This window comes from Streptomyces bugieae (assembly GCF_036352915.1).
Lineage (GTDB): Bacteria > Actinomycetota > Actinomycetes > Streptomycetales > Streptomycetaceae > Streptomyces > Streptomyces endophytica.
Window position 1 is genome coordinate 1 of the sequence record NZ_JAZBJP010000015.1, and the last position, 57,045, is coordinate 57,045.

A 57,045-nucleotide genomic window follows, 5' to 3' on the forward strand; every position below is an offset into this window, starting at 1 on the left:
CCCCCTCCCCTCCCCCTCCAAGGAGTCGATGCCATGTCCTCCGCAATCCCGCAGGAATCCGAGAACCGCGCGGGCATGCGCCGCGCGCTGGGGGTGAAGGACGGGGTGGCCATCGCCGCGTCCAGTACCGCGGCCACCACCAGCATCGGCATCGGGATGGGCTCGTTGGCCGCGTACGCCGGGCGGCAGACGCCCGCGCTGTTGCTGCTGGCGTGTCTGCCCATCCTCGGCATCGCGCTCTCGTACGCCCGACTCAACCGCACCGAGCCCAACTGCGGCAGCGGCTACACCTGGGTCGGCCGGTCGATCGGCCCCTGGCCCGGGTTCCTCACCGGGTGGGTGGTGCTGGTCGGCAACGTGGTCTTCATGGCGTACACGGGCGCGGTGACCGGGTCCGTGGTGCTGCAGTTCCTCAACAAGCTGGGCTGGCACAGCATGTGGGGACTGCGGCTGGATCCGGGCTCGACCGGTATCAGTACCGCCGTGGGGCTCGTCGCGCTGGTCGCCGTCACCGTGACCGCCATTACGGGCGTGCGCGCGGCGACCCGGCTGCAAATGTGGCTGCTGATCTTCGAGTACGCGGTGCTGCTGGTCTTCTGCGGCTATGCCCTGGTCGTCGGGGACCAGCCGTTCTCGCTGTCCTGGCTGAACCCGTTCGACATCGGCTCACCCCAGGCGCTGGCGCAGGGGATGGTGCTCGCGGTGTTCATCTACTGGGGCTGGGACGCGGCGTTCAGCGTCAACGAGGAGACCCGCAGCGCCTCGGACGCGGCTCGCGGCGGGCTGATCGCCCTGGTGGTGATGGCGGGCCTGTTCCTCGTCGGCGCGGTCGCCTTCCAGCGGGTGATGAGCACCGGCGAACTCGTCCACAACGGCCCGCAGGCGCTCACCTTCCTCGGCGGCAAACTGGCGCCGGAGCCCTGGGCCTCGCTGCCGTTGGCGGCGCTGATGTGTTCCGCCTTCGCCTCCCTGCAGTCGAGCGTCATCCCCACCGCCCGCGGTGCGCTGGCGATGGCGCGCGACCGGACGCTCGGCCCGGTGTGGCAGCGGGTGCACCCGCGTTACGGCTCGCCGGCCGTCGGCACGCTCCTCATCATGGCGATCGCCGCGCTGATCGCCGTCCTCGCCGTCGGCATCCCCCAGCTCAACGACATGATCCTCACCGCGGTGAATTCGATCGGTCTCACGGTGGCCCTCTATTACGGGCTCACCGCGCTCGCCTGCGCGGTGCGCTTCCGCGACAGCCTGCGCCAGGGTGCGGTCCGCGCGCTGCGGGATGTGGTCGTGCCCGCGGCGAGTGCGCTGGTGCTGTTCGGGCTGGGCGGCTACCTCGTCTGGGACTACGCGACGATGAGCGACCACTTCGCGATGAGCCCGGACAACGGCTGGTTCATGCTGGCCCTGCCGGCCGCGTTCATCCTGCTGGGGCTGGCGGCGGCGGCCTGGGCCAAGTGGGTGCGGCGCGCACCGTACTTCCGTACCGGCAGGGGGACGGACGCGGATGCGCTGACACTGCCGATGGACGGGGACAGGGACAAGGGCGGGGACGAGGACGGGAGCGGGAGCGGGGGCGGGACCATCACCTTGGCCTCGACGCCTCCCCCCTTGCCGTCGCCTTCCGATGGCTGACGACCGGAGCGACGGCAACGCTCAGCAACTCACCGGCGAAGAGCGACCACACGAATAATCCACACGAGCAATCCACACGAGCAATCCAGGCGAGCAATGCACACGAGCAATCCACATGAGTAATCCACACCACCAACCAACACCTCCGACCCGCCAACACCACCAACGTCTCTGGAGTAACCGCAAGATGGCCCCCCACAGCTCGACAACCACCTCCGCCTCCGCCTGCCCCTCGACCGCCACCTCCCTCTCCTCCCCCGCCGACCTCGTCTTCCTCTCCGGGCCCGTGCACACCGTCGACGCCGCGCGCAGCCGGGCCGGTGCGGTGGCCGTGCGCGGGGAGCGGATCGTCGCCGTCGGGCACGACGCGGACGTACGGGAGTTGATCGGGCCGGGAACGGAGGTGGTCGACCTCCACGGCAAGCTGCTGATCCCCGGGTTCCAGGACGCGCACGTCCACCCGGTGGGCGGTGGCATGGAGTTGGCGCAGTGTGATCTGAGCGCCGCGGACACCGCGGAGGCGTACCGGGAGCTGATCGGCTCGTACGCGGCCGCACATCCGCGGGCGCCGTGGATCACCGGCGGCGGCTGGTCCCTGGAGGCGTTCCCGGGCGGGATGCCCACCCGCCAGTTCCTCGACGCCCTCGTGCCGGACCGGCCGGTGTTCCTCGTCAACCGTGATCACCACGGTGGCTGGGCCAACTCCCGTGCCCTGGAACGCGCCGGGCTCACCGCCGGTACGCCGGACCCGTCCGACGGCCGGATCGAGCGGGAGGCCGACGGTCATCCGTCCGGCATGCTGCAGGAGGGGGCCATGCGGCTGGTGGCCGACCTGGTCCCGGAGCCGACGCTCGCCGAGCAGACCGCCGGGCTGCTGAGGGCGCAGCGGCTGCTGCACAGTTACGGGGTGACCGCCTGGCAGGACGCGATGCTGGGCCGGGCCCCCGGTCTCGTCGATGCCGTCCCCGCGTATGTGGCCGCCCGGGGCGAGGGCCGGCTGACCGCGCGGGTGACCGGGGCGCTGTGGTGGGACCGGGCCCGTGGCGCCGAGCAGATTCCCGAACTCATCGCCAGGCGCGACGAGTTGACGGGCGGGCGGTTGCGGGCGACGAGCGTGAAGATCATGCAGGACGGGATCGCGGAGAACCATACGGCGGCCATGCTCAGCCCCTACCTCACCGCGTGCGGCTGTGCCTCCGACAACAGCGGGATCTCGTTCATCGATCCCGAGGAGCTGCGGACGTACGTCACGCTGCTGGACGCGGAGGGGTTCCAGGTGCACTTCCACGCCCTCGGCGACCGTGCCGTGCGGGAGGCGCTCGATGCGGTCGAGGCGGCCCGGCGGGCGAACGGCTGGCGCGACACGCGGCCGCATCTCGCGCATCTCCAGGTCGTCCACCCCGATGACGTGCCGCGTTTCCGCCGGCTCGGGGCGACGGCGAACATCCAGGCGCTGTGGGCCGCGCACGAGCCGCAGATGGACGAGCTGACGATTCCCTTCCTGGGGGCGCAACGGGCGTCGTGGCAGTACCCGTTCGGTGATCTGCTGCGGGCGGGGGCCACGCTCGCGGCGGGCAGCGACTGGCCGGTCAGCTCGCCCGATCCGCTCGCCGCGCTGCACGTGGCGGTCAACCGCCGCACCCCGGAAGCGCCGCCCTCGGCGCCGGTCTTCCTGCCGGAGCAGCGGCTGGACCTGGGGTCGGCGCTGGCCGCCTACACGGCCGGCAGTGCGTACGCCAACCACCTCGACGAGACGGGCAGCATCCAGCCGGGGAAGCTGGCCGACCTGGTCGTCCTGGACCGGGACCCGTTCGACGGGCCGCCGGAGGAGATCGCCGCGACCCGGGTGCTGGAGACGTTCGTCGGGGGGCGGCGGGTGTATGCGGCCGATGACGCCTGAGGCATGAGCGGCTTCCCGGCTTGGGTGTTCCTCCACACCAACGCCCCTTTCCCGGGCGGCGTTTCGGAGGACGTGCGGATGGCTCCGGATGGTGGGCCTCCGGTCCACTGAGGGAGGTCTGCGGACGGGGGAGACATGGGCAGGGGTGCGGGACCGGCGCGATCCGGCGTGCCGCGGGCGGGGGCGGGGGCGGCGTGACGGCCCCGCGTTCCGGGTCGCCGTGCGCCGGGGTGCGGGCGGTGGTGGAGATCGCCGGGGTGGGTTTGCCGGTGCTGTCGTTCCTGGCGCGGTTGCCTGCCGCGCTGTGTCCGATCGGCACGCTGCTGATGCTCACCGAGGTGGACGGCATCGGCCGGGCCGGGGTCGTGGCGGGGATGCTGTGGCTCGGGCAGGCGGTGGGCGGGACGCCGGTCGGGCGGCTGGCCGACCGGCGGGGGCACCGGCCGGTGATCCTGGTGGCCTCGCTCGTCAACGCGGGCGTGATCGTGGCGCTGGTGGGGGCCGTGCTCGCCGGTCTTCCGGCGGCGGTGCAGGCCGTGCTCGCGGGGCTGACCGGGGCGACGCTGCCGCAGGTGGGGCCGCTGTCGCGGACGCGCTGGAGCGTGCTGACGGCGTCCGGGGCGGCGGGTCCCGGAGGGCAGGAGCGCGCCGCGGCCCGTCCGGCAGGCCCCGACGCGAAGGAGTTGACCGGGCGTGCGCTGTCCCTGGATACGACGATCGACGAGATCAGCTTCATGGCGGGGCCGGCGCTGGCGGCCACCGTCGTGGTCCTGTTCCACCCCGCGGCGGGCCTCCTGCTGGCGGCCGTGCTCGGTGCCGTGTGCGGGGTGCTGTTCGCGGTGCATCCGACCGCTCCGGGACCGGTGCGCAGCGAACGGGTGGCGGCCGCCGGGGTGCCGTTGGTGTCGCCCGGGCTGATCGTGCTGTGGGTGATGGCGCTGGGGCAGGGGTTGATCTGGGGCGGCGCGAACGCCGGCGTCAGCGCGCTGAGCAAGGAGCTGGGCGATGCGGGGATGGCCGGTTTCGTGTGGGGTGGGATGGCGGTGACCAGTGCGCTGGCCGGGCTGGTGTCGACGGCGTTGCCGGCGCGGCGGGATCTGACGGTCCGGCTGCGGTGGGCGATCGTGGCGCAGGCGTTGTTGGTGTTGCCGCTGCTGGCGGTGGACGGGTTCGTCGGGGCGTCGCTGGTGATCGCGGGGATCGGGGTGGCGGTGGCGCCGCATCTGATCGCGGTGTTCGGGCTCGGGGAGCGCATCGCGCCGGCCGCGCGGATGGGTGAGGCGATGGCGCTGCTGGGGTCCGGGCTGATCATCGGGCAGTGCGCCGCGGCGGTGGTGGCCGGGCCGCTGGCCGAGGTGTACGGGTACCGGGCGGCGTTCGGGCTGAGCTGCGGGGCGGGGTTGGCGGCGGGTGCGGTGGCCTTGCTGCTCGTTCGGGGGCGCCGGTTCGGTCCGTTGCCCGACGGGGCCGTGGCCGTTCCCGCGGCTCCGCCGGAGGTGGCGCAGGAGCCCACCGGCCACTCCGTGTAGCACCTGCCGTGCGGCACACACTTCCTCAACTCGCCCTCGATGCGGGCAGGTTGGTGGCAGCCGGTGCCCGCCTTCGCCGTGCGCTCCCTTGACGCCTCCGTCTCTCAGGCTTTAACTCACACCGGAAGTCAAGCCTTGAGGCCGTTCAGGAACTGAACAGGGCCGGCCCTCGGACTCCTGAGAGAGAGGCGTATCCGTCATGCGCATACTCCGAGTCGCGCCCGTCTCCGCCCTCGTCGCCGTGCTCGCCGCGGCGGTTTCGGGGTGCGGTGGCGGGTCGAGCCCAGGTGGTGGGGGCAGTAACGATTCCCCGACGACGCTGACGTACTGGGCGTCCAATCAGGGGCCGAATGTCGAGGCGGACAAGAAGGTCCTGGGGCCGGAGCTGAAGAAGTTCGAGAGGCAGACGGGCATCAAGGTGAAGCTGGAGGTCATTCCCTGGCCCGATCTGCTGAACCGGATCCTGGCGGCCACCACGTCGGGCCAGGGCCCGGACGTGCTCAACATCGGCAACACCTGGTCGGCGTCGTTGCAGGCCACCGGCGCGCTGCTGCCGTGGGACGAGAAGAACTTCGCGGCGATCGGCGGGCGGGACCGGTTCGCCGCGCCGGCGCTGGCCGCGACCGGTGCGGCGGGCAAGGACCCGGCCGCGGTGCCGCTGTATTCGCTGACGTACGCGCTCTACTACAACAAGCGGATGTTCCAGGACGCCGGGATCAGCAAACCCCCGGCCACCTGGGGCGAGTTGGTGGCGGCGGGCAAGAAGGTGTCGAAGGACGGCAAGTGGGGACTGGGGGCCGAGGGCGGGCAGCTGGCCAACAACATCCACCAGGCGTTCGTGCTCGGCAAGCAGCACGGCGCGGACTTCTTCGACGCGGCCGGCAAGCCGGCGTTCACCTCGGACGGTGCGGTCGCGGCGGTCAAGCAGTACGTCGACTTCATGGCCAAGGACAGGATCATCGCGCCGGGGAACGCCGAGTACGGCCAGAACCAGTCGTTGCGGGACTTCGCGACCGGCCGGACCGCGATGGTGCTGTGGCAGGCCGCGGCGACGACGTTCGCGGCGGACGGGATGAAGCCGTCGGACTGGGGCGTCGTGCCGGTGCCGGTGCCGTCCGGCCGCCCGGGAGCCGGCCGGCAGACCAACTCGATGCTCGCCGGGATCAACGTCGCGGTCTTCAGGAACACCCACAACCTCAACGGCGCCCGGAAGTTCGTGAAGTTCCTGACGAGCGACGCCGAGCAGCGGCTGCTGAACAAGACGTACGGTGCGATCCCGCCGGTCAAGGCCGCACAGCGGGACCCGGCGTTCGACCGGCAGGACACCAGGGTGCTGCGCCGGACGCTGACCAGGAGCGCCGCGCCGCTGCCGCAGATCCCCGACGAGGCGCAGTTCGAGACGTCGGTGGGCACGGCGATCAAGGACCTGTTCGCCGATGCGGCGGCCGGGCATCCGGTGACCACGGCGTCGGTGCGGGCCCGGTTGGCCAGGGCCGCGCAGCAGATGGCGAAGTGAGGGCCCGCGGTGGTGCGTTTCGCCCGGCTGCGCCGTGCCGGCCTGCCGTATCTGCTGTTGCTGCCCGCGCTGGTCGTGGAGGTGCTGGTCCATCTCGTGCCGATGGTGATCGGCGTCGTGATGAGTTTCCGGGAGCTGACCCAGTTCTTCCTCGGCAACTGGGGTGCGGCGCCCTGGAAGGGGCTGGGCAACTACCGGGTGGCGGTGGATCTGAACGCTCCGGTGGGTGCCGCGTTGCTGCACTCGTTCTGGGTGACGTGTGTGTTCAGTGTGCTGGCGGTGGGGTTCTGCTGGCTGCTGGGGACGGCGGCGGCGGTCTTCCTGCAGGAGAACTTCCGCGGGCGGGGGCTGCTGCGGGCGGTGTTCCTCGTCCCGTACGCGCTGCCGGTCTACGCCGCGGTGATCACCTGGGCGTTCCTGTTCCAGCGGGACAGCGGGCTGGTGAATCACGTGCTGCACGACCAGTTGCACCTCACCGGTGACCGGCCGTTCTGGTTGCTGGGCGACAACAGCTTCGTGGCGCTGCTGGTGGTCGCCGTGTGGAAGACCTGGCCGTTCGCGTTCCTGGTGGTGATGGCGGCGTTGCAGAACATCCCGAAGGACCTGTACGAGGCGGCGGCGCTGGACGGGGCGGGGATGCTGCGGCAGCTGTGGCGGATCACGCTGCCGTCGCTGCGGCCGGTCAACCAGGTGCTGGTGCTGGTGCTGTTCCTGTGGACGTTCAACGATTTCAACACGCCGTACGTGCTGTTCGGGAAGGCCGCGCCGGAGGCCGCCGACCTGCTGTCCGTGCACATCTACCAGTCGTCGTTCGCCACCTGGAACTTCGGTACGGGCTCGGCGATGTCCGTGCTGTTGCTGCTGTTCCTGCTGGTGGTGACGGCCGGCTATCTGCTGGTGACGTCCCGCGGAAGGAAGTACGCCGATGGCTGACACCGCTGCCCGCGCGCCCCGCCCGGCCGTCCGTGCGCCGCGCCCGCCGGTCCGCGGGCGCTCCCGGTCCCGTCGCGGGGCGTCGCCCACCGCGCCGCCCCGGTCGTTCCGCTGGGCGCGGCGGATCTTCCTGACCGCGCTGACCGGCTTCGTCCTGCTGCCGGTGTACGTCATGCTGAGCAGTTCGCTGAAGCCGCTGCGGGACGTGTCGGGTGTGTTCCGGTGGCTGCCGAGCGAGCTGACCGTCCGGCCGTACCTCGACATCTGGCGGACCGTGCCGCTGGCGCACTACTTCGTGAACTCGCTGATCGTGGCGGGGTCGGCGACGGTCTGTTCGGTGGTGATCGCGGTGTTCGCGGCGTATGCGGTCAGCCGGTACCGGTTCCGCGGCCGGCGGGTGTTCACGGTGACGGTGCTGTCCACGCAGATGTTTCCCGGCATCCTCTTCCTGCTGCCGTTGTTCCTGCTCTACGTCAACATCGGGAACGCCACCGGTGTGGCGCTCTACGGTTCCCGGGGCGGGCTGGTCCTGACCTATCTGACGTTCTCGCTGCCGTTCTCGATCTGGATGCTGACCGGGTACTTCGCGTCGGTGCCGCGGGAGCTGGACGAGGCGGCGTACGTGGACGGCTGCGGGGCGCTGGGGGCGCTGTTGCGGGTGGTGGTGCCGGCGGCGGTGCCGGGGATCGTGGCGGTCGGGGTGTACGCGTTCATGACGGCGTGGGGCGAGGTGCTGTTCGCCTCGGTGATGACGAACGACACCACCCGCACGCTGTCGGTCGGGCTGCAGGGTTACGCCACGCAGAACGACGTGTACTGGAACCAGGTCATGGCCGCGTCGCTGGTGGTCAGCGTGCCGGTGGTGGCGGGGTTCCTGCTGTTGCAGCGCTATCTGGTCGCCGGGCTGACCGCCGGGGCCGTCAAATGATCCGTGCCGAAAGGCCCGCCGTCGAGAGGAACGCCGTGACCGAACGGATCGATTTCGCCGCCCTGCCGGACGACTTCGTCTGGGGCGTGGCCACGTCGGCCTATCAGATCGAGGGGGCGGTCGACGAGGACGGCCGGGCGCCGTCCATCTGGGACACGTTCTCGCGCACGCCGGGGCGGATCGCCGGCGGCGACACCGGGGAGGTGGCCTGCGACCACTATCACCGCTGGCGGGAGGACATCGGCCTGATGGGTCAACTGGGCGTCGGCGGCTACCGGTTCTCGCTGTCGTGGCCGCGGATCGTGCCGCGGGGTGACGGCCGGGTCAATGCGGCGGGCCTGGACTTCTACGACCGGCTGGTGGACGGACTGCTGGCGGCGGGCATCGCCCCGTCCGCCACCTTGTACCACTGGGATCTGCCGCAGGCCCTGCAGGACCGCGGTGGCTGGCCGGTGCGGGAGACCGCGGAGCGGCTGGCGGGGTACGCGTCGGTGGTGGCCGGCCGGCTCGGCGACCGGGTCCGCCACTGGGCCACCCTCAACGAGCCGCTGTGCTCGGCGTGGATCGGGCATCTCGAAGGCCTGATGGCGCCCGGGGTCACGGACCGCACGGCGGCGGTGCGGGCCTCGTACCATCTGCTGCTCGGTCACGGGCTGGCCGTGCAGGCGATCCGTGCCGAGGCGCCGGACGCCGAGGTGGGCATCGTGAACAACCTCAGCACCGTGGAGCCGGCCACCGGGTCGGAGGCCGATGCGGCGGCGGCGCGGCGGATGGACGGGCACACCAACCGCTGGTGGCTGGACCCGGTGCACGGCCGCGGTTTCCCGGCGGACATGCGGGAGGTGTACGGCGTCGACCTGCCGGAGCGGGCCGGCGATCCGGAGGTCATCGCGCAGCCGCTGGACTGGCTGGGGCTGAACTATTACTTCCCGGCCGTGGTGGCCGCCGATCCGGCCGGCCCGCCGCCGTACGCCCGCCCGGTGCGCCGGCCGCACGTGCCGCGTACGGGGATGGGCTGGGAGATCGACGCCGGCGGCATCGAGGCCCTGCTGCTGCGGCTGACCAGGGAGTACGCGGCGCCGAGGATCTACGTCACGGAGAACGGCGCCGCGTATCCGGACGTGGTCCGGCCGGACGGGACGGTGCGGGATCCGGAGCGCACCGCGTATCTGCACGGGCATCTGGCGGCCTGCGCCCGGGCCGCCCGGCAGGGTGCGCCGCTCGCCGGGTATTACGCCTGGTCCCTGATGGACAACTTCGAGTGGGCCTACGGCTACGGCAAGCGGTTCGGCCTGTTCCACGTCGACTACGCGACCCAGGCCCGCACCCTGAAGGACAGCGGCCGGCACTACGCGGGGCTGATCCGCCGGCACCGTCCTACTCGATGACCAGCTCGACCGGGATGTTGCCGCGGGTGGCCTTGGAGTAGGGGCAGAACTCGTGGGTGGCCTCGACCAGCCGGCGCCCGGTCTCGCCCGCCAGGGTGTCCGGCAGCTCCACCCGCATGACGACGCCGAGGCCGAAGCCCTCGCCGTCCTTGCCGAGGGAGACCTCGGCGGTGACCGAGACGTCCTTGGTGTCGAGCTTCATCCGGCGGGCGACGTTGCTCATCGCGCTGGCGAAGCAGGCCGCGTAGCCGGCGGCGAAGAGCTGCTCCGGGTTGGTGCCGGCGCCGTTGCCGCCGAGCTCGGGCGGCAGGGCCAGGGCGAGGTCGATGGTGCCGTCGGAGCTGACGGCCCGGCCCTCGCGGCCGTTGGCGGTGGCGACGGCGGTGTACAGCGCGTCCATGAGGTGTCCCTTCACCTGCGGGGCGGCCGCTTACCGGCCGCCCGACGGGCTCCACTGTCGCAGAGATTTAAGTTGTGCGCAACTTGATTGCGCACAACTTAAATGCCCGCCCGGCTAACCTGGAGCCATGACCACGCTTCCGCCGGACGCCGAACTGCTCCGCCTCGACCACCAGGTCTGCTTCTCCCTGCACGCCGCCTCCCGGGCGTTCGGCGGCGTCTACCGGGACGCCCTGAAGGACCTCGGCCTCACCTACCCCCAGTACCTGGTCATGCTGGTCCTGTGGGAGCACGGCGCACAGCCGGTCAAGGCCATCGGCGAGCGGCTCCGGCTGGACTCCGGCACCCTCTCCCCGCTGCTCAAGCGCCTGGAGACGGCCGGCCTGGTGCACCGCGAGCGCAGCACCGAGGACGAGCGGTCGGTCACCGTCCACCTGACCCCGGCGGGCGACGAGCTGCGCGAGGCGGCCCTGCCGGTCCCCCGCCGGATACTCGCCGCCACCGGCCTGACGGTCGAGGAACTGCGCACGCTGCGGGGCCTGTTGGGCCGGGTGACCGGCGCACTCGACGCGTCCTGAGGCCCCCGCGCGCCGCGGCCGGCCGGACGGCGTTCCCCGACTCCCGGCGCCCCCATCACCCCATTGAGTTACCAAGGTTGGGGGCTCAACCGGACGAAGGCGTATAAAGAGTGGCCAAACCGCCGGGCCACCGGCGAGACCCGTCCATGACGCGGTGGGCGGCACGCCAACAAGCGGAGGAACGCCACGTGAATGCGGCAGAAGTTGTCCACGCCCGGCCGGTCCAGGGATGTCCCGCCCAGCGATTTCCGGTCACGGCGTGACGGCCCGCCGGCAGCCGTTCTCCGCGGCGGTGACGGGACTGGGCATGGTGACCGCGGCGGGCGCCACCGCGAAGGCCACCTGGCACTCGGTCACCCAGGACACCGGGCCCAGCGGGGTGCACCCGCACCCCGAACTCGCCGATCTCCCCTGTGACTTCATGTACACCTCCGACCTGGACACCACCGAGCAGCTCGGCGTGGCGGCCCAGCGGCTGATGGACCGCTTCGCACAGCTCGCGGTGATCGCGGCCCGCGAGGCGATCGCGGACGCCGGCCTGGACCCGGAGACCTGGGACGGCTCCCGGGTCGCGGTGGTCATCGGCTCCGCGCACGGCGGCCTGCCCTTCTACGACCAGCAGTGCGCGGCGATGGCCGAGCGCGGCGCCCGCCGGGTCTCCCCCAAGCTCGCCCCGCTGACCGTCGTCAACGGCGCCGCCAGCAGCGTCTGCATGGACCTCGGGGTGCGCGGCCCCAGTCTGGGGGTGGCGACGGCCTGCTCCTCCGGGACCGTCGCCCTGGGCACCGCGCACCAGCTGCTGCGCACCGGAGCCTGCGACATCGCCATCGCCGGCGGCGCCGAGTCGCCGATCTCCCGGCTGCTGATCGCCAGCGCCTGCCGGATGAAGGCGGTCTCGACCCGGCGGGAGGACCCGGCCGCGGCCTGCCGGCCGTTCGACGCCGCCCGGGACGGTTTCGTGGTCGGTGAGGGCGCCGGTCTGCTCGTACTGGAGCGGCCGGAGCACGCCGCGGCCCGCCGGGCGCCGGTCCGGGCGCACGTCAGCGGTTACGGGGCCTCCAGCGACGCCTATGCCGCGGTCGCCCCGGACCCCGAGGGCAAGGGCATCGAGCAGGCGCTGCGCACCGCGATGGCCGACGCGGGCGTGCAGCCGGGCGACGTCGGGCACGTCAATGCGCACGGCACGTCGACGGTGGTCAACGACCTGATCGAGGCCACCATGCTGCGGCGGGTGATCGGCGATCATCCGCTGGTCACGTCCACGAAGGCGATGACCGGCCACACGCTGGGCGCGGCCGGCGGTATCGAGACCGCGCTCGCCGTGCTCGCCCTGGAGGAGCAGCTGGTGCCGCCGACCGCGAACCTCGACGTGCCCGATCCGCGGCTGCCGCTGGAGATCGTGCGGCAGGAGCCGCGGCGGGCGTCCTTCGACTGTGCGGTCAAGACGTCGCTCGGCTTCGGCGGGCACAACGCCGCCCTCGTGCTGACCCGCTAGGCGGCGGCGATGCACGAGGAGACGGTCCGGTCGCTGTCGGTGCACGGGGTGGGCTTCGCCTACCGGCGGCTGCGCGCCCCGGCGCCGGTCACCGAGCCGGTCGTGGTGGTGGGCGGTGCGCTGCAGGGCATGTTCGGCTGGCCGCAGATGGAGGACCGGCTGGGCCCGCTGGCGGACGTGGTGACCGCCGACCTGCCCGGGATGGGCGACGCCGGGCCGCTGCCGCCGGGGCCGGCCCACGGTCTGCTGTGTGCCGCCCTGGAGCGGATCATCGACGACCTGGACGTGCCGCGGATCAACCTCTTCGGCTTCTCCTACGGGGCGGGCCTCGCCCACGGGTGCGCCCGGCGGGTGCCCGGGCGGATCGCGCGGCTGGCCCTCGGGGGCGTACCGGCGCATCTGACCGGCGGGCAGCTGGAGCTGTGGCGGCGGGCCGCGGGCCACCTCGCGCGGGGTGACGCCGGCACCTTCGCGACGATGGTCACCGAGGCCCTGATGTGCCTCGACGAGGACCGGTACGTCACCCGGCGGGCCCTGGCGCGGCGGTACGTCCGGCGGTCGATGCTGCACGCGGCGCGGCACTCGCCCCATGCGGCGGACGCACTGGGCCGCGCGCTCACCGACCGTGCGGACTTCTCCGGTGTGCCGGCCGGGGTGCGCACGCTGGTCTTCAGCGGTGAGCACGACACGGTGACGTCCGCGGAGCGGCAGCGGGCCTTCGCGGCGCGGATTCCCGGCAGCCGCTTCCTGGCCGTCCCCGACACGGATCACTGGGTGGTGCTCGAACGGGCCGATGACGTCGCGGAGTTGGCGGCCCGGTTCTTCACCGACGGGCCACTGGAGTGCGCCCCCGCGCTCGTCCCGGTGCCCCGCCCGGTGCCGCCTCCGGCCCGTTCCGTCGCCACCGCAGACCAGTATTCCGTTGCGGTTATATAACCAGAGGCGCATACTTGCTGTATGCCCCTACCGTTCGACGTACTCGCGGAGCCGAGCCGGCGCAAGATCCTCGACCTGCTGCTGGAGCGCCCGCGGCTGGTCGGCGAGCTCACCGCGGAACTCGGCCTGAGCCAGCCCGGCACCTCCAAGCACCTGCGGGTGCTGCGCGAGGCCGGGCTGGTCCAGGTCCGGCAGGACGCCCAGCGCCGCTGGTACGAACTCCGGCCGGAACCGCTCGCGGAGCTGGACGTCTGGCTCGCGCACTACCGGCACCTGTGGGCCGGGAGCCTCGACGCCCTGGAACGGCACCTCGACGCCATGGAGGACGACCCCCGATGATTCCGCACTCCGACAGCCTCACCACCCGGAACGGCCGCCCCGCACTGCGCATGGAGCGCCGGCTCGACCATCCGCCGGAGAAGGTCTGGGCGGCACTCACCGACCCGGCGCAGCTCGGACGCTGGTTCCCCTCCCAGGTCGCCGTCGAGCTCCGGCCCGGCGGGGCGATGACCTTCACCATGCCCGGTGTGACCGGGGTCGCCATGACCGGCACCGTCACCGACGCCGAGCCGCCCCAACTCTTCGCGTTCACCTGGGGTGAAGACCATCTGCGCTGGGAGATCACGCCGGACGGGAACGGCTCGCTGCTGACCCTGACGCATACCTTCGGCGACCGGTTCGGCGGCGCCAGCTTCGCCTCCGGCTGGCACCTGTGCCTGACCGCGCTGTCCCAGCTGCTCGACGGCCGGGACCCGGCGGTGGACCGGGACACCGGCGAGCTGCACGAGGCGTACCTGGAGCAGTTCGGGCTCGGGGCCGGCGTGGTCGAGGACACACCGGACGGACCGCGGATCCGCTTCGAGCGCCAGCTGGTGCGGCCCGCCGAGGCGGTGTGGGCGGCGCTGACCGGGGGTGCGGAGCCCGTGGTGGGGGCGCCGGTGCCACCGGGCTTCACCGCTCCCCCGGTGCCGGACGGACCGGTCACCGAGGTGAGCGCCCCCACACTCCTCGCGTACCGCTGGCACACGGAGGGGACTGTCCGCTGGGAACTGGGAAAGGGCACCGGCCACGGCGCCCGGCTCGTACTCACCCAGACCGGCCCGCGGGACGTCGATCCGGGGCCCGCACTGGAGGCGTGGCACGCCAGGATCGAAAGACTGGCGGCCCGGCTGCTGACGGATTGAGCGGGCCTGCCCCACGTTTTCGCGGGCCTGCCCCACGTTGTTCCCCGGCCTTGTTGCCGGCGGCACGGGAAAGCGCCCCCTGCGGACTTCGCAGGGGGCGCTTCTCCTTTGCGCAGGGGTATGCGGGCCGCACCGCGGGGTGTGAGCCGGGCAACTCCGGCGGGGGTCCGGAGCGGGGTACGGGGGCGGTTCCAGGTGATGCCGGGCACGCGACGTACGTCACGTACGACCATTCCTAGTCGAATGCCGCGGGGGACGTGACACCTGCAATTCGGGGGGAATCGGGAATTTATATCGGACATCTCTCCTCAAGTCACGAAGAGAGGTAGTACAACACCTCTTTGCCACCCTCCAGGGCGAGCGCTAACCATGTTCCGGGTAGCACCGAGAACGTCTGCGAACTCAGCCGGAGCGGCGAGCGCGGGCAACGACCCTCGGTCCTCACGCGCCAACCGAAGGCCGCCTCCCCCGCCACCAAGCTCTGGAAGAGGTCACATCCGCATGCCCAGCTTCACCCTGCCCCGCGCCGTCCGGAACGTCCGCATCACCCGCACCCACAGGGCTTCCGCGGCGCTGGTGGCCACCGCGAGCTGCGCCGCCGCGCTGGCGTTCACCGCCGCGCCGAGCGATGCCGCGACGCCGTCCGCGCACGCACCGGCCGCGGTCAAGCCGGTCAGCGCCAACGGAATGCCGCTGACCGCCAAGGACCGTGCCGACGACGGCAAGAAGGACCAGGTCGTGGCGTCGTCCGTCGCCGACGGCCTGAAGGTCACCGCCGTCGAGAAGCAGGGGCACGCGGCCAAGGACGCCGCCAGCCGTTCCGTCGAGCGCAAGGCGCTGACCCAGGCGCCGAAGGCCGCCCCCAAGGTCAAGCCGAAGGCCGCTCCCAAGCGCTACGCGAACAACCTCGACGGCTGGATCCGCCAGTCGCTCGACATCATGCACGCCAAGGGCATCCCGGGCTCCTACGAGGGCCTGCACCGCAACATCATGCGCGAGTCCAGCGGCAACCCCAACGCCGTCAACGACTGGGACATCAACGCCATCAACGGCATCCCCTCCAAGGGCCTCCTGCAGGTGATCCAGCCCACCTTCGACCGCTACCACGTCGCCGGCACGGCCAACAAGCTGACCGACCCGGTGGCCAACATCACCGCCGCCGCCAACTACGCGGCCGACCGCTACGGCTCGATCGACAACGTCAACTCGGCCTACTGAGCCGCCAGTAGCACCTCCACGGCACGTGGCCCTGCCCGCATCGCGCGGGTGGGGCCACTGCCGTTTTCCGGCCTTCCGGTCGGGCCGTCAGTAGCGGCCGTGCCGTGCCGGGCCGGCGCCGCCGAAGAGCGCGTCGAGCACGTCGCCGGCGAAGCGAAGTCCCGCCTCTTCCCTGGGAGAGAGGTGGTGGTGGTCATCGACGGGCGCCGCGGTCGCGGACCCCGCGGCCAGGACGCCGGTCACGAGAAGGCCGGTGACAACGACGGCAATACGACGGAACATGAGCACATCCCTACGGTGAGTGACCACTGTGTGGGTGTCACTGTCAGGGAGCCGGGGCCGCGCCGTCATGCGACAGTCCGGGCCGCTGCTGCGAACGGACCAGCGGCACCGCCGTATTGCCGTAGCGGGGGCGTCACCAACGGCCCAGCCGGCGCCGTGCCGCGGGGCCCACCTGCCGGAAATGCACAGCGGTTTGCCGCACGTGAATTGGCGCACAAATGCCGCTCTTTTGGGCTCAGCAGCAGTGCCCCGCACCACATTTACCGAATCCCGCTGGCCCACAACGGGCAGCCGGGCGGATGAATCGGCCCCGGCCGGTGCATGAAACGGGGCCGGCGGACGGTAATTGCGCTGTGAGCCAGGCAACTTAAGCACCCCGATAACGCGGGCTTTCCGGCCGCTTCCAGGTGACCCGCGGCACGCGATGTACGTCACTTACGACCATGCCTAGTCGATGGAAACCGCCGCTATTCCAGGTCAACGCGGTGGGAAACGCTCATTACTTCAGGGAGCCGGGTTTTCTCACGAAGATGGGTAGTACAGAGCACCATTGCCTCGATTCCGGACCGTCGCTAAACATGGATTCCGACGCGCCGAGAGCGAGTCGCGGTGAACGCCCCGAGGGCGAACGCGGCAAAGACCTCCGGTGCGCAACGCGCCGCCAAAGAAGGCCGCTCCCCGATCCCGTACCTGGAAGAGGTCACTCTGCATGCCCAGCTTCACCCTGCCCCGCGCTGTCCGTATGACCCGCATCACCCGTACCCACAAGGTCGCCGTGGCCGTTCTGGCCGCCGCGGGTGCCACCTCGGGTCTGGCGCTCACCTCCGCCCCGGACACCGCACAGGCTGCGTCTGAGCACGCTCCGGCCGCGGTCAAGCCCGTCAGCGCCAACGGCCTGCCGGCCAAGAAGGCCGACGACGCCAAGACCGGCCGCCCGGTGACCGCCTCGGTCGCCGACCACATCAAGGTGACCGCCGTCGCCAAGCAGCACACCGCCCAGCAGGCCGCCAACCGCTCCACCGAGCGCAAGGCCGTGAAGGACTACCCGAACAACCTCGACGGCTGGATCCGCGAGGCGCTCGACATCATGCACGCCAAGGGCATCCCGGGCTCCTACGAGGGCCTGCACCGCAACATCATGCGCGAGTCCAGCGGCAACCCCAACGCCGTCAACGACTGGGACATCAACGCCATCAACGGCATCCCCTCCAAGGGCCTGCTCCAGGTGATCCAGCCCACCTTCGACCGCTACCACGTCGCCGGCACGGCCAACAAGCTGACCGACCCGGTGGCCAACATCACCGCCGCCGCCAACTACGCGGCCGACCGCTACGGCTCGATCGACAACGTCAACTCGGCCTACTGAGCCGACGGCGCCGAGCCGTCGCCGGCGGAACCGCCGGCCCCACCGGACCACCAGGTCACGGGAGAGACGGATCACAAACGCGGGCCCGACCGGCTCGTCATGAGGAGCAGCTTGCGAAGCGGCGGAATGGCGCGTTCGCCGCTGCGCGCGGAGCGGGCCCCGGCACAGCCGGGGCCCGCTTCGTTCCGTCCGGGCACCGCTTCGTTCCGTCCGGTCACCGGCCCGGACGCCAGGGTGACCGTTCCTGCCCGCCGGACGGGTGAGATGCGGGGCCGGACGGCGGACTGACGGCCTGTCGAGTCATGGAGTCAGGCAGTTCTGCGTATAAGTCTCTTATCGGCAGAATTCTGCTCAAATCCTGCCGTACCTGACTCAACCGAAGGCCTCGGAGGCATGCGATGCCCTTGCGCAGATCCGGTCCGGCCCGCCGTAAAGTCGCCACGGCCGGAACGCTCGTTACTCTCCTCTCCGTGCTCGCTCTGCCCCTCGCACTGCCCGGATCGGCCACGGCGACCGATGCCGCGAAGCGACCCGCCCACCCCGACGAGGACTGGATGGGCTCCACCATCGCGCTCCACGAGGGCGGCGACCGGGCCGGCGGCATCGAGCCGCGGGCGTCGTACGGCAGGAGGGCGGTGGCCGGGGTCGACGTCTCCAGCCACAACCACAACGTCGGCTGGTCGCACCTGCGCAGGTCAGGGGTGCGCTTCGCGTATGTCAAGGCCACCGAGGGGACGAATTACACCAACCCGTACTTCGCCCAGCAGTACCGGGGCTCCTACCACGCGGGGATGATCCACGGCGCCTACCACTTCGCCCTGCCCGACCACTCCAGCGGCGCCACCCAGGCGCGCTACTTCGCCCACCACGGCGGCGACTGGTCCCGGGACGGCAGGACACTGCCCGGCGCGCTCGACATGGAGTACAACCCCTACGGCGCGACCTGCTACGGCAAGAGCGCCAGGGCAATGGTCAGCTGGATCCACGACTTCGCGCGCACCTACCGGGAGGAGACGGGGCGCGACGCGGTCATCTACACCTCCACGAACTGGTGGAAGCGGTGCACCGGCAATTCAGGGAAGTTCGGCCGGACCAATCCGCTGTGGATCCCGCGCTACGGCTCCTCCGTCGGCGCGCTGCCGGGCGGCTGGCGGTACCACAGCATCTGGCAGCACACCTCCTCCGGACACCCGGTCGGTGACCGCAACCGCTTCAACGGCCCCTTCAGCCGGCTGAAGGTCCTCGCGTACGGCGAGGACGACGACGACTGACCCTCCCCCACGCACCGCTGAAGCTTCCGGCCGGTCCCCGGCGCCCCGTGATCGGGCGCCGGGGACCGGCCGCTCGTCGTCCGGCGCCGCACCGGCGCACCGGCTCACCGGAGCCCGCGCAGCACACCGCATCGACAACTCGATTCGAACAACGGGCAATTCCCGCGGCGCTACAACCTTCGTGGGCCGCTCCGGGTCCAACACTGCGAAATGACCACGCGACGCACCCACTCGACGGGGGTAATCCCATGAAGCGTTCACGTGCCATCGCAGGATCTGCCGTACTCGCCGTGGCCGGACTCGCCACGATGGCCACGGCGACCACCGCAACCGCCGCACCGACCGCCACCGCCGCGTACAACGGGGCCTGTGGCAGCGGCTACCGTGTGGTGAATTCCGTACCGGTCACCGGAAAGGGGACCGTGTACCTGACGTACAGCGCGAAGACCGGAAAGAACTGTGTCGTGACCGTGCGGAACAGCCCCGGAAAGCCGGTGTACGTCTACACGTATCTCACGGCCACCGACGGCAGTTCCGACTGGGTTTACGACAGCGGGCAATACACCACCTACGCCGGTCCGGTGTATCTCCCGGCGAAGGGCCGGTGCGTGGACTGGGGCGGCGCGATCGAAACGGTGAGCGTCAGCGTTTCGGGCTCCAACTGCGGCCGGATGGCGCCCGGCGTGGTCACCCACCGCCGCTGACCGCGCGGCGGCCGACGGCGGTCCCCGGCAGCCCATCCGGGGACCGCCGTCAGTGCACGCCCAGCGCCCGCAGCGCCGAACGCGCCGCGTTGTGGCCGCACATCCCGTGGGCGCCGGCGCCCGGCGGGGTCGACGCCGAGCAGAGGTACACCCCCGGCACCCCGGTCGCGTACGGGTCGAGGGCGATCCGCGGCCGCATCGTCAGGGTCAGCGGGGTGTTGGCGCCGCCGATGATGTCGCCGCCCACGAAGTTGGCGTTGCCGCGCTCCAGCTCGGCGGTCGAGGTGGCGGTGAGTCCGACGATCCGCTCGCGGGTGCCGGGGGCGAACCGCTCGAACTGCGCCAGCATCGCGGCGGTGGCGTCCCCGTTGTAGCCGTGCGGCACATGGGCGTACGCGGAGACCGGGTGGACGTCGCCGGCGGAGCGGCCGGGGTCGGCGAGGTACTGCTGGGAGACCAGGAGGAACGGGCGCTCGGGCATCCGGCCGCGGTGGATCTGCCGCTCGGCGTCCGCGATCTGCGCGAAGCTGCCGCCGAGGTGGACGGTGCCGGCCCGCCGGCAGGCGTCGGCGCGCCAGGGCACCCCGCCCTCGACCGCCAGGTCGAGCTTGAAGGCGGCGGGGCCGTGCCGGTAGCGGGTGTAGGCGCGGCGTACCCGGGGCGGCAGCCGGTCGCCGATCACGGCGGCCGCGGCGGCCGGTGCCAGGTCGAGCAACACCGTTGCGGCGGGCGGCAGTTGACGCAGGGAGCGGATCGTCACGCCGGTCTCGATCCGGCCGCCGGCGGCGGTGAGGAGTCCGGCCAGCGCGCGGGCGATGGCCGCGGAGCCGCCCTTCGCGACCGGCCAGCCGAACCGGTGGCCGGCCGCGATGATCATGAGTCCGACGGATGCGGCGGCGGGCCCGTTCAGCGGCCCGAAGAGGTGCGCCGCCACCCCGCCGTAGAGGCCACGGGCCTCCTCCGTGCGGAAGCGGCCGGCGAGCGCGGTGGCGGGCTGTAGGGCGCGCAGCCCGAAGCGGGCGAGCCGGACCGGATGCCGGGGCACCCGCAGGAGGGGCTTCATGACGGCGTCGGTGAGCACCTCGGCGTCGGCGGCCGGCGGCCCGAAGAGCCGCCGCCACGCCGGACCGTCGGCGCCGAGCCCGTCCGCCGTCCGCGCCAGGGACCGGTACAGCGCCCCCGCGCCACCGGAGTCGACCGGATGGGCGAGGTCGATCTCCGGCCAGCACCACTCCAGCCCGTGTGCCGCGACGTCCAGCGTGCGCAGATACGGCGAGCCGGCGCCCATCACATGCGTCGAGGAGCAGTGGTCGAACAGCAGGCCGGGGGCGAACAGCTCACCGCTGCGGACGCCGCCGCCGATCTCGTCCGCCGCCTCGAAGACCGTCACCTTCAGTCCGGCCTGTGCCAGCGTCACCGCCGCGGCCAGCCCGTTCGGTCCGGCGCCCACCACGACCGCCGCGTCTCGTTCCCGTCCCGCCCGTTTCGTCATGCCGCCAGCATGCCAAGCAGGGAGCCGGCGGGGTGCGGGTGGGGTGCGCAACCGACGTGCGGGGGTGCGGAGTTCACGCCGGGCGGGCGGCGGCCGCGGCCTCGGCGGCGGCCGCGATGTTGCGGGCCATGCCGCCGAACACCACGGCGTGGAAGGGGGCGACGCACCACCAGTAGGCATGGCCGGTCAGCCCGTGCGGATGGAACAGCGCCCGCTGGGCATAGCGGGTGCGGCCCTCGGCGTCGCGGGCGACCGTCATCTCCAGCCAGGCGAGGCCGGGGAGCCGCATCTCGGCGCGCAGTCGCAGCAGCCGCCCGGGCTCGGCCGCCTCGACCCGCCAGAAGTCGAGCGAGTCGCCGACCCGGAGGCGGCCGGCGTCCCGTCTGCCGCGGCGCAGTCCCACACCGCCGGCGAGCCGGTCCAGCACGCCGCGCACCGCCCAGGCGAGCGGGAAGGAGTACCAGCCGTTTTCCCCGCCGATGCCCTCCACGACCTGCCAGAGCGTCTCCGGCGGGGCGTTCACGGTGACCTCCCGCCGGTCGGTGTAGAGGCTGCCGCCGGCCCAGTCGGGGTCGGTGGGCAGCGGGTCGCTGGGCGCGCCCGGTACGGCGGCGCCGGACCAGCGGGTGGTGACCTGGGCGTCCCGCACCCGGCGCAGCGCCAGGTCCACCGCGTCGTCGAAGGGCAGCGGGTGGCCCGGCGGGTCCGGGTCGGGGATGTAGCGGGCGAGGTCGTGTTCGTGGCAGACGACCTCGTGGCGCAGCGACTCGGCCAGGGGCCGGGCGATGCCCGGCGGGACGGGGGTGACCAGGCCGATCCAGAGGCTCGACAGGCGGGGGGTGAGGACCGGGACGGGCAGGATGAGCCGTTCCGGCAGGCCCGCCGCCCGCGCGTAGCGCTGCATCATGTCGCGGTAGGTGAGGATGTCCGGGCCGCCGATGTCGAAGGTCCGGCTGACGTCGGCGGGGAGCCGGGCGCAGCCGACGAGGTACCGCAGCACATCGCGGACGGCGATGGGCTGGATGCGGGTGCGTACCCAGCTCGGCGTGATCATGACCGGCAGCCGTTCGGTGAGGTAGCGCAGCATCTCGAAGGAGGCGGAACCGGAGCCGATGATGACCGCGGCGCGCAGCACGGCGGTGGGGACACCGGAGGCCAGCAGGATGTCGGCGACCTCGGACCGGGAGCGCAGGTGGGGTGAGAGGTCCCGTTCGGGGATGCCGCGCGGGGTGAGTCCGCCGAGGTAGACGATGCGGTGTACACCGGCGGCGCGGGCCTCCTCGGCGAAGATCCGCGCGGCCCGCCGGTCGGTCTCCTCGAACCGCGGGCCGGTGCCGAGGGCGTGCACGAGGTAGTAGGCGACGTCGACGCCGGCCAGCGCGCGGCGCATCGAGCCGGCGTCGGTGACGTCGCCGCGGACGATCTCCGCCTGGCCGGCCCAGGGGTGGTCCCGCAGCTTCTCGGGGGTCCTGGCCAGCGCCCGGACGGCGTATCCGGCGGCGAGCAGCTCGGGCACCAGGCGGCCGCCGAGGTAGCCGGTGGCGCCGGTGACCAGGGCGCGCGGTGCTGCGGGGGCGCCGGTGTCGGCCATGGATGGACCTCCTCACGTACCAGTCTGTCCCGCCGCGGGGCGCTGCGCTTCGCGGCGCCTCCCACGTACCTGTCCGTCCCGCCGCGGGGCGCTGCGCTTCGCGGCGCCTCCCACGTACCTGTCCGTCCCGCCGCGGGGCGCTGCGCTTCGCGACGCCTCCCACGTACCTGTCCGTCCCGCCTCGGGGCTCGCTCGCCGTTGTGCGCTTTGCGGCGCCCCGCACGTACCCGTCTGTGCCGCCGTCGGGCCTGGTCTCCGTGGCGCCTGCGGCGGGCCGGGTGGTTGTCGGGTGCGGTTCTGGCCCTCCAGACTTCGTCCTCCGGTCCAGCCCCTCCCGTAGGAGGAAAGGGAACGGCCGGTGGGGGTGCGCGGAGTCCTACGCACAGGCAGTGAACGGAACCACGCCCGCCGCATGGGGGTACCTCCCACGCCCTTCAGGCAGTGGGGGAGCAACGGCGAGCAAGCCCCGCGGCGGGACGGACAAGTACGTGCGGGGCGACCCTCACTCGCAGGGCCCGGTGCTCTCCCGGGCCTCCAGGTGGGGCAGTTCGCCCTGGACGGTGCGCGGCGGGCCGCCGTCGAGGACGGTGAGGAGCTCGTGGGCGGCGAGTCGGCCGAAGCCGGGGGTGTCGCGGACCAGCGCGGTCAGGCGGGGGTGGGTGACCCGGCAGAGCGCGGAGTCGTCCCAGGCCACGATCGACAGCGCGGCGGGGACGGGGATGCCGCGCTCGGCGGCCACCGAGGCGCCGGCCACCGCCATCACGTCGTTGTCGTAGATGATCGCCGTGGGCGGCCGGGGGTCGTCCAGGATGCGGCGGGTGGCCTCGGCCCCCTCCGCGTCGGAGTAGTCGGTGGTCACCGAGCGGACCTGCCGCTCGTCGAGGCCGCGGAGCGCCGCCTCGGTGCGCAGCGAGCGGATCCGGCGGGCGGTGTGGGCGAGGCCGGGCAGGCCCGCGACGTGCACGATCCGGCGGTGGCCGAGGCCGTGGAGGTGGTCCAGGACGCGGGCCATGGCCTTGGCGTCGTCGGCCCAGACGGTGGGGAGCAGCGGTGGCGGCGCGGTGTCCGGCTCCTGGTCCGACGGTGCGGGGCCGGCCGGGCCACCGATGGCGACGGCGGGCAGGCCGAGCGCGGCGAGGAGTTCCGGGCGGGGGTCGTCGGTGCGGGGGTCGACGACGAGGACGCCGTCCACCCGGCGCTCGGCCCACCAGCGGCGGTAGAGCGCGCACTCGGTGTCGAGGTCCTCGACGACCTGGAAGAGCAGCGCGATCTTCCGGGCCGCGAGCACTTCCTGTATGCCGGAGACGAGTTGCAGGAAGAAGGATTCGACGCCCAGGGTGCGGGCGGGGCGGGCGAGGACGAGTCCGAGGGCGCCGGCGCGTTCGCCGGAGAGGGCGCGGGCGGCGGAGTTGGCCTGCCAGCCGAGTTCCTCGGCGACCCGGCGGACCCGGGCGCGGGTGTCGTCGGAGACGCCCGGCCGGTCGTTGAGCGCGAAGGAGACGGCGCTCTCCGAGACCCCGGCCCGGCGGGCGATGTCCTTGATCGTGGGCCGGCGCGCCGGCCTGTGGCGGGCGGCCCCACCGGGCGCTGTCATGGGCGGGCTCTCCTCGCGCTGAACCGCATTAGTGCGCCTCAGTCTGATCAGGGCAGGGCGGTGTGTCAAACGTGTGCCAATCCCCTCGCCGCGCCTCGCGAAGTCCCGTCCGCAGCACGGGTATTGACACTCACTAAAGCGCATTAGTAGCGTCTGCCGCGTCGTCGCCCGAGGTCCTGCGGAATACCCGCCGAAACGGCCTGGAACTCTCTCTCCCGGGGCCGGTGCGCGGCATTTTCCTGCGGTCTGGTCCGAGCAGAGGAGCCGCCAGCCATGCGCAGAGTTACCATTCCCCGCCGAGCCGGTGCCGCGGCCGTCGTCCTGGCCCTCTCGGCGCTCACCCTGACCGCGTGCGGATCCGGCGGCGGAGCCGGGGGCAGCGCCTCGGGGAAGGTCGAGGGCCAGGTCACCTTCCAGACCTGGAACCTCAAGGCGAATTTCAAGAATTACTTCGAGGGGCTCATCAAGGACTTCGAGCGGACGTACCCGGACGCCCGGGTGAAGTGGATCGACCAGCCGGCCGAGGGATATCCGGAGAAACTCAGCGCGGACGCGGCCGGCGGCACCCTGCCGGACGTGGTGAACGTATCACCGGATCTCGCCTATCCGCTGGCGAAGGCCGGGCTCGCGCTCGACCTGGAAAAGGCAGCCGGGAAATACCGCGGAGAATATCTCGACGGGGCCTGGAAGAGCCATGAGATGCCGGGCCTGCCGGGTGTCTACGCCTTCCCCTGGTATCTGAACACCGGCCCGATGTTCTACAACAAGGAGCTCTTCAGGAAGGCCGGACTGGATCCGGACGCACCGCCGACCACCTATGACCAGCTCTTCACGGACGCGGTGGCGATGGCGAGGAAGAGCGGCCGGAGGATAGCGATGCTCGCCAGTACGCCGTCGATCGAGGACTTCGGCCGGTACGGCGTACGGCTGATGAACACCCGCGGCACCGAGTTCACCTTCAACGAGCCCAAGGGCGTCGAACTGCTCGGCCACTACCGGGAGTTGTACGCGGCCGGGGCGCTGGACTCCCAGGCGCTGACCGCACAGGCCGAATCGGCGGGGCGGAAGTTCGAGCAGCAGTCCGTCGCCATGAACCCGGGCAGCGCGCTCGATCTGCAGAACTTCAAGAAGGACGCGCCGAGTCTCTACCGGCACATCGGTATCACCGACGCGGCCAACAACACCGGTAAGGCCAATATGTACGTGCAGGGCCTGATGGTGAACGCGCAGAGCAAGGTGAAGCCGGCGGCGGTGGCCTTCGCGCACTTCGTCACCGACAAGAAGAACCAGATGGCGTTCGCCAAGGAGGTCACGATCTTCCCGAGCACCAAGGGCTCGCTGGACGATCCGTACTTCACCAAGGAGGACGGCACCGATGCGACGCGGGTGCGGGTGGCCTCGGCCAAGTCGCTCACGACCGCGGTGAATTACACCCCGGTGCTGCTGAGTGACCAGATGAAGACCGTGCTGCGCAATGCGGTCGCCCGGGCCGTGCAGGGAAAGCAGTCGCCCAAGGCGGCGCTGGACGGTGCGGCCGCGGAGTGCAATCGCCTGCTGAAGACCGGCTGAGCCCGAGGCCGCCGTGACAAGGCATCATCCCGCGAGTCCCTGGCTGTTCCTCGCCCCCGGACTGCTGATCGTCCTCGCCTTCGGCCTGTATCCGTTCCTCAGCACGGTGACGCATTCCTTCACCGACGCCCGCACGCTCACCGAGGGGCAGTTCGTCGGGGCCGCGAATTACCGCGAGCTGATCCACGACGCGATGTTCTGGACCGGGCTGCGCAACAGCGTGCTCTACGTCCTCGGGGTCGTCCCGCTGCTGGTGGTCCTGCCGCTGCTGCTGGCGCTGCTGGTGCAGCGGCAGATTCCCGGGATCGCCTTCTTCCGGGCGGCGTTCTACACCCCGGTGGTCGCCTCCGTCGTGGTGGTCTCGCTGATCTGGGTGTGGCTGCTGGACGACCGAGGGCTGATCAACGCGCTGCTGGAGGGGCTGGGCTTCGGGACGGCCGGCTTCCTCAGCGACCCTTGGCTGCTGCTGCTCAGCGCCATGGCGGTCACCGTCTGGAAGGGCCTCGGCTACTACATGATCATTTATCTGGCGGCGCTGGCCAACGTCCCCGGGGAACTGCACGAGGCCTGCGCGGTCGACGGGGCCGGCGCGGTGCGCCGCTTCCTGACCGTGACGGTGCCCGCGCTGCGGTCCACGATGGTGCTGGTGGCCGCGCTCTCGTCGGTCAGCGCGTTCAAGGTGTTCTCCGAGGTCTATCTGATGGCCGGCCCGACCGGCGGGCCCGGCGGCGAGGACACCACGCTGGTGATGCTCGTCCAGCAGGCCGGCACCGGGCTGTCCGGCCGGGTCGGCTATGCCTCGGCGCTGTCCGTGGTGGTCTTCGTGATCACCCTGGGGCTGATGCTGCTGGTGCTGCGCGCGAACCGCAGGGAGGAGGCATGAGCGCGCCCGCGCCGCGGTACGCGCGCGCCGGGCGGCAACTGCCGCGGTGGCGGCTGGCGCTGCGTTACGCGCTGCTGCTCGCCGTACTGGCGCTGATGGTCGGGCCGTTCCTCTGGCAGCTGTCCACCTCCCTCAAGGGCCCCGGCGAGGACATCTACCGCTATCCGCCGAGCCTGGTCCCGCACCGGCTGACGCTGGCGAACTACGCGGACGTCGCCCGGATCATCCCGGTCTGGGACTTCGCCCTGAACTCCCTCAAGGTCGCCACCGCCAATGTGCTCACCAACTGCGCGGGCGCGGCGCTCGCCGGCTATGCGCTCGCCCGGCTGCGGTTCCGGGGCCGCCGGGCCGCGCTGGTGGTCTTCCTCATGGCGATGCTGGTCCCGGTCGAGAGCATCATGATCGCCCAGTTCGTGACGATGCGGGCGCTGCAGCTCAACAACACCCTGCTCGGGGTGGTGCTGCCCGGCTGCATCGGGGCGATGAACGTGCTGCTGATGCGCAATGCCTTCGCGGCGCTGCCGTACGAGGTCGAGGAGGCGGCGTTCGTCGACGGCGCCAACGCCTGGCAGCGGTTCGTGCGGATCGCGCTGCCGTCGGTGAGGGGCACCCTCGCGGTGGTGGCGATCTTCGCCTTCATGGGGGCCTGGGACGACTTCCTGTGGCCGCTGATCGTGCTGAGCGACCAGTCGAAGTTCACCCTGACGATCGGGCTGAACTTCCTGCACGGCACCTTCGCCGACAACCAGCGGCTGGTGGCGGCCGGCACCGTCATCGCGGTCCTGCCGCTGATCGTGCTCTTCGCCTGTCTCCAGCGCTCCTTCTTCCGCGGCGTCGGCGAGGGCGCCGTCAAGGGCTGAACCCGCCGGCCGAGCCGTATCCCCGCCGCCTTCGACCCCAGGAGTCCCATGCGATTCGGCGTCAACTACACGCCCACCCAGGGCTGGTTCCACCACTGGCTGGACTTCGACCTCGACGCGGTACGCGCGGACCTCGACTCCGTCGCCGCGCTGGGCCTGGACCACATCCGGGTCTTCCCGCTCTGGCCGCTGTTCCAGCCGAACCGGGCGCTGATCCGGCCGCGCGCCGTGGAGCAGCTGGTGCAGCTCGCGGACGCGGCGGCCGAACGCGGGCTCGACATCGCCGTCGACGGGCTGCAGGGGCATCTGTCGAGCTTCGACTTCCTGCCCGCCTGGACGCGGACCTGGCACCGCCGCAACCTCTTCACCGACCCGGAGGTGCTGGCGGGCCAGGAGGAGTACCTGCGCACGCTGGCGGCCGCGCTCGCGGACCGCCCGGCCTTCCTCGGGATGACGCTCGGCAACGAGATCAACCAGTTCTCCGACGGCCCGCATCCGGACCCGGACCACATCACCGGCGCGGAGGCCACGGCCTGGCTGGAGCGGATGCTGGCGGCCTGCGAGCGCGGCGCGCCGGGCCGGATGCATCTGCACGCCGCGTACGACGCCGCCTGGTACCGCGACGGCCATCCGTTCACCCCGGCGCAGGCGGCCCGGCTGGGTGCCGTGACGGCCGTGCACTCCTGGGTGTTCAACGGCACCGCCCAGCGCCACGGGCCGGCGGGCACCGCCACCGAGCAGCACGCCGCCTATCTCGTCGAGCTGTCCAAGGCGTGGGCGACGGACCCGCACCGGCCGGTGTGGCTCCAGGAGGTCGGTGCGCCCGCGCCGCACATCCCCGCGGAGCGGGCGGCGCACTTCACCGGGGCGACCGTCGCGGCCGTCCTGGACTGCCCGGACCTGTGGGGCGTCACGTGGTGGTGTTCGCACGACGTGTCCCGGTCGCTCGCGGACTTCCCGGAGCTGGAGTACGGGCTCGGGCTGCTCCGCACCGACCGCACGGTCAAGCCGGCCGGGCGGGCGCTGGCGGCACTGGCCGCCGAGTGGCGCGGCCGCGAGCACCGGCCGCCGGTGCGGAACTGCGCGCTGGTCGTGGACGTGGGCGGGGCCGGCGCCGCGCCGCACCGGTCGGTGTGCGCACCCGGCGGGCCGGTCTTCGAGGCCTGGGCCGAGCTGGCCGCCCAGGGCGCCCGGCCGGCGCTCGTACTGGCCGAACTCGCCGGGAACCGGGAGCATTTGGCGTCCCGTGGCATCACCGAGGTCGTTTCACCCGACGAGGTGCGTGCGTCCGGCGGCTCCGCCCGCGCCGCGCGTCGCCGGCCGCCGTCCGTTCCCCACCGGAGGAGCACCTCATGACGCACCGCCCGCTGCCCGTCCCCCGCCGTCGTGTGCTGCTGGCCGGGGCGGGCGCCGCGGTCGCCCTGTTCGGCCCGCCCTTCGCGAGCGGTGCGCGGGCGGCCGGCCGCCCCCGCGCGGCGGACCCGCTCCAGCCGTACGCGTCGTACTGGTTCCCCGACTCGTTGCCGGAGGGCACGCCGGACGACGGTGTGGTGTGGCGCAGCCTCGCGGCGTGGACGCCCGGGTCCGACCGGGACCTGCCGTTCAACACGGCGACGGTGCCGCTCGCCTAGCGGTTCACGCCGGTGCCGGCGAACACCTCGGCCCGCGCCGGGCAGGCCCGGATCAGCGCCCTGGCGGCCTTCGACCACACCGCGGGCAATCCCTCGCAGGGCTCGGCGACCGCGGACCACTACGCGCCGACGCACTGGGCGTACCTCGACGAGCTGGTCTTCTGGGGCGGCTCGTCCGGCGAGGGCCTGATCCTCGCGCCGAACGCCCCGGTGGTGGACGCCGCGCACCGCAACGGCGTGCCCGTCCTGGGCACCGTCTTCCTGCCGCCGGCCGCCTACGGCGGGCAGCTGCGCTGGACCCGTGACCTGGTGCGGAAGGACGCCGCGGGGCGCTTCCCGCTCGCCGCGAAGCTGGCTCGGGTGGCCGCGGCGTACGGCTTCGACGGCTGGTTCGTCAACGCGGAGACCGGTGGCGGGGACGCCGCGCTCGCCGACGACATGCGAGGTTTCCTGCGGGCGCTGCGCACCGCGGGCGCCCGGCACGGACTGCGCATCACGTGGTACGACGCGATGAACCGGACCGGGCAGGTCGGCTGGCAGGGTGCGCTGAACGACCTCAACCGGACGTTCTTCCAGGACACCGCCGGGCCGGTCGCCGACTCGCTGTTCGTCGACTTCCGCTGGACCGCCCGGTCGCTCGTGGACTCGGGCCGTCTCGCCGGTCAACTGGGCCGCAGCCGCTACGAGTTGTGGGCCGGGGTCGACGTCGAGTCGGCCGGCTGGAACACCCGCACGGACTGGGACGCGATCGTCCCGGCCGGGCGCGACCACGTCGTCTCGTACGGCTTCTACCGTCCGGAGTGGACGCTGACGCATCTGCCCGAGGGGCGTACGCCCGGTGACTTCCATGCCGCGGACGACCGGTTCTGGTCGGGCGAGGGACTGGATCCGACCGTGCCGGGCGGTGCGGGGGACGGCTGGCGGGCGCCGGCCGCGGTGGTCGCGGACCGGTCGGTGCTGACCGCGCTGCCGTTCGCCACCACCTTCAACACCGGGCACGGGCTGCGCTGGTACGACGGCGGGCGCGCGGTCTCGGACGCGCCCTGGAACCACCTCGGGTTGCAGGACGTGCTGCCGCCGCGGCGCTGGGCGGTACGCACCGCGGGCGCCCGCCCGGAGGTCTCGCTGGACTTCGCCGCCGCCTGGCGCGGCGGCAGCAGTCTGCTGGTGCGCGGTGCGCTCGACGCCCCGGCGACGCTGGAGCTGTTCCCGGCGCGGCTGCCGGCCGGTGCGGAGACGGTGGTCGGCCTCACCCATCGCCTCGATCCGTCGTCGGGGCCGGTGACCGTCGAGGTGGCGGTGGCCCTGCGGGACGCGCCGGCGCCGGGCGAACCCGCTCCGTACGCCTTCCTGCCGGCCGGCACGCTGGAGCCGGGCGGCGGCTGGCGCACCGACACCGTGCGGCTCGGCCCGCTGGTCCCGGGCACGGTCCGTGCGCTGGGGGTGCGGCTGACCGGCCGCGGCGGCGGTGCGGTGGCCTGGCGGCTGGGGGCGCTGACGATCCGCGACCGCGCCGGGTCGCCGGCCGCGCCCGCCGGGCTGCGGGTCACCGACCGCGCCACCACGGACGGCGCGCTCGCCCTGCGGCTGCGCTGGGAGCGGGCCGCCGGCCCGGTGCGCCACTACGAGCTGTACCGCCAACTTCCGGACGGCGCCCGGCGGTTCCTCGGCGGTACGTGCGGTACGGCGTACTACGTCCGCGGGCTGGAGCGGGCCGCGGGCGAGGCGGCCGCCCGGCTGGAGGTGCGCGCGGTGCACGAACTGTTCACGGTCTCGGCGCCGGCCCGCACCGACGTCCCCTGGTGACCGCCCGCCCTTCCGCCTCTCCTTCTCGCCTCTCCCTCCCACCTCCCCTTTCTCGCCTCTCCTTCTCGACGCTACGGAGCCCCTCCCATGCATGACGATCGCGTACTGGTCGAAGCCCGGCTCAAGCGGGTCCTGGACGAGCGCATCCGGCCGGCGCTCTATCCGGAGTCGGTCCCCTTGGAGGTCGCGGCCTGGGTCGCGCCCGGTGAGCCGGTGGGCGTGGCGGAGGGGCTGGCCGCCGAGCACACCCCGGTGGCGGTGGGGGACGCCTGGGGCGCGCCGTGGGGCACGACCTGGTTCCGGGTCCGCGGGCAGGTGCCGGAACGGTGGGCCGGGCGGACCGTGGAGGCGGTGCTGGACCTGGGCTTCGACGAGCGGATGCCGGGGTTCCAGTGCGAGGCGCTGGTCTACCGGCCCGACGGCAGCCCGGTCAAGGCGCTCAACCCGCGCAACCAGTGGGTGCGGGTGGGGGCGCCGGTGCGCGGCGGGGAGCGCGTCGAATGGCATCTGGAGGCCGCGTCCAACCCGGTGATCCTGGACGTGCACCCGTTCCTGCCCACCCGGTTGGGCGACCGGGATACCGCGGGCAGTGCGCCGCGGTACCGGCTGGCGCGGATGGATCTGGCGGTGTTCGACACCGAGGTGTGGGAGCTCGTCCAGGACCTGGAGGTGCTGGACGAGCTGATGGCGGAGCTCCCGGTGGACGGTCCGCGGCGCTGGGAGGTGCTGCGGGCGGTCGGCCGGGCGCTGGACGCGGTGGACCTGCAGCGCGTCAACGCGACGGCCGGGGCGGCCCGTTCGGAGCTGCGGGAGGTGCTGGCGGCACCCGCGGGGGCCTCGGCGCACCGGATCAGCGCGGTGGGGCACGCCCACATCGACTCGGCGTGGCTGTGGCCGCTGCGCGAGACGGTCCGGAAGGTGGCGCGGACCACGTCGAACATGACGGCGCTGCTGGAGGACGAGCCGGAGTTCGTCTACGCCATGTCGCAGGCGCAGCAGTACGCGTGGATCAAGGACCACCGGCCGGAGGTCTACGCCCGGGTCAAGAAGGCGGTCGCGGAGGGCCGGTTCGTCCCGGCGGGCGGGATGTGGGTCGAGTCGGACACCAACATGCCGGGGTCGGAGGCGATGGCCCGGCAGTTCGTGCACGGCAAGCGGTTCTTCCTGGAGGAGTTCGGGGTCGAGAACGAGGAGGCGTGGCTGCCGGACACCTTCGGGTTCGCCGCGGGGCTGCCGCAGATCATCCGGGCGGCGGGCGCGAAATGGCTGCTCACCCAGAAGATCTCCTGGAGCCAGGTGAACCCCTTCCCGCACCACACCTTCCGCTGGGAGGGCATCGACGGCACCCGGATCTTCACCCACTTCCCGCCGGTGGACACCTACAACTGTCAGCTTTCGGGCGGTGAACTCGCCCATGCGGCACGGAACTTCAAGGACAAGGGGGTGGCCCGGCACTCGCTGGCGCCGACCGGCTGGGGCGACGGGGGCGGCGGCACCACCCGCGAGATGGTCGCCAGGGCCCGGCGGCTGCGCGATCTGGACGGGTCGCCGACGGTGGTGTGGGAGAAGCCCGCGGACTTCTTCGCGCGGGCGGAGGCGGAGTATCCGCAGGCGCCGGTGTGGGTGGGCGAGCTGTATCTGGAGCTGCACCGCGGGACCCTGACCAGCCAGGCGAAGACCAAGCGCGGCAACCGGCGCAGCGAGCAGCTGCTGCGGGAGGCGGAGCTCTGGTCGGCGACCGCCGCCGTGACCCGCGGACACCCGTATCCGTACGAGGAGTTGGACCGCCTCTGGAAGACGGTGCTGCTCCACCAGTTCCACGACATCCTGCCCGGTTCGTCGATCGCCTGGGTGCACCGGGAGGCGGCGGCGACGTACGCGGCGGTCGCCACCGAGCTGGAGGGGCTGATCGCGGGGGCGCTGGCGGCACTGGCCGGCGACGGGGACACCGCGTTGGTGGTGAACTCCGCGCCGCACGCCCGGAGCGGGGTGGCGGCCGGTGCGCTGGCGCCGCCGTCGGCCGAGGGCCCACAGGTGTCCGTCACGCCCCGCGACGACGGTGGTTTCACGCTCACCAACGGTCTGCTGCGGATCGGGATCGACGGCCGCGGGCTGGTGGTCTCCGCGTACGACCTGGCGGCCGGCCGCGAGACGGTGGCTCCCGGGGCGGCGGCGAACCTGCTGCAGGTCCACCCGGACTTCCCGAACATGTGGGACGCGTGGGACGTGGACGCGTTCTACCGCAATGTGGTCACCGATCTGACGGACGCGGACGAGGTGGTCCTCGGGGCGGCGGGCCCGGACGCCGCGACGGTACGGGTGTCCCGTACGTTCGGGGACTCGCGGGTGGAGCAGTCGCTGACGCTGGCGCGCGGGCAGCGGCGGCTGGACGTCGACACCGAGGTCGACTGGCACGAGACGGAGAAGTTCCTCAAGGCCGCGTTCCCGCTGGACGTGCACGCGGAGCGGTACGCCGCGGAGACCCAGTTCGGGCATCTGTACCGGCCCACGCACACCAACACCAGCTGGGAGGCGGCCAAGTTCGAGGCGTGTGCGCACCGGTTCGTGCACGTCGAGGAGCCGGGCTGGGGCGTCGCGCTGGTCAATGACGCGGTCTACGGCCATGACGTGACCCGTACCGTCCGGGACGACGGCGACCGCGGCACCACCACGACCGTGCGGCTGTCGCTGCTGCGCGCCCCGCGCTTCCCGGACCCGGAGACCGACCAGGGCCGACACCGTTTCCGCTACGCGCTGGTGCCCGGCGCCGGGATCGCCGACGCGGTGCGCGAGGGCCACCGGATCAATCTGCCGGAACGCCGGATCACCGGTGCGGGTGCGGTGCCGCCGCTGGTCGCGGTCGACAACGACGCGACGGTGGTGACCGCGGTGAAGCTCGCCGACGACGGGAGCGGCGAGGTGGTCGTCCGCCTCCACGAGGCCCACGGCGGGCGCGCCGCCACGGTGCTCACCACCGGGTTCGAGCTGGCCGGCGCGGTCGCCACCGATCTGCTGGAACGTCCGTGGGAGGACGGTCCGGCGCTCGACCGGCGGGGGAACTCCGTGCGGATGCGGCTGCACCCGTTCCAGATCGTGACGCTGCGACTGCGCCGGGCGGGCGGCGGCCGGTAGCCGGTCGTCGCGGCGGGGAACGGATCAGGGCGTGTCTCCGCGATCAGGCCGCAGCAGGGAGCGGGCCCGGCCGGCCCGGGCCCCGCGTCCGGGGTTGCGGCCGTGGTCCGCCGCCGGTGCGTGCGCGGCGCCGCGCCCCGGGTCCCGGCCGGGGTCCAGGTCCAGCATGTCCATCAGCAACGACAGGTCCGCCGCGTCCCGCGCCCGGCCGGCCAGCGCCTTGCGGGCGAGCCGGCGTTCCTCGTCACCCGGTGCGGCGCGGGCGGGATCCTCGGCACTGCGGTGTTCTTCGCTCACCGCTGCATTCTCGGCCGGACCGCGGTGCCGTGCCCGTCGAGCGCTCCCGGGGCGCCTGCTGCGGAACCGGCCGGGGCGCGTGGGGCCGTTCGGGTGAACGGGGTCGCGCCGGAGCCCCGCGCCGCATCGTCCGGCCGGCCCGGCGGCGAGGGAACCCACACCACCCCTTTTCCCTCTATATGAGCACGTGCAAGGGCACGTGCCGTTGATCCACCGCCCCGGAGTCCCCGTTGAAACACCCCTACGCCGTCGCGCTCGCGGCCGCCCTCGTCGCTTCCTGCGCACTGCTCACCGGCTGCTCGGAGACCGGGCAGCCGGTCGACTTCAACGCCGGCGGCAAACCCGACGGGGCCGCGCCCGTCAAGCCCGTGGACGCGGACACCCGTATGCCGACGGGCCCGAAGAGCGACTTCCGGGTCACCCGGACGCTGGACGACGGCACGCACATCGCCCGGACCACGCTGAAGGGCCGCAAGTCCGGGGTCACCGGCAGCGTCTGGGTCTGGGCGCCGAAGGAGTACCAGGACCCGAAGTACGCCAAGAGCGGATTCCCGGTGCTGATCGCCCTGCCGGGCGGTCTGGGCAGCCCGCAGGACGCCGACGGGGTCACCAATTACTGGGTCGGCGGCGACATCAAGCTCCAGGAGAACCTCACCCGGTGGACCGCGGAGGGCAAGAGCCTGCCGTTCATCGTGGTGATGCCGATGCTCAACCCGGACACCCGGTACCACGACGCCAGCGACATACCCGGCCAGCAGAAGATGGGCACCTGGCTGACGGAGGACGTGGTGGACCTGGCGAAGGCCAACTTCCGTACCTACCGGTCCCGCGACGGCTGGGCGTTCATGGGCTCGTCCTCGGGCGGCTTCGCCGGGCTGAAGTCCGTGCTGAAGCACCCGGACAAGTTCAAGGCGGCGATCGCCAGCGGGCCGGACATCGTGCCGGACTCCCCGCTGTGGGCCGGGCACCAGGCGGAGAAGGACGCCAACAACCCGGAAAAGCTCGCCCGGCGGCTGCTCCAGAAGGGCGGCCCGGACGTCTACCTCGCCTTCCAGGCGGGCACCCGGGAGTCCCCAGCCGTCACCCGGTCCATCGAGAAGTTCCGCAACGCCTACGGCAAGGGGCCGATCCACACCTCGCTGCAGCTCATACCCGGTGGGCGGCACAACGCCTGGGACTACCAGAAGGGCATGGACGACGGTTCCCTGAAGTTCATCAGCGACCACCTGAAGGCCCCGGTGCCGAGCCGTTCCTGACGCCGGGCGCGCGGATGCAGATCACCTGAGTGGGGGTGATGCTGGAGTGGCGGGGGGCCGTCCCGAGGAGGTCACACCATGTCCGTGATGGACAAGCTCAAGCAGATGCTGAAGGGTCACGAGGAACAGACCGGCAAGGGCGTGGACAAGGCCGGCGACTTCGTCGACGAGAAGACCCAGGGCAAGCACTCCGGGCAGGTCGACACGGCACAGGACAAGCTGCGGGACCAGCTCGGCCGCGATCAGAACCAGCCGCCGCAGAGCTGACCGAACGGGTTTTCCCAAGGGCGGTGCCGGACCGCCGCCCCGCCCGTACGCTGTGCGGATGATCTCCGCGTCGTCCGCCCAGCTGACCCCTGACGTCCTGATGCGCCCCGTCACGGCGGAGGACGCCGCCGGCCTCGCCCGGTCCTACCGGCGCAGCCGGGACCATCTCCGCCGCTGGGAGCCGGACCGGGACGACGCGTTCTTCACCACCGACGGCCAGGCGGCCCGGCTGCACGCACTGCTCGCGGAGCGAAGCGCCGGGCAGGCCATGCCGTGGGTGCTGGAGCGGCGGCCGGACGACGGTGCCGGGGAGCCCGAGGTCGTCGGTGCGATCACGCTGACCGGGATCGTGCTGGGCCCGTTCCGCAATGCCCACCTGGGCTACTGGATCGACGCGGGCCAGCTGCGCCGCGGCCTGGCCTCGGCCGCGGTGACCGCGGTCTGCGCCGCGGCCGATGCCGAGCTGGGCCTGCACCGCGTCCAGGCGGGCACTCTCGTCGACAACCTCGCGTCCCAGCGCACGCTGCTGAAGTGCGGTTTCACCGCGTTCGGCACGGCCGAGAACTATCTGCACATCAACGGCGCCTGGCGCGACCACCGGCTGTTCCAGAAGATCCTCAACGACCGCCGCCCGTAAGGCCGCGGGCGCGTGCGGACCGCGTCCGGACGCGGAGGGGCGCCCGCCCCCGGTCGGGAACGGGCGCCCTCGCCGCGTGGTGCGGACGGGTCAGGCCAGCCGGATCTTCTCCGCCTGCGGGCCCTTGTGGCCCTGGGTGACCTCGAACGTCACCTTCTGGCCCTCCTGGAGCTCGCGGTAGCCGGTGGCGTCGATGTTGGAGTAGTGCGCGAAGACGTCGGCGCCGCCGCCGTCCTGGGCGATGAAGCCGAAGCCTTTCTCCGAGTTGAACCACTTCACGGTGCCGGAAGCCATATCTGTCTCCTTCGTTCAAGGGGCTCGGATCGGGTTCCGCGACTGCGGCACCCGGAGGTGATCGCCTTGGGTCCGGAGACGCACCGCACACGCACACGCACAGCAAGAACGCCCGTGAATGCGACACGGGCGCCCGGTACTTCGGAACCACGACAGCTGTTCAGGACGCTACACCGAGCAACGCCCGGCGGGCGGCAGGTCCGTGACGGACGCGTCGCCCTTCACCGGGCCAGGGCCATCCGATGTCCTCCGTATACCTGACCTATCGGATGTGTGTGCGGGACCGGCGGGTGGGTCCGGTTGCCTGACCACCCATCAGGACCTCTCCTCGTCCGCGGTCCTCTCCGGGCCCGCCGCCGGGCCCGCCTCCGGGTCCTTCCCTGCCGCGCCTGCCGCCGTTTCCGCGGCCGTGCACGGCTTGCGGCGGCGCCACCAGAGCCCGGTGCCGAGGCCGGCGGCCGCGATCATCCCGACGGCCGCGGCCGACGACAGCAGCCACCGCCGGCGCCCCGCGCCGTCGCCGTCCGCCGGGGCGCCGGCCTCGTGCAGGGAGTGCAGCGTTGACGGGCGGTGGGCGACCTGCCCGGCCCCGGCGTCCCGCCAGCCCGGGGCGACGCGCGGCAGCATGGCCACCGCGGCGGCCCGGGGCGCCACCTCGAACCCCCAGTCCAGCAGGGCCCGGGTCTCCTCGTAGACCGCGTTCGGGGCACCGGACTGCGGGTTCATCGCGGTGACCAGCAGCGTCCGGCCGTCCCGCCGGGCGGCCGCGACCAGGGTGTTGCCGGCGTGCGTGGTGTAGCCGTTCTTCACCCCGATCAGTCCCTCGTACGGCCGCACGCCGTGCGAGCCGACCAGCAGCCGGTTGGTGTTCTGGATGCCGAACGAGTCCGGGCCGCCGCCCTGCGGGAGCTGGGCCCGTTTCGTCGCGGCGAACTCCGCGAAGTCGGGGTTGGTCAGCCCGGCCTGCCCGAAGAGCGCCAGATCGTAGGCGGAGGAGACCTGCCCCGGAGTGTCGAAGCCGTCCGCGGACTCCACCCGGGTGTCCCGGGCGCCGAGGCGGCGCGCGGTCTCCTGCATGTCGTCGATGGTCTTGTTCCAGCCACCGTTCATGGCGGCCAGGGTGTGCACCGCGTCGCTGCCGGAGCTGAGGAAGACGCCGTGCCACAGGTCGGCGACGTGGTACGGCACCTCCTCCCTGAGCCCGGCCATCGAACTGCCCGCCTCGATGCCGGCCAGGTCCTCCATGGAGACGGTGTGCACCGTCCCCTGGGAGAACTTCGGCAGCACGGTCAGCGCGAAGAGCGTCTTGAGCGTACTGGCGGGTGGCAGCGGCCGGTGGACGTCCTTCGCGGCCAGCACCTTGCCGCTCCCCAGGTCCGTCACCATCCACGACAGCGCGGTGACCTTCGGCGGCTCCGGTACGTCCTCCCGGGCCACGAACTGCACCCCGCGCCGGTCCAGCCGGTTCCCGGCGTCGGCCGCGGGGCGGGCCCCGGCCCGCAGGTCGTCGATGCCGTACGGGCCATCGGCCCGTACGGTCCGGCACACGCCACCGGCGCGTGCCGGACCGGGCACGGCCAGCAGCCCGGCGGCACAAACGGCCACGACGGTCACGGCTCTGACGGGGGCCCATCTCGCGCTCGACATGAGGCCCACGCTAGGAACGCGGTGGGCGGGGCGCCGGTTGGCTTACGCCATCCGGTGACCTCCCACGTACTTGGCTGTCCCGCCGCGGGTCGTCTCGCCGTTGCGCGCTTTGCGGCGCCTCCCACGTAACCGTCTGTCCCGCCGCGGGTGTTGTTCGCCGTTGCGCCTGCGGCGGGCTGGGTTGTTTGTGGGTGCGGTGACGGACCTCCGGGGCCGGTTGTGTGGACTGCTGACGCTTTACGTCCACACACCCGGCCCCTCCGGCCCGTCCCCTCCCGTGAGAGGGAAAGTGAAGGACGGTGGGGGTGCACGTAATGCCCACATGCGCGCAGGCAACAGACCAGGCCCGCCCCCAACCAGCTCAGCAACTCCCACTCACGGGAGGGGCTGGACCGGAGGACGAAGTCTGGAGGGCCGGCACCGCACCCGACACACAAACGCCCGCCACCAGGCGCAACGGCGAACAAGCCCCGCGGCGGGACAGACGGGTACGTGCGGGGCGCCGCAAAGCGCAGCGGAACGCCCCGTGGTTTGTCCCACACCAGCGAATAGCGCCACAGCAGATGACGTCGGTAGCGGCTGCCCAGCAAGCAGGCGCGGGCGGCGCGGCGGACCTCGCCCCAGGTCATGGCGGTGTCCAGGATCGGCATGCCGGGCGGTCCGGACTTGCCGCCGTGCCGGCGGGCCTGGACGTAGGCGGCGGGGAGGCCGGCGCCGCTGACGAGCCAGTCCCAGGGCGTTCCGTTGGCCGCCAGCCCGACGACCACGAGACGGCCGCCGGGCGCGAGCAGACCGGCCAGCCGACGTCCAGCGCCCGTGCGCAGCCGTCCGGCACCGCGTCCAGGACCAGCCGGTGGTAGTGCACGTTGTGGTTCCAGTACGGATCCGGCGGCGCCGCCGGTGCGTCGGTGAACGGCATCGGGTCACCCTAACGAGCCCGGCCGGTGCCGCGTGGTCCCATCGGGTGAATCCCTGCGTGCGGCGCAACCGGGCGGGCCCTCCGCGGCTTCCGGAGAGTTGACAGAGTGTTCCGTTCCCGCGAGCCGTGGAGGTCCCGATGCCACTCGACCACCCCACTCCCCCGCCGTACGGCGCGGCACCGGACTACACGCTCGCCCCGCCGCGCGCCGAGGACCGTCTGGACACCCTCGCGCTGCCGCTCGATCCGCTGCTGCCGCCGCCCCGCCCGGAGGACCGGGTGCCGGGTGGGCCCTGGCGGGCCGACGAGCGGCCGCTGCCGCCGCCGCGTCCCGAGGAGCGGCTGCAGGGCCCGGTGGCACTGCCCGATCGCCGGCGGCCGGACCTCCAGGCCGCGCTGACCGCGGCCGGCATCGCGCCGGAGGCCAGGGACGCGGTCGCGGTCGCGAACATCGCGGGTCTGGGCGACGCCACCGTCCGGGCCGTCATCGGCTGGATCGAGGCGGCCGGCCGGGCGTCCTGGGCCCGGCCGCACGCGGTGTGAGCGACCGGCTCCGGTTCACCGCAGGCCGGGCAGGGTGCGCAGTTCGGTGACCTTGAGGAGCCGGGCGAGCGCCAGGAAGAGCAGGGCCATGGTGAGGCCGCCGGCGGCCAGCGCCAGGACGGGGGACCAGAGGGCCGGCACGGCGACCCCGGAGCACGCCCGGGCCACGAGCCAGGCCACCGCGCCGGCCACGGCGGCGGCGCCGGTCAGCTTGCCGTAGGTCCGGCACAGCCGGCGTCCGTCGAGGCGGCCGGAGAGGCGCCGGCGCAGCAGCAGCGCGGTGAGCAGCAGCCCGGCCCCGTACGCGACGGTGTAGGCGGCGGCCATGCCGGTGACCGCCCAGCGGGCCGGCAGCAGCAGGTGGCAGGCGGTGGCCAGGGCGATGTTGAGGGCGGCGATGCCGGCGCCCGTCCAGAATGGCGTACGGGTGTCCTCGAAGGCGTAGAAGCCGCGCAGCAGCAGGTACTGGGCGGAGAACGGGATCAGACCGAGGCCGAACGCCTGCAGCATGTGGCCGATCGGCGCGGCCGAGGCGGCGTTCACCGAGCCGTGCGCGAACAGCAGTTGGGCGGTCTGCGGGCCGAGCGCGACGAAGAAGAAGGCGGCCGGGACGATGAGCACGCCGCTGACGCGCAGGGCCCGGGAGAGGTCGCTGCGCAGGTCGTCCAGGCGGTGCTCGGCGACCGCCCGGCTCATCCGGGGCAGCAGGGCCGTCACCAGCGAGACGGTCACGATCGACTGCGGCAGCGTCCAGATGCCCTGGGCGTAGTTGTAGGCGGTGTATCCGACACCCGCGGTGGGGAGTTGCCGGTCGGCGGCGCCGGCGTAGTGCGTGACGACGGTCATCGCGGCCAGGTTGGCGAGCACGAAGAGGAGTGTCCAGCGGGCCGCCGAGATGCTCTTGCCGAGGCCGCTGCCCCGCCAGTCGAAGCGCGGCCGGAAGCGGAAGCCGGCCGCGCGCACGAACGGGACCAGGGCCAGGGCCTGCAGGGCGATGCCGCCGGTGGTGGCGAGGCCGAGCAGATCGATCTGGCCGGGGGTGATGTCCTCGATCCGGTCGGGACCGGCCAGCAGCCCGAGGTAGAGGCCGAACATCGCGATCAGCACGACGTTGTTGAGGACCGGCGTCCACATCATCGCGCCGAACCTGCTGCGGGCGTTGAGGACCTGGCCGAGGATGAAGAAGAGCCCGTAGAAGAAGATCTGCGGCAGCAGGAAGCGGGCGAAGACGACGGTGAGTGCGAAGGCGGCGTGGGTCCGGGGCGTGTCGGGCGTGTAGAGCGCGACGATCTGCGGGGCGGCCCACACCGAGAGCAGGGTGCCCACCGTGAGCACGCTCAGGACGAGGGTGACCAGCCGCTGTTCGTGGGCCCGGCCGCCGTCCGGGTGCTCGGCCCGGGCCCGGACCAGCTGCGGTACGAGCACGGAGTTGAGCGCGCCGCCGATCAGCAGGGTGTAGAGGCTCATCGGGACGACGTTGGCGGTGTTGTAGGTGGTGGCGAGCAGTCCGGTGCCGAGCGCGGCCGCCTGGAGCACGTTCCGGAACAGCCCGGTGGCGCGGGACGCCACGGTCCCCACCGCCATCAGGAGCGAGGAGCGGGCCAGCCCGCCGCCGGCCTCCTTCTCCCCCGCGGCCGGGTCGCCGGCGGGTATCTCCCGGCCGGGCACCCGCAGTTGCATGGTGTCGTCCGATGTTCCCTCGATCATGGGGACAATCTATGCCGCTCCCGGCAGCGGGCGGGCGCGCGCGGGGTCCAGGAGCGGGGCGAGCAGATCGCCGTGGGCGGCGTAGCGGGGGGCGATGTCGCTGAAGAGGAAGGTGAGTTGCTCCGGTTCGGTGCAGTCGGCCACCTCGTCCCAGGTGACGGGGGTGGAGACGGTGGGGGTGGCGCGGGCGCGCAGCGTGTAGGCGACGGCGGTGGTCTTGGCGGCGGAGTTCTGCGAGAAGTCGATGAAGACCTTGCCGGGGCGGAGCGACTTGGTCATCTTGTGGACGACGAGGTCGGGCAGGGCCCGGGCGGCCTCGACGGCGAGGTGCCGGGCGTAGGCGGTGACCCGTTCGGACGGGGCCGGCTCGATGGGCACGATGAGGTGCAGCCCCTTGGAGCCGCTGGTCTTGGCGTGCACGTCCAGGCCGTCGGCGGTCAGCCGGGCGTGCAGCCACCGGGCCGCCAGGCAGCACTCCACGATGGTGGCGGGCTCCCCGGGGTCCAGGTCGAACACCAGCCGGTCGGCGATGCCGGGCGCCCGGCAGGTCCACTGCGGGGTGTGCAGTTCGACGACCAGGTTCGCGGCCCAGACCAGCGCGGCGAGGCCGTCGATCACGACCTGCCGGGTGGGCCCGGACGTCGAATGGGGGACCTCGCAGGTCTTCACCCAGGAGGGCGTGCCGGGCGGCACGTTCTTGGTGAAGAAGCGCTGGCCTTCGGGCCCGTCGGGATAGCGCAGGAAGGACAGCGGCCGGTCCGTCAGGTGCGCGAGCAGCGCGTCCGCGGTGGTGGTGCAGTAGTGGAGCACCTCACCCTTGGTGGTGCCGGTCTGCGGATAGAGGACCTTGTCCAGGTTGGTCAGCGAGAGGCGCCGCCCCTCCACCATGGTGATCGGCGACATACGATGAGAATCCCACACAAGGGATGAAATATGCGTTCTATCTGGAATGGGTCAATTTCCTTCGGACTGGTCACCATCCCCGTGAAGACGTACAGCGCCACGGACCGGACCTCGTCCGTCTCTTTCGTCCGCATTCACGAAAAGGACGGCGCGCAGATCCAGTACCGCAAGATCTGCGAGCTCGATGGCGAGGAAGTCACCAACGAAGAGGTGGGCAAGGGCTACCAGCCGCCGGGCGACGACGTCATCGTGCCGATCAGCGACGACGAACTGTCGCGACTGCCGATGCCGACGTCCAAGACGCTGACCATCCTGTCCTTCGTCGACCCCGGCGAGATCGACCCGCTCCAGTTGGACAAGGCCTACTACCTCGGCCCCAACGGGGCGGCCGCCGCCAAGCCGTACGCCCTGCTGCGGGAGGCGCTGGAGCACCACCGGAAGGTCGCGATCGGCAAGGTGGCGATGCGCGGCCGGGAGTCGCTGGCGATGCTGCGGGCGTACGAGGGGGCGATCGTGATGCATGCGCTGCTGTGGCCCGACCAGATCCGGCCGGCCGCCGGCGTGGCTCCCGAGGCCGTGCAGATCCGCGAGAACGAGCTGTCGCTGGCCGAGACGCTGATGGACTCGCTGGGCGAGCTGGACCCGGCCGAACTCCACGACGAGTACCGGGAGGCCGTGGAGGAGCTGGTCGCCGCCAAGCTGGAGGGCGAGGAACCGGTCGCCCCCGCCGCCCCGGGCCCGTCCGCCCGGGTCATCGATCTGACCGCGGCACTGGAGAAGAGCGTGCGAGCGGCACAGGGAGGGCGGACGGAGGCCGCGGAGGGCGAGGCGGAGCCGGCGTCCGTGACACCGATACGGGGGCGGAAGACGGCGGGCGAGGCCGCGGCCAAGAAGGCACCGGCGAAGCAGGCCGCCGCCAAGAAGTCCGCGGCGGCGAAGTCCACGGCAGCGAAGTCCGCCCCGGAGAAGAGCACGGCGAAGACCGCAGCGAAGAGCGCGGCGAAGAAAAGCACGGCGTCGAAGACCGCGGCGGCGAAAAGCGCGACGGCGAAGAGTGCGGCAACGAAGAGCACGGCGGGCAAAAGCGCGGCCAAGAAGAGTTCCGCGCAAAAAGGCGCACAGAAAGGCGCCGCCAAAAGGGGCGCGGCCAAGAAGTCCGGCTAGGCCCTTTCCCCGGGGCAAGCACCGGCCATGCGCTTCCTGCTCACCCGCCCGTTCTAGAGTTTCGGTATGGCTTCAGACGAGGGGACCACCCGTATCGACAGCTGGATCTGGTCCGTACGGCTCACCAAGACCCGTTCGCTGGCCGCGGCGGCCTGCCGGGCGGGGCACGTACGGGTCAACGGCGAGCGGGTGAAGCCGGCGCACGCCGTGCGCAGCGGTGACGAGGTGCGGCTGCGGCACGCCGGCCGGGAGCGGATCGTGGTGGTCTCGCGGCTGGTGCGCAAGCGGGTGGGCGCGGCCGTCGCCGCGGAGTGCTTCGTCGACAACAGCCCGCCGCCCCCGCCCCGCGAGGAGGTCCCGCTGATGGGCATCCGGGACCGCGGCACCGGGCGCCCCACCAAGCGGGACCGCCGGGAGATCGACCAGCTGCGGGGCCGCGGCATCGACTGACCCCGCGGGGCTCCTCAGGCGTCCGGGAGCGCGTCGAGGTAGACCCAGGCGCCGTCCTCGCGGACGAAGCGGCTGTGCTCGTACTGGCTGTCGGCATGGCCGTGCAGGGTGTAGTGCGCGCGGAATTCCACCGTGCCCTCGGTGTGGAAGGCGCTGCCGCCGGTGGTACCGAGGATTTCCAGCCGGGTCCAGCGCTGCGCCGGTTCGAGGTCGAGGGCGGCCGGCCGGGTGGACGGGTGCCAGGTGCGCAGGAGGTAGCCGGTGTCACCGACGGCGAAGGCGCTGTAGCGCGAGCGCATCAGCCGTTCCGCGGTCGGGGCGGCGGCACTGCCCTGGTGGAAGGGCGCACAGCAGTCGCCGTAGGTGGCGTCGCGGCCGCAGGGGCAGGGCGCGGCGGGGGTCACGGCGGCGGGGCGGCGCGGCGGGCCGGCCGGCTTCTTCTTGGACTTCGGCACCCGACGATTGTGCCGGGTCGGCAGGGGTGCTGGGCGACCCGCCTGAGGTGCGCGGGGGCCCGGCCGGACGGCGGTGACGGACACGCCGGGGCGACACGCCCTGAAGCTGCGCCCATATAGGGAATTTCAACGACAAATCACCCGTTTGCGGCTTCTTGTGGCTTGATGCGACCTGTGAGGCTGGAAGAACTCAAGGTGACCGTCCCCACCACCCAGGAGAGAACACCCCATGATTCTGTCCATTTCCGGCGTCGTCCTGCTCGGTGTCATCGTCTTCCTGTTCTTCCGCAAAGACGGCCTCAAGTTGTCCCACGCGTTGATCTCCGCGCTCTTCGGGTTCTATCTCGCGAGCTCCGCCATCGCGCCGAGCATCAAGGCCGGCGGGGCGAGCCTGGCGAGCCTCCTCGGAGGGATCAAGCTTTAGGCGGCCTCCTCCGAGGGCCGCTCCCCCGTGGGCTCCCTCCCGATCAGCGGCCGGGGTGCGGGCCGGGGCGACCGCCACGCGCCGCCCGCCCCGGCCCGCCGCCCGACCGAGCTCCCCCGACCACCGCACGAGCACCTGGAGACGATGTGGCCCGGCGTCCTCTGCCCCGCATCCTGACCGACCGCGTACCGCTCGCCCGTGTGGCGCAGAGCGTGTCGCTCCTGCGCGGGCGCGATGTCGCGCGCAGCGCCGCGGACGGCGCCTCGGACGTGTTCCACCCGCTGATCACGATCGGCCGGGGGCTGCGCCGGCTGGCGGTGGCCGGCCGGGGACGGTGGGCCGAGACGCCCAAGGAGCAGCGCGGACCGGCGCTGTTCTTCATCGGCGCGTGCGTGCTGATCGTGGCGCTGGTCCCGTACGGGCCGCTGCTGGCACTGATCGCGACGATGATCGCGGGCGCCTGGGCGGGACGGGAACGCGTCACGGTGGAGACCGGCCCCAGCGAGGCGGAGACCGAGCGGCTGCGGGCGCTGTACGAGGCACTGGTGCCGTATCTGGCCGTCGAGGGCGACCCGAGTCCGCTGTACGCGCCCGGCGGCGACTGGACGGGGGCGTTCCCCGAGTACGCCTTCGACGACGATGGGCGGCTGGCGCGGCTCCGGCTGAAGTACCCGCCGTACTTCACCGACGGTGAGGACCAGTCCCGGGTCCGCATCGAGCAGGTGCTGTACGCCAAGGCCGGCCGCGGCCGGGAGTACCACTTCGCCTGGGACGAGCTGGCCAACCAGCTGACCGTGACCGCGCTGTCCGCGCTGCCGGCCGACATCGCCGCACAGCGCTTCGTCACCTCGCCGGGCGAGACGGTGCTCGGGTTCACCGACGCCGACGCCGTGCGGCGGACACTGCCGGTCGACGGCGACGAGGGGACCCGCGACGCGCCCCCGGTGGTGTGGCGCACCGGCCAGCGCTCCACGGAGCCGCATCTGCTGGCCATGGGGCCGCCCGGCGCCGGCGTGACGACGCTGCTGCGCTCGATCGCGCTGCAGGCGCTGCAGCACGGCGAGTTGCTGGTCGTGGACGGCGGCGGCGCCGGCGACTTCGGGTGCCTGGCCGGCCGCCGGGGCGTGCTGGGCGTGGAGAGCGGACTGGCCGGGGCGCTGGCGGCGCTGGAGTGGGCCGCGCAGGAGACCGAGCGGCGGCTGGTCACCGCGAACCGCGCGCGGCAGGCCGGCCGGCCCGTACCGGAGGACGTCCGGCGGCCGCTGTGGATCCTGGTGGACCGGCCGTCGGCGCTGACCCACCTCGCGTCCACGGAAGGGCGGGACGATCCCCAGCGGTGGCTGCAGGTGCCGCTGCGGCACGGCCGGGCGGCCCAGGTGACGGTGGTCGTGGCGGAGCAGTTCGAGAACGCCGAGCTGCTCGGCGAGGCCGTGCGGGCGCATACCAAGGCGCGGGTGGTGCTCGGGTCCGCCACGGCGGAGGAGGTGCGGGCGGTGCTCGGGGCGCCGCCGCACACCACACCGACGGCGAGCGTGCCGCCGGGGCGCGGCTACGTACGGCTGGGGACCGGCGAGGTGCTGCGTCTGCAGGTGCCCGCCACCCCCGACCCGCTCGACGAGGCGACCGGCGAGGCACAGCGACAGGCCGTACTGGCCCTGCTGCCGGAGCGGGCCGTTCCGGCCGGCGAGGAGACGCCGGGGGACGTGTCGGAGGCCGCCGCCGAGCCGGTGGGGCCGGCGCCCCGGGTGTCGATCGTCAAGGGCGGCGAGTCCCGTACGGCCCGGGGCGGTTCGGTGGAGGCGCTCCGCGCGGAGGGCTGAGCCACTTGCCGCGAGCAGCGGTTGACGATCCGTCAGGCGACGAACGAGTGCCGTGGTTCGGTGTCCACCGGCGCGCCCGTGGCGACCAGTCGCGCGGCGCCGGCCAGCCGGACCGCGGCCTCGTCGGCGACCGCCCCGCTGACCGTGAACGGCAGCCGGACGAAGCCCTCGAAGGCGCCGTCCACACCGAACCGCGGGCCGGAGGGCACCCGTACGCCCAGCCGCTCCCCCGCCTCGGCGATCCGCGAGCCGGACAGACCGCCGGTGCGCACCCAGAGCGTGAGGCCGCCGTGCGGCACGCTGAACTCCCAGTCCGGGAGGTGGCGGCGGAGCGCGGCGACGATGGCGTCGCGGTTCTCGCGGGCCTGGTCACGCCGGATGCCGACGGCCTGCTCCCAGCCGTCGCCCGTCAGCAGCGAGGCGATGGCGAGCTGTTCGAGGACCGGTGAACCGAGGTCGGAGTAGGCGCGGGCGGCGACCAGGCTGCGGATGATGTCGGGTGCGGCGCGCACCCAGCCGATCCGCATCCCGGCCCAGAACGCCTTGCTCGCCGATCCGACGGTGATCACCGCGCTGCCGGCCGGGTCGAACGAGCAGACCTGCGGGGGGACTTCGGTGTCCGCATCGAGCCGGAGCTCGGTCATGGTCTCGTCGACGACGAGCAGGGTGCCGGCGGAGCGTGCGGCGTCGACGAGGCGGCGGCGCTGGTCCTCGGTGGCGAGGGTGCCGGTGGGGTTGTGGTAGTCGGCGACGACGTACGCCATGCGCGGCGCGGCATCGCGCATCACCTGGCGCCAGACCGGGATGTCCCAGCCGGCCAGCCGCTCCCCGAGGGCGACCGGGACCAGCCGGGCGCCGGCGTCCCGCATCAGCTGGAGGATGTTGGCGTAGGAGGGCGAGTCGACGGCCACCCGCTCGCCGGGGCTCGTACAGAGCCGGCAGATGGCGGCGACCGCGCCCATCGCGCCCGTGGTCACCATGATCTGTTCGGGCATGGTGGGGATGCCGCGGGCGGTGTAGCGGTCGGCCAGGGCCTGGCGCAGGACGGGCAGGCCGGCCGGGTAGTCGCCGTGGGTGTGGGCGTAGAGCGGGAGGTCGGTCATCGCGGCCTGGACGGCGCGGGTGAGCCAGGGCTCGGGGGCCGGGAGGGCGGCGCAGCCGAGGTCGATCATGGAGCCGGCGGCCTCGGGGGGCAGTGGCTCCAGGCCGCGGGTGGGCAGCGGATTGCCGGCGGGGACGGCGGTCCAGCTGCCGGAGCCGCGCCGGGACTCCAGGAACCCCTCGGCGCGCAGCGCTTCGTAGGCGGCGGCGACGGTGGTGCGGCTGACGCCGAAGGCGGCGGCCAGTTCGCGTTCGGCGGGGAGCCGGGCGGCGACCGGTATCCGGCCTTCGAGCACGAGGAGGCGGATGCCGTCGGCGAGGCCGCGGTAGGCGGGCAACCGGCGTCCGCCGCCCGCCAGTTGGACCTCGCGGGAGTCCTGCGACCGGAGCAGCCGGGCGAGTTGGGGCGCGCCGACGGCTGAAGTCCACTGGGCCATGAAGATCAGTCCACCTTCCCGCAATTGGCTCTACTTCGCGAGCCCGGACATGCCACATGGTGTCATGCCTCGGTCCAATCCTGCCATGAGGGGGAATTTTCGTGTCCATGACGAGTACATCCGGCCCGCCGCGCGGAGTGCTGGCACGCCGGCTGGTCCAGCTCTACACGGGGCTGGTGCTGTACGGCGTGAGCATGGGGCTGATGCTCCGCGCCGGTCTGGGACTGGAGCCCTGGAGCGTACTGAACCAGGGCATATCCCGGCATACGGGGCTGTCGATCGGCACCGTCACCGTCGCCTCCGGCGCGCTGATCCTGCTGCTGTGGATCCCGCTGCGCCAGCGCCCCGGCCTGGGCACGGTGTCGAACGTGGTGATCCTCGGGGTCGTGATGGACCTGACCCTCACCTGGGTCCCGGAACTGTCCTCCCTCGGCGTCCGCATCCCGCTGCTCGCCTTCGCCGTCGTCCTCAACGGCGCGGCGACCGGCCTCTACCTCTCCGCCCGCTTCGGCCCCGGCCCGCGCGACGGTCTGATGACCGGGCTGCACCTGCGGACGGGCCGCCCGGTGCGGCTGGTGCGGACCTGCATCGAGGTGACGGTGCTGGCGGCCGGCTTCCTGCTCGGCGGCTCGATCGGCGTCGGCACGGTGGTCTACGCCCTGGCCATCGGCCCGCTGGCGCAGTTCTTCCTGCGCCGCTTCGCGATCGCCGGCCTGCCCCCGGCGCCGTCCCGGGTGGTGGCCCGCGCCACCGGGACGTCACCTTCGCGCGCGATACTGCGGGAGTGACCCCCGCGATACGCCTCCGCCACGCCTACCTGGACCACCCCGCACCGCTCCCCTTCGCCCACCGGGGCGGGGCCGCGGACGGCCTGGAGAACACCGCCGCCGCCTTCCGGCGCGCGGTCGGCCTCGGCTACCGCTATCTGGAGACCGATGTGCACACCACGTCGGACGGCAAGCTGGTGGCCTTCCACGACCCGACCCTGGACCGGGTCACCGACAGCCGCGGCGCCATCGCGGAGCTCCCCTGGCGGGCCGTGCGCCGGGCCCGGGTCGGCGGCCGCGAGCCGCTCCCGCTCTTCGAGGAACTGCTGGAGGAGTTCCCCGAGGCGCGCTGGAACGTCGACCTCAAGGCGGAGTCCGCGCTGGAGCCGCTGCTGGACCTGCTGCGCCGTACGCACGCCTGGGACCGGGTGTGCGTGGGCTCGTTCTCGGAAGCCCGGGTGGCCCGGGCGCAGTGGCTGGCCGGCGGCCGGATGGCCAGCTCGCTCGGCACCCGCGGCGTGGCCGGCCTGCGGATGCGCTCGTACGGGCGCGGGGCGCTGCCGCTGGACCGGCTGCTGGGCGCGGCGGTGCGGCGCAGCGCGGTCTGCGTCCAGGTCCCCGAGCGGCACACCGGCATCCCGGTCGTCGACGCGCTCTTCCTGCGCGCCGCGCACGCCCTGGGCATGCAGGTCCACGTCTGGACGGTCAACGACGCGGATCGCATGAAGGCCCTGCTCGACCTGGGCGTGGATGGCATCATGACCGACCAGATAGAGACGCTGCGGACGGTGCTGACCGAGCGGGGGAGCTGGGTCTGACGCCCCCGGACCGTCCGCGGCGAACGGGGTCGGGACGACGGGGGTGGGCGTGCAGAGCACAGAGGCCGTGGCGGGGGCCGTCGACGAGACGGCCGCCCGCCGCCGCGAGCAACGCGGCTGGTACTGGTACGACTGGGCGAACAGCGTCTACTCGACGAGCGTGCTCACGGTCTTCCTGGGCCCGTACCTGACCTCGGTGGCCAAGGCCGCGGCCGACCCGCACGGCTTCGTGCACCCGCTGGGCATCCCGGTGCGCGCCGGCTCCTTCTACGCGTACACGGTGTCGGTGTCGCTCCTGCTGTCCGTAGTGGTCATGCCGCTGGCCGGGGCGCTGGCCGACCGGACCGGCCGCAAGAAGCCGCTGCTGGGCGCCTGCGCGTACACCGGCGCCGCGGCGACGACCGGGATGTTCTTCCTGGGCGGTGACCGCTATCTGCTGGGCGGGGCGCTGCTGGTCGTCGCGAACGTCGGCTTCGTGGTGTCGTCGATGCTGTACAACTCCTTCCTGCCGCAGATCGCGACGCCCGACGAACGGGACGCGGTGTCCTCGCGGGGCTGGGCGTTCGGCTACGCCTCCGGGGCACTGGTGCTCGTCGCCGACCTCGTTCTCTACGGGGCGCACGACTCCTTCGGCGTCTCCGAGGGCACCGCGGTGCGCATCTGCCTGGCGTCGGCCGGGCTGTGGTGGGGCGCGTTCTCGCTGATCCCGCTGCGGCGACTGCGCGACCGGCGGGCGGCGGCCCCCGACTCCGGCTCCGGCACCGGGCCCGGCCGCGCGGAGACGGGCGGCGGCCCGCTCGGGCAGGGCTGGCGCCAGCTGCGGGAAACGCTGCGCGACATGCGCCGCCACCCGCTCACGCTGTCGTTCCTGCTGGCCTATCTCGTCTACAACGACGGCGTGCAGACGGTGATCACCCAGGCGTCGGTCTACGGCTCCGAGGAGCTCGGGCTGGACCAGACGACACTGATCATGGCGGTCCTCCTGGTGCAGGTGCTGGCCGCGGCGGGCGCCCTGCTGATGGGCCGGCTGGCCAGGCGTCACGGCGCCCGGCGGACGATCCTGGCCTCGCTGGCGGCCTGGACGCTGACGGTCACGGCCGGCTGTTTCCTGCCCGCGCGGGCGCCGGTGTGGTTCTTCGCGCTGGCCGCCGGCATCGGGCTGGTCCTGGGCGGCAGCCAGGCGCTGTCCCGGTCGCTGTTCTCGCATCTGGTCCCGCGCGGCAAGGAGGCGGAGTACTTTTCCGCGTACGAGATGAGTGACCGCGGGGTGAGCTGGCTGGGGCCGCTGGTGTTCGGGGTGGCCTACCAGCTGTCGGGCAGCTACCGGGCCGCGATCGTGTCCCTGGCGGCCTTCTTCGTGATCGGGTTCGTCCTGCTGGCGAGGGTGCCGGTGGGACGGGCGATCGCGGCGGCCGGGAACCCGGTACCTGACCGGATTTAGCCCCGGGGCGCGCGGGCCGGTAGTATACGCCTTTGGCTCACCAGGCGGACCGTTACTGCGCGCTCAAGCATGGAAGGCGCTGGGTGACATCTGCTGCCAGATGTGACAAACCGGGCGCCGGTGGGTACAACAAGGGGCGGCACGACGGGCGACGCACATGTCCCGATTACGGGAATCTTCACCGCCGACCGGACGTTGACCGGATGACGACGACAGCGACACCTGTCCTGTGGGCGACAAGCCCGGGAGGCACGATTCATGAGTGAGCGAGCTCTCCGCGGCACGCGCCTCGTGGTGACCAGCTACGAGACCGACCGCGGCATCGACCTGGCCCCGCGCCAGGCGGTGGAGTACGCATGCCAGAACGGACATCGATTCGAGATGCCGTTCTCGGTCGAGGCCGAGATTCCGCCGGAGTGGGAGTGCAAGGTGTGCGGTGCGCCCTCGCTCCTGGTGGATGGCGACGGCCCTGAGGAGAAGAAGGGTAAGCCCGCGCGTACGCACTGGGACATGCTCATGGAGCGGCGCACCCGCGAGGAGTTGGAGGAGGTGCTGGCCGAACGGCTGGCGGTCCTTCGCTCCGGCACCATGAACATCGCCGTGCATCCGCGCGACAGCAACCGCAAGTCCGCCTGACGGCACGACCTGCGGCGCAACACCAGCGCGTAAGGGCCGGGGCCACTGCACCTGTGCAGTGGCCCCGGCCCTTGCCGTGTCCGGCGTGCGGCTGCCGCGTGTCCGGCGTGCGCCGCTCGGCCCCTCAGCCGGTCAGCGGCGGGTCCTGGCGGCGCGGGGGCGACGGCTCGTCGTCGCGGATCACCTCGCCCTGGACGACCTTGCCGTCCGGGCGGTGCATCCGGGCCTGCTGGAAGGCGTCGCCGAACGACCCCGGAGCGTAGGCGACCGGCCGGTTCAGCAGCTTCTCGGCCCGCCGCCGGATCAGCCGTCCGGTCGGCGGGAAGAGGCAGAGCAGCCCGAGGACGTCGGAGACCAGCCCGGGGATCATCAGCAGCAGACCGCCGGCCATCGGCAGCGTATTGCCGCCTCCCTGGCGGTCGTTGCCCGGCGACGGCGGCGGCGCGGCGGCCGGATCGGTGCCCGACCGGAGGCCCTCGGTGAGGTTCTGCCAGGCGCGTCGGCCGGCCCGCTTGATCACGTACCCGCCGGCGATCACCCCGGCGACCAGCAGCAGGAAGACGGTCAGGCCGTTGGTGGCCCCGGCGACCAGGGTCAGCAGCCAGATCTCCAGCACCATCCAGGCGGCGATGCCCAAGGGGGCGAACCTGCGGGCGCGCGAGCGCTGGGGCGGGCGGGGATTGGGCGGGGGCATGGCTCCGAACGTCATGCCTCAAGTGTGCCTGGCGCGCCCCGCCGGACCGCCCGTGGATGACGGGAACGGATCACGTACGGGCCGCGGGCACGGGGTCAGCGGCCGCGGAGCTTGTCCAGCCGGGAGCCGACGCCCCAGGCCGTCACCCGCCACAGCGCCTCGACGACGATGTCCCGGCTCATCTTGCTGTCGCCGTGCTCCCGTTCGACGAAGGTGATCGGCACCTCGACGACGTGGTAGCCGGCCTGCACCGCGCGCCGGGCGAGGTCGACCTGGAAGCAGTAGCCCTGGGAGGCCACCTCGTCGAGCCCGAGCCCCTGGAGGGTCTCCGCGCGGAAGGCGCGGTAGCCGCCGGTGATGTCGCGCAGCGGCAGGTCCAGCGCCAGCCGGGAGTACGTGCTGCCGCCGCGGGAGATGAACTGGCGGTACTTGGGCCAGTTGACGGTCCGGCCGCCGGGCACCCAGCGGGAGCCGAGGACCAGATCGGCGCCCTTGAGGGCGGTCAGCAGCCGGGGCAGTTCCTCGGGCTGGTGCGAGCCGTCGGCGTCCATCTCGACGAGCACGCCGTAGCCCTTGTCGATGCCCCACCGGAAGCCGGCCAGATAGGCGGCGCCGAGGCCTTCCTTGCCCTTGCGGTGCAGGACGTGCACCTGCTCGTCCTCGGCGGCCAGTTCGTCGGCCAGCTTGCCGGTCCCGTCCGGGCTGTTGTCGTCCGCGACGAGGACGTGCGCCTCGGGGACGGCGGCCCGCACCCGCGAGACGACCGGCTTGATGTTCTCCGCCTCGTTGTACGTCGGGATGATCACCAAGGTGGTGCCGAGCGGACCGTACCGCCGCTGACCGTCTGTCACTGCTGCCCCTTCTCGTCCTTCGTACGCCCGCGCCGGCCGCCGATCACCGCGGCGGCACAGGACAGAAGGCCCACGATAGCGAGCGCCCATTCAGGTGCGGCGCCGACGCGGTCGGCGAGCGTCGTTTCGTTCCGCAGAGGTATGCGGGCGGAGACCACGCCCTGGGTGAATTCCGGAATCCGATGGGTGACCGTGCCGTCCGGAGCGACCACCGCGCTGATGCCGCTGGTGGCCGCGGTGACCACCGCGCGGCCGTGCTCGACGGCGCGCAGCTTGGACATCGCCAGCTGCTGCTCGGGCTGGCCGGTGCGCCCGTAGGTGGCGTTGTTGGTCTGGATGACCAGGGCCCGGGCGCCGGCGCCGACGGTGTCGTGCACGATCTCGTCGTAGGCGACCTCGAAGCAGATGACGTCGCCGAGCTTGGCGGGGCCGACCTGCAGCAGACCGGTGTGGTCACCGGGGTAGAAGTCGCGGGGCACCCGCTGGAAGCGCGTGATGATCTTGCTGAGCTGCTCCCGGAACGGCACGTACTCGCCGAACGGCACCGGGTGCTGCTTGGTGTACGACGCGCCCGGCCCCTTCTTCGGGTCCCAGACGATGCCCTCGTTGAAGACGTAGCCCTTCTTGGAGGGATGGTCCACGAGGGCGCCGACGAGCACCGGCACCCCGATCGCCTTGACCGCCTCGTCGATCCGGTCGTACGCCTGCGGGTACTGGAACGGGTCGAGGTCGGAGGAGTTCTCCGGCCAGATGACCAGGTCCGGCTTCTTGGCGCGGCCGGCCTTGATGTCGGCGGCGAGCTTCTCGGTGGCCGTGGCGTGGTTGTCGAGGATCTTCATGGGGCGGCCCAGGAAGTCCATCCCGGCCTGCTGGACGTTGCCCTGGACCACGGCGATGTCGACGGTGTCGTCGGCCTTGGTGGGGACCGGTACCAGCACCCCGGCCGCGGTGACCGCGGCGGCCAGCCCGAACGCCTCCAGCGCCGGCACCGCCCGGCGCACCGAGCCGTTGCCGCGCAGGCCCCACAGGACGGCGGCGCAGGCGGCCAGCAGCGTGCCGGCCAGCGCGACCGCGAAGGTCACCAGCGGGGCGCCGCCGAGCGCGGCGAGCGGGGTGAACGGCGAGCCGGTGTTCGCGAAGGCCAGCCGCCCCCAGGGGAAGCCGCCGAACGGCAGCCGGTCGCGGGCCCATTCCTCGGCGACCCACAGACAGGCACCCCACAGTGGCCAGGCCGGCAGCCGGGAGGTGAGCGCGAGCCCGGCGCCGAGCAGCGCCACGAAGAGCGCCTCGGCGATCGAGAGGCCGACCACCGCGTCCCAGCCGACGACGTGCAGCCACTTGAGCAGGATCAGGAAGAACGGCAGGCCGAAGGCGAGGCCGGTCCAGGCGCCCTGCCGGGCGGTCCGGCCGCGGGTCAGCAGGGCCAGCGCGGCCACCGCCAGCGGCGACAGCGGCCACAGGTCGTACGGCGGGAAGGCCAGGCCCAGTGCGACGCCGGAGACCACCGCGAGGCCGGTGCGCAGCGCCTCCCGGCGTACCAGGGAGAGCAGGCGGCGGGCCCGTCCCGGGCGGACGGAGGCGGCCGGGGCATCGGTCGCGACGGGCGGCGCCGCGCCGTCGGGCGAGGGGCCGCGCACGGCTTCTTGGGTGGTGTCGGAACCCGACGGCACGGTCACGGGCCTTCCTGCAGCAGGTCATGCGTATGTGAGCTGACCGTACATCGGATGACCGGAATCGTGGGTGCGGGGTGCGCAGAAGGTGAAGAACGCGGGAGACGGGTGCGGATAGGGGCCCGGGCGCCCTTCGGGCCGACCTGGGACCCGCTGGCTGCGGGTCGACCGAGAGCCGTTGTCTACTGAGCGTCCGGGCCCCACCCGGGTCGCACCTGCCGACCAGCCGAAACCCTCCGTCGCCCCGTACCGCTGGTGCTGGACCTGGCTCCCAGTGGCGGTGTGCCGCGGCGCACCGCCCCATGGCCCAGCTGCGTTCGACGACTGCGCGGAGGTCTCCCGGTCGGACGTCCTGTGGTGGACTCGGCCGAACCTACCGGCCGCCGACCGGCTGCTGTCAACAGGTGCTCCGCCTGCGTCGTTTTCGCGTCGTCCCAGGTCAGCAACGAGCGGCCCCTGGTGGGGCGAGTAGCGGCAAGCGCGGGCCGCGAAGGGACCTGCCCGCCCGATGTCACTCGTTCGGCGGCCCGAAGACCGTGCGGCCGCCGACGACCGTGCGCAGGCACACCGGGAGGTCCCGGCCCGGCGTGAGATCGGGCAGGCCGGGGGTGCCCGAGCGGGGGTCGGTGGACCAGCGCTCCACCCGCTCGTCGGGCGCCTGGACGACCAGGTCGCCGGTGCGCCAGACCGCGTAGTCGGCGGGCGCGCCGGGCACCAGGACGCCCGCGTCGTCCCGGCCGACGGCCCGCCAGCCGCCCCGGGTGTGGGCGGTGAAGGCGGCGCGGGCGGAGATGCCGTGGGCGGGGGTGCGGTGGAAGACCGCGGCGCGCACGGTGCCCCAGGGGTCGAGCGCGGTGACCGGGCTGTCGGAGCCCAGGGCGAGCGGCACACCGGCCTTGAGCAGCGCGGCGTACGGGTTGAGGGTGGCGGCCCGCTCGGCGCCGAGGCGGGCGGCGTACATGCCGTCGGAGCCGCCCCAGGCCGCGTCGAAGGCGGGCTGGACGGAGGCGGTGAGGGCCAGTTCGGCGAAGCCGGCGAGGGTGGCCCCGGTGAGCATCTCGGCGTGTTCGACGCGGTGCCGGGCGGCCCGGATCCGGTCCGTTCCCACCCGCTCGGCGGCGGCCCGTACGCCGTCGACGACGCCGGTCAGGGCGGCGTCGCCGATGGCGTGGAAGCCGGCCTGCAGTCCGGCCTCGGTGCAGGCGGCGACGTGGGCGGCGACCGCGTCGGCGTCGAGCTGCGCGGTGCCGGTGTGGTCGGCGTCCGCGTACGGGGCGTGCAGATGGGCGGTGTGCGAGCCCAGCGAGCCGTCGGCGAACAGATCGCCCGCGGCGCCGATCGCGCCGAGCTCACGGATCCGTTCGGCGTCCTTTGCGGATGCGACCAGCTCGGCCCAGTAACCGACGACGCGGGGGCCGGTCCCCTGCCGGGCGAGGGCGAGCAGTGCGGTGAAGTCGTCCTCGCCGGAGATCTGCGGGCCGGCGCATTCGTGGATGCTGCCGATGCCGAGGGCGGCGGCCCGGGCCAGTGTGGCGGCCTGCGCCTCGGCGCGCTGGGCGGGGGTGACGGTGGCGAACGCGGCGCGGCGGACCGCGTGGTGGGCGTCGCCGGTCAGCGGGGCGTCGGCGCGGAACCCCACGCGGTCGCGGATGCCGGGGACCAGGTCCAGCAGGGCGGTGGTGACGACCGCGGAGTGCACGTCGACCCGGGTGAGGTAGAGCGGCCGGCCGCCGGTGGCGGCGTCCAGTTCGGCGCGGGACGGCGGGCGGCCCTCGGGCCAGGCGCTGGCGTCCCAGCCGTGCCCGAGCAGGATCCGGTCGGCGGGGCGGGCGTCGGCGTAGGCACGGACCCGGGCCAGCGCGTCGGACAGCGAGGTGACGCCGAGCAGGTCGAGGCCGGTGAGGGCGAGCCCGGTGGCCGTGGTGTGCACATGTGCGTCCGTGAACGCCGGGGCGACCAGCGCCCCGTCCAGCCGGACGACCTCGTCGACGCCGTCGGCGAACGAGTCCGCCGCACCCTCCTCGCCGACCCAG

General features: G+C 72.7%; 49 protein-coding genes and 1 pseudogene (1 of these 50 only partly in view). 34 read left to right on the forward strand and 16 right to left on the reverse strand.

Going from position 1 to position 57,045, the window contains the following annotated elements:
• Window positions 1-33: 33 nt before the first annotated feature.
• The 7 genes from V2J85_RS22345 to V2J85_RS22375 all read left to right on the forward strand — a co-directional run bounded on the left by V2J85_RS22345 (window position 34) and on the right by V2J85_RS22375 (window position 9,823).
• A complete protein-coding gene (locus tag V2J85_RS22345; RefSeq protein ID WP_330822548.1) occupies window positions 34-1,629 on the forward strand; it encodes an APC family permease in 1,596 nt (531 codons plus the stop codon).
• Window positions 1,630-1,816: 187 nt separating this feature from the next.
• Complete coding sequence (locus tag V2J85_RS22350) at window positions 1,817-3,529, forward strand: amidohydrolase (protein WP_330822549.1); 1,713 nt, start codon at window positions 1,817-1,819, stop codon at window positions 3,527-3,529.
• Window positions 3,530-3,723: 194 nt separating this feature from the next.
• Window positions 3,724-5,058 (forward strand): MFS transporter, encoded by a 1,335-nt coding sequence (locus tag V2J85_RS22355; protein ID WP_330822550.1) that lies wholly within the window; start codon window positions 3,724-3,726, stop codon window positions 5,056-5,058.
• Window positions 5,059-5,257: 199 nt separating this feature from the next.
• Window positions 5,258-6,574 (forward strand): ABC transporter substrate-binding protein, encoded by a 1,317-nt coding sequence (locus V2J85_RS22360; protein WP_261954376.1) that lies wholly within the window; start codon window positions 5,258-5,260, stop codon window positions 6,572-6,574.
• Window positions 6,575-6,583: 9 nt separating this feature from the next.
• Window positions 6,584-7,507: a carbohydrate ABC transporter permease gene (locus V2J85_RS22365; protein ID WP_261954377.1), complete on the forward strand. Its 924-nt coding sequence runs from the start codon at window positions 6,584-6,586 to the stop codon at window positions 7,505-7,507.
• A complete protein-coding gene (locus V2J85_RS22370; RefSeq protein ID WP_261954378.1) occupies window positions 7,500-8,435 on the forward strand; it encodes a carbohydrate ABC transporter permease in 936 nt (311 codons plus the stop codon). Before V2J85_RS22365 ends, V2J85_RS22370 begins: the two co-directional genes overlap by 8 nt.
• A complete protein-coding gene (locus V2J85_RS22375) occupies window positions 8,432-9,823 on the forward strand; it encodes a GH1 family beta-glucosidase (protein ID WP_419836822.1) in 1,392 nt (463 codons plus the stop codon). The genes V2J85_RS22370 and V2J85_RS22375 overlap by 4 nt, the downstream gene beginning before the upstream one ends.
• Here the strand turns inward: V2J85_RS22375 and V2J85_RS22380 are convergent.
• Window positions 9,813-10,223: an organic hydroperoxide resistance protein gene (locus V2J85_RS22380; RefSeq protein ID WP_261954380.1), complete on the reverse strand. Its 411-nt coding sequence runs from the start codon at window positions 10,221-10,223 to the stop codon at window positions 9,813-9,815. The two genes, V2J85_RS22375 and V2J85_RS22380, sit on opposite strands and share 11 nt — an antisense overlap.
• A gap of 127 nt (window positions 10,224-10,350) precedes the next feature.
• Here V2J85_RS22380 and V2J85_RS22385 point away from each other — a divergent pair, with 127 nt between their 5' ends.
• From V2J85_RS22385 to V2J85_RS22410, 6 genes are all read left to right on the forward strand, one after another.
• Window positions 10,351-10,800: a MarR family winged helix-turn-helix transcriptional regulator gene (locus V2J85_RS22385; protein WP_261954381.1), complete on the forward strand. Its 450-nt coding sequence runs from the start codon at window positions 10,351-10,353 to the stop codon at window positions 10,798-10,800.
• A gap of 229 nt (window positions 10,801-11,029) precedes the next feature.
• The gene (locus V2J85_RS22390; RefSeq protein ID WP_261954382.1) at window positions 11,030-12,295 is read left to right on the forward strand and encodes a beta-ketoacyl-[acyl-carrier-protein] synthase family protein; all 1,266 of its coding nucleotides are present in this window, start codon (window positions 11,030-11,032) and stop codon (window positions 12,293-12,295) included.
• 9 nt (window positions 12,296-12,304) lie between these two features.
• A complete protein-coding gene (locus V2J85_RS22395) occupies window positions 12,305-13,231 on the forward strand; it encodes an alpha/beta fold hydrolase (protein WP_330822552.1) in 927 nt (308 codons plus the stop codon).
• A 21-nt stretch (window positions 13,232-13,252) separates the two neighbouring features.
• Window positions 13,253-13,570, forward strand: a complete 318-nt coding sequence (locus V2J85_RS22400) for an ArsR/SmtB family transcription factor (protein ID WP_261954384.1) — start codon at window positions 13,253-13,255, stop codon at window positions 13,568-13,570.
• Complete coding sequence (locus V2J85_RS22405; RefSeq protein WP_330822553.1) at window positions 13,567-14,415, forward strand: SRPBCC family protein; 849 nt, start codon at window positions 13,567-13,569, stop codon at window positions 14,413-14,415. Before V2J85_RS22400 ends, V2J85_RS22405 begins: the two co-directional genes overlap by 4 nt.
• Window positions 14,416-14,916: 501 nt before the next feature.
• On the forward strand, window positions 14,917-15,633 hold the full coding sequence (locus V2J85_RS22410) for a transglycosylase SLT domain-containing protein (protein ID WP_330822554.1): 717 nt from the start codon (window positions 14,917-14,919) through the stop codon (window positions 15,631-15,633).
• An 87-nt stretch (window positions 15,634-15,720) separates the two neighbouring features.
• On the opposite strand, the gene V2J85_RS22415 is transcribed toward V2J85_RS22410, so the two are convergent.
• On the reverse strand, window positions 15,721-15,915 hold the full coding sequence (locus V2J85_RS22415; protein WP_261954387.1) for a hypothetical protein: 195 nt from the start codon (window positions 15,913-15,915) through the stop codon (window positions 15,721-15,723).
• Window positions 15,916-16,624: 709 nt separating this feature from the next.
• Here V2J85_RS22415 and V2J85_RS22420 point away from each other — a divergent pair.
• From V2J85_RS22420 to V2J85_RS22430, 3 genes are all read left to right on the forward strand, one after another.
• Window positions 16,625-17,281, forward strand: a complete 657-nt coding sequence (locus V2J85_RS22420; RefSeq protein ID WP_261954388.1) for a transglycosylase SLT domain-containing protein — start codon at window positions 16,625-16,627, stop codon at window positions 17,279-17,281.
• A 398-nt stretch (window positions 17,282-17,679) separates the two neighbouring features.
• Entirely contained in the window at window positions 17,680-18,552 is an 873-nt protein-coding gene (locus V2J85_RS22425; protein WP_261954389.1) for a lysozyme, read from the forward strand.
• A gap of 248 nt (window positions 18,553-18,800) precedes the next feature.
• A complete protein-coding gene (locus V2J85_RS22430) occupies window positions 18,801-19,256 on the forward strand; it encodes a spore-associated protein A (protein ID WP_261954390.1) in 456 nt (151 codons plus the stop codon).
• A 49-nt stretch (window positions 19,257-19,305) separates the two neighbouring features.
• On the opposite strand, the gene V2J85_RS22435 is transcribed toward V2J85_RS22430, so the two are convergent.
• From V2J85_RS22435 to V2J85_RS22445, 3 genes are all read right to left on the reverse strand, one after another.
• Entirely contained in the window at window positions 19,306-20,748 is a 1,443-nt protein-coding gene (locus V2J85_RS22435) for a phytoene desaturase family protein (RefSeq protein ID WP_330822555.1), read from the reverse strand.
• A 73-nt stretch (window positions 20,749-20,821) separates the two neighbouring features.
• On the reverse strand, window positions 20,822-22,339 hold the full coding sequence (locus V2J85_RS22440) for an SDR family oxidoreductase (protein WP_330822556.1): 1,518 nt from the start codon (window positions 22,337-22,339) through the stop codon (window positions 20,822-20,824).
• 502 nt (window positions 22,340-22,841) lie between these two features.
• Window positions 22,842-23,933: a LacI family DNA-binding transcriptional regulator gene (locus tag V2J85_RS22445; protein WP_261954393.1), complete on the reverse strand. Its 1,092-nt coding sequence runs from the start codon at window positions 23,931-23,933 to the stop codon at window positions 22,842-22,844.
• A gap of 273 nt (window positions 23,934-24,206) precedes the next feature.
• Between V2J85_RS22445 and V2J85_RS22450 the strand changes: the two genes are divergently transcribed.
• The 6 genes and pseudogenes from V2J85_RS22450 (at window position 24,207) to V2J85_RS22475 (ending at window position 33,814) form a co-directional block, all read left to right on the forward strand.
• Window positions 24,207-25,502, forward strand: coding sequence for an ABC transporter substrate-binding protein (locus tag V2J85_RS22450; RefSeq protein ID WP_330822557.1), 1,296 nt, complete (start codon window positions 24,207-24,209; stop codon window positions 25,500-25,502).
• 13 nt (window positions 25,503-25,515) lie between these two features.
• Entirely contained in the window at window positions 25,516-26,385 is an 870-nt protein-coding gene (locus V2J85_RS22455; RefSeq protein WP_261954395.1) for a carbohydrate ABC transporter permease, read from the forward strand.
• Window positions 26,382-27,245: a carbohydrate ABC transporter permease gene (locus V2J85_RS22460; protein WP_330822558.1), complete on the forward strand. Its 864-nt coding sequence runs from the start codon at window positions 26,382-26,384 to the stop codon at window positions 27,243-27,245. Before V2J85_RS22455 ends, V2J85_RS22460 begins: the two co-directional genes overlap by 4 nt.
• A gap of 48 nt (window positions 27,246-27,293) precedes the next feature.
• On the forward strand, window positions 27,294-28,601 hold the full coding sequence (locus V2J85_RS22465; RefSeq protein WP_330822559.1) for a glycoside hydrolase 5 family protein: 1,308 nt from the start codon (window positions 27,294-27,296) through the stop codon (window positions 28,599-28,601).
• A pseudogene (locus V2J85_RS22470) lies at window positions 28,598-30,682 on the forward strand (endo-beta-N-acetylglucosaminidase). Before V2J85_RS22465 ends, V2J85_RS22470 begins: the two are co-directional and overlap by 4 nt.
• A gap of 87 nt (window positions 30,683-30,769) precedes the next feature.
• Entirely contained in the window at window positions 30,770-33,814 is a 3,045-nt protein-coding gene (locus V2J85_RS22475; protein ID WP_330822560.1) for an alpha-mannosidase, read from the forward strand.
• 24 nt (window positions 33,815-33,838) lie between these two features.
• Here V2J85_RS22475 and V2J85_RS22480 read toward each other — a convergent pair whose 3' ends face one another.
• On the reverse strand, window positions 33,839-34,111 hold the full coding sequence (locus tag V2J85_RS22480; RefSeq protein ID WP_261954400.1) for a hypothetical protein: 273 nt from the start codon (window positions 34,109-34,111) through the stop codon (window positions 33,839-33,841).
• Between the two features lie 230 nt (window positions 34,112-34,341).
• Here V2J85_RS22480 and V2J85_RS22485 point away from each other — a divergent pair, with 230 nt between their 5' ends.
• From V2J85_RS22485 to V2J85_RS22495, 3 genes are all read left to right on the forward strand, one after another.
• Window positions 34,342-35,367, forward strand: coding sequence for an alpha/beta hydrolase (locus V2J85_RS22485; RefSeq protein WP_261954401.1), 1,026 nt, complete (start codon window positions 34,342-34,344; stop codon window positions 35,365-35,367).
• Between the two features lie 78 nt (window positions 35,368-35,445).
• Window positions 35,446-35,634, forward strand: coding sequence for an antitoxin (locus V2J85_RS22490; RefSeq protein WP_261954402.1), 189 nt, complete (start codon window positions 35,446-35,448; stop codon window positions 35,632-35,634).
• A 58-nt stretch (window positions 35,635-35,692) separates the two neighbouring features.
• Window positions 35,693-36,271, forward strand: a complete 579-nt coding sequence (locus tag V2J85_RS22495; protein WP_261954403.1) for a GNAT family N-acetyltransferase — start codon at window positions 35,693-35,695, stop codon at window positions 36,269-36,271.
• 90 nt (window positions 36,272-36,361) lie between these two features.
• Here V2J85_RS22495 and V2J85_RS22500 read toward each other — a convergent pair whose 3' ends face one another.
• Both V2J85_RS22500 and V2J85_RS22505 read right to left on the reverse strand, forming a co-directional pair.
• Window positions 36,362-36,565, reverse strand: a complete 204-nt coding sequence (locus tag V2J85_RS22500) for a cold-shock protein (protein WP_030416471.1) — start codon at window positions 36,563-36,565, stop codon at window positions 36,362-36,364.
• 315 nt (window positions 36,566-36,880) lie between these two features.
• Entirely contained in the window at window positions 36,881-38,212 is a 1,332-nt protein-coding gene (locus tag V2J85_RS22505; RefSeq protein ID WP_330822561.1) for a D-alanyl-D-alanine carboxypeptidase family protein, read from the reverse strand.
• Window positions 38,213-39,269: 1,057 nt separating this feature from the next.
• Between V2J85_RS22505 and V2J85_RS22510 the strand changes: the two genes are divergently transcribed.
• On the forward strand, window positions 39,270-39,674 hold the full coding sequence (locus V2J85_RS22510) for a hypothetical protein (RefSeq protein ID WP_261954406.1): 405 nt from the start codon (window positions 39,270-39,272) through the stop codon (window positions 39,672-39,674).
• Between the two features lie 15 nt (window positions 39,675-39,689).
• Here V2J85_RS22510 and murJ read toward each other — a convergent pair whose 3' ends face one another.
• Both murJ and ligD read right to left on the reverse strand, forming a co-directional pair.
• The gene (gene murJ, locus V2J85_RS22515; RefSeq protein ID WP_330822562.1) at window positions 39,690-41,381 is read right to left on the reverse strand and encodes a murein biosynthesis integral membrane protein MurJ; all 1,692 of its coding nucleotides are present in this window, start codon (window positions 41,379-41,381) and stop codon (window positions 39,690-39,692) included.
• A gap of 9 nt (window positions 41,382-41,390) precedes the next feature.
• The gene (gene ligD, locus V2J85_RS22520; RefSeq protein ID WP_330822563.1) at window positions 41,391-42,284 is read right to left on the reverse strand and encodes a non-homologous end-joining DNA ligase; all 894 of its coding nucleotides are present in this window, start codon (window positions 42,282-42,284) and stop codon (window positions 41,391-41,393) included.
• A gap of 30 nt (window positions 42,285-42,314) precedes the next feature.
• Here ligD and ku point away from each other — a divergent pair, with 30 nt between their 5' ends.
• Together ku and V2J85_RS22530 are read left to right on the forward strand one after the other, a co-directional pair.
• Window positions 42,315-43,448 (forward strand): non-homologous end joining protein Ku, encoded by a 1,134-nt coding sequence (ku, locus tag V2J85_RS22525; RefSeq protein WP_330822564.1) that lies wholly within the window; start codon window positions 42,315-42,317, stop codon window positions 43,446-43,448.
• Between the two features lie 66 nt (window positions 43,449-43,514).
• On the forward strand, window positions 43,515-43,898 hold the full coding sequence (locus V2J85_RS22530; protein ID WP_261954409.1) for an RNA-binding S4 domain-containing protein: 384 nt from the start codon (window positions 43,515-43,517) through the stop codon (window positions 43,896-43,898).
• Between the two features lie 14 nt (window positions 43,899-43,912).
• Here V2J85_RS22530 and V2J85_RS22535 read toward each other — a convergent pair whose 3' ends face one another.
• Entirely contained in the window at window positions 43,913-44,353 is a 441-nt protein-coding gene (locus tag V2J85_RS22535) for a YchJ family protein (protein WP_261954410.1), read from the reverse strand.
• Between the two features lie 229 nt (window positions 44,354-44,582).
• On the opposite strand from V2J85_RS22535, the gene V2J85_RS22540 reads away from it, so the two are divergent.
• Together V2J85_RS22540 and V2J85_RS22545 are read left to right on the forward strand one after the other, a co-directional pair.
• Window positions 44,583-44,777, forward strand: coding sequence for a hypothetical protein (locus V2J85_RS22540; RefSeq protein ID WP_033269053.1), 195 nt, complete (start codon window positions 44,583-44,585; stop codon window positions 44,775-44,777).
• A 146-nt stretch (window positions 44,778-44,923) separates the two neighbouring features.
• Entirely contained in the window at window positions 44,924-46,597 is a 1,674-nt protein-coding gene (locus tag V2J85_RS22545; protein ID WP_261954411.1) for a hypothetical protein, read from the forward strand.
• A 32-nt stretch (window positions 46,598-46,629) separates the two neighbouring features.
• Here the strand turns inward: V2J85_RS22545 and V2J85_RS22550 are convergent, their stop codons facing one another.
• Window positions 46,630-48,135, reverse strand: coding sequence for an SCO1417 family PLP biosynthesis transcription factor (locus V2J85_RS22550; RefSeq protein WP_261954412.1), 1,506 nt, complete (start codon window positions 48,133-48,135; stop codon window positions 46,630-46,632).
• A gap of 107 nt (window positions 48,136-48,242) precedes the next feature.
• Here V2J85_RS22550 and yczE point away from each other — a divergent pair, with 107 nt between their 5' ends.
• From yczE to V2J85_RS22570, 4 genes are all read left to right on the forward strand, one after another.
• The gene (gene yczE, locus V2J85_RS22555; RefSeq protein ID WP_261954413.1) at window positions 48,243-48,923 is read left to right on the forward strand and encodes a membrane protein YczE; all 681 of its coding nucleotides are present in this window, start codon (window positions 48,243-48,245) and stop codon (window positions 48,921-48,923) included.
• Entirely contained in the window at window positions 48,920-49,720 is an 801-nt protein-coding gene (locus tag V2J85_RS22560; protein ID WP_410011222.1) for a glycerophosphodiester phosphodiesterase family protein, read from the forward strand. The genes yczE and V2J85_RS22560 overlap by 4 nt, the downstream gene beginning before the upstream one ends.
• 49 nt (window positions 49,721-49,769) lie before the next feature.
• The gene (locus tag V2J85_RS22565; protein WP_410011223.1) at window positions 49,770-51,161 is read left to right on the forward strand and encodes an MFS transporter; all 1,392 of its coding nucleotides are present in this window, start codon (window positions 49,770-49,772) and stop codon (window positions 51,159-51,161) included.
• Between the two features lie 258 nt (window positions 51,162-51,419).
• Window positions 51,420-51,797: an RNA polymerase-binding protein RbpA gene (locus V2J85_RS22570; RefSeq protein WP_026170122.1), complete on the forward strand. Its 378-nt coding sequence runs from the start codon at window positions 51,420-51,422 to the stop codon at window positions 51,795-51,797.
• Between the two features lie 124 nt (window positions 51,798-51,921).
• On the opposite strand, the gene fxsA is transcribed toward V2J85_RS22570, so the two are convergent.
• The 4 genes from fxsA to V2J85_RS22590 all read right to left on the reverse strand — a co-directional run.
• Entirely contained in the window at window positions 51,922-52,506 is a 585-nt protein-coding gene (gene fxsA / locus V2J85_RS22575) for an FxsA family membrane protein (RefSeq protein WP_261954415.1), read from the reverse strand.
• A gap of 80 nt (window positions 52,507-52,586) precedes the next feature.
• A complete protein-coding gene (locus V2J85_RS22580) occupies window positions 52,587-53,342 on the reverse strand; it encodes a polyprenol monophosphomannose synthase (protein ID WP_261954416.1) in 756 nt (251 codons plus the stop codon).
• Complete coding sequence (gene lnt, locus V2J85_RS22585) at window positions 53,339-55,012, reverse strand: apolipoprotein N-acyltransferase (RefSeq protein ID WP_261957311.1); 1,674 nt, start codon at window positions 55,010-55,012, stop codon at window positions 53,339-53,341. Before lnt ends, V2J85_RS22580 begins: the two co-directional genes overlap by 4 nt.
• A gap of 511 nt (window positions 55,013-55,523) precedes the next feature.
• Window positions 55,524-57,045, reverse strand: the 3' portion of a protein-coding gene (locus V2J85_RS22590; RefSeq protein WP_330822567.1) for an amidohydrolase. It continues 119 nt past the right edge of the window; only the last 1,522 of its 1,641 coding nucleotides appear in the window; its start codon lies beyond the right edge, outside the window — the gene reads right to left on this strand; its stop codon occupies window positions 55,524-55,526.

Bases quoted from the DNA above. Each gene is read 5' to 3' on its own strand.
- V2J85_RS22505 (WP_330822561.1), bottom strand. From the start codon at position 38,212: ATGTCGAGCGCGAGATGGGCCCCCGTCAGAGCCGTGACCGTCGTGGCC.
- V2J85_RS22380 (WP_261954380.1), bottom strand. From the start codon at position 10,223: ATGGACGCGCTGTACACCGCCGTCGCCACCGCCAACGGCCGCGAGGGC.
- V2J85_RS22345 (WP_330822548.1), top strand. From the start codon at position 34: ATGTCCTCCGCAATCCCGCAGGAATCCGAGAACCGCGCGGGCATGCGC.
- V2J85_RS22435 (WP_330822555.1), bottom strand. From the start codon at position 20,748: ATGACGAAACGGGCGGGACGGGAACGAGACGCGGCGGTCGTGGTGGGC.
- V2J85_RS22415 (WP_261954387.1), bottom strand. From the start codon at position 15,915: ATGTTCCGTCGTATTGCCGTCGTTGTCACCGGCCTTCTCGTGACCGGC.
- V2J85_RS22350 (WP_330822549.1), top strand. From the start codon at position 1,817: ATGGCCCCCCACAGCTCGACAACCACCTCCGCCTCCGCCTGCCCCTCG.
- V2J85_RS22540 (WP_033269053.1), top strand. From the start codon at position 44,583: ATGATTCTGTCCATTTCCGGCGTCGTCCTGCTCGGTGTCATCGTCTTC.
- murJ (WP_330822562.1), bottom strand. From the start codon at position 41,381: ATGATCGAGGGAACATCGGACGACACCATGCAACTGCGGGTGCCCGGC.
- ligD (WP_330822563.1), bottom strand. From the start codon at position 42,284: ATGTCGCCGATCACCATGGTGGAGGGGCGGCGCCTCTCGCTGACCAAC.
- V2J85_RS22445 (WP_261954393.1), bottom strand. From the start codon at position 23,933: ATGACAGCGCCCGGTGGGGCCGCCCGCCACAGGCCGGCGCGCCGGCCC.
- V2J85_RS22425 (WP_261954389.1), top strand. From the start codon at position 17,680: ATGCCCTTGCGCAGATCCGGTCCGGCCCGCCGTAAAGTCGCCACGGCC.
- V2J85_RS22490 (WP_261954402.1), top strand. From the start codon at position 35,446: ATGTCCGTGATGGACAAGCTCAAGCAGATGCTGAAGGGTCACGAGGAA.
- yczE (WP_261954413.1), top strand. From the start codon at position 48,243: ATGACGAGTACATCCGGCCCGCCGCGCGGAGTGCTGGCACGCCGGCTG.
- V2J85_RS22375 (WP_419836822.1), top strand. From the start codon at position 8,432: ATGATCCGTGCCGAAAGGCCCGCCGTCGAGAGGAACGCCGTGACCGAA.
- V2J85_RS22460 (WP_330822558.1), top strand. From the start codon at position 26,382: ATGAGCGCGCCCGCGCCGCGGTACGCGCGCGCCGGGCGGCAACTGCCG.
- V2J85_RS22370 (WP_261954378.1), top strand. From the start codon at position 7,500: ATGGCTGACACCGCTGCCCGCGCGCCCCGCCCGGCCGTCCGTGCGCCG.
- V2J85_RS22465 (WP_330822559.1), top strand. From the start codon at position 27,294: ATGCGATTCGGCGTCAACTACACGCCCACCCAGGGCTGGTTCCACCAC.
- V2J85_RS22430 (WP_261954390.1), top strand. From the start codon at position 18,801: ATGAAGCGTTCACGTGCCATCGCAGGATCTGCCGTACTCGCCGTGGCC.
- ku (WP_330822564.1), top strand. From the start codon at position 42,315: ATGCGTTCTATCTGGAATGGGTCAATTTCCTTCGGACTGGTCACCATC.
- V2J85_RS22500 (WP_030416471.1), bottom strand. From the start codon at position 36,565: ATGGCTTCCGGCACCGTGAAGTGGTTCAACTCGGAGAAAGGCTTCGGC.
- V2J85_RS22495 (WP_261954403.1), top strand. From the start codon at position 35,693: ATGATCTCCGCGTCGTCCGCCCAGCTGACCCCTGACGTCCTGATGCGC.
- V2J85_RS22440 (WP_330822556.1), bottom strand. From the start codon at position 22,339: ATGGCCGACACCGGCGCCCCCGCAGCACCGCGCGCCCTGGTCACCGGC.
- V2J85_RS22420 (WP_261954388.1), top strand. From the start codon at position 16,625: ATGCCCAGCTTCACCCTGCCCCGCGCTGTCCGTATGACCCGCATCACC.
- V2J85_RS22405 (WP_330822553.1), top strand. From the start codon at position 13,567: ATGATTCCGCACTCCGACAGCCTCACCACCCGGAACGGCCGCCCCGCA.
- V2J85_RS22360 (WP_261954376.1), top strand. From the start codon at position 5,258: ATGCGCATACTCCGAGTCGCGCCCGTCTCCGCCCTCGTCGCCGTGCTC.
- V2J85_RS22510 (WP_261954406.1), top strand. From the start codon at position 39,270: ATGCCACTCGACCACCCCACTCCCCCGCCGTACGGCGCGGCACCGGAC.
- V2J85_RS22410 (WP_330822554.1), top strand. From the start codon at position 14,917: ATGCCCAGCTTCACCCTGCCCCGCGCCGTCCGGAACGTCCGCATCACC.
- V2J85_RS22385 (WP_261954381.1), top strand. From the start codon at position 10,351: ATGACCACGCTTCCGCCGGACGCCGAACTGCTCCGCCTCGACCACCAG.
- V2J85_RS22395 (WP_330822552.1), top strand. From the start codon at position 12,305: ATGCACGAGGAGACGGTCCGGTCGCTGTCGGTGCACGGGGTGGGCTTC.
- V2J85_RS22475 (WP_330822560.1), top strand. From the start codon at position 30,770: ATGCATGACGATCGCGTACTGGTCGAAGCCCGGCTCAAGCGGGTCCTG.
- V2J85_RS22450 (WP_330822557.1), top strand. From the start codon at position 24,207: ATGCGCAGAGTTACCATTCCCCGCCGAGCCGGTGCCGCGGCCGTCGTC.
- fxsA (WP_261954415.1), bottom strand. From the start codon at position 52,506: ATGACGTTCGGAGCCATGCCCCCGCCCAATCCCCGCCCGCCCCAGCGC.
- V2J85_RS22400 (WP_261954384.1), top strand. From the start codon at position 13,253: ATGCCCCTACCGTTCGACGTACTCGCGGAGCCGAGCCGGCGCAAGATC.
- V2J85_RS22550 (WP_261954412.1), bottom strand. From the start codon at position 48,135: ATGGCCCAGTGGACTTCAGCCGTCGGCGCGCCCCAACTCGCCCGGCTG.
- V2J85_RS22390 (WP_261954382.1), top strand. From the start codon at position 11,030: ATGTCCCGCCCAGCGATTTCCGGTCACGGCGTGACGGCCCGCCGGCAG.
- V2J85_RS22530 (WP_261954409.1), top strand. From the start codon at position 43,515: ATGGCTTCAGACGAGGGGACCACCCGTATCGACAGCTGGATCTGGTCC.
- V2J85_RS22570 (WP_026170122.1), top strand. From the start codon at position 51,420: ATGAGTGAGCGAGCTCTCCGCGGCACGCGCCTCGTGGTGACCAGCTAC.